This is a genomic window from Quyinboa sediminis (assembly GCF_042219855.1).
Lineage (GTDB): Bacteria > Bacteroidota > Bacteroidia > Bacteroidales > UBA5342 > JBHJHP01.
The window spans coordinates 269,392-327,062 of the sequence record NZ_JBHJHP010000004.1 but is presented as its reverse complement, the minus strand read 5'-3'; the positions used below and the strand labels follow the sequence as shown (position 1 = coordinate 327,062).

Annotated in this window: 38 protein-coding genes and 2 tRNA genes; 16 read left to right on the top strand and 24 right to left on the bottom strand. The window is 40.8% G+C overall.

The annotated features are described in order from the left end of the window. Positions 1 to 209: 209 nt before the first annotated feature. Genes ACE1EF_RS11800 through ACE1EF_RS11790 form a run of 3 tightly spaced genes read right to left on the bottom strand, consistent with a single transcriptional unit; the run spans position 210 to position 7,670 of the window. Entirely contained in the window at positions 210 to 2,390 is a 2,181-nt protein-coding gene (locus tag ACE1EF_RS11800; protein WP_375720872.1) for a hypothetical protein, read from the bottom strand. 18 nt (positions 2,391 to 2,408) lie between these two features. Continuing rightward, positions 2,409 to 4,388, bottom strand: a complete 1,980-nt coding sequence (locus tag ACE1EF_RS11795; protein WP_375720871.1) for a RagB/SusD family nutrient uptake outer membrane protein — start codon at positions 4,386 to 4,388, stop codon at positions 2,409 to 2,411. A gap of 18 nt (positions 4,389 to 4,406) precedes the next feature. Next, positions 4,407 to 7,670: a SusC/RagA family TonB-linked outer membrane protein gene (locus ACE1EF_RS11790; RefSeq protein ID WP_375720870.1), complete on the bottom strand. Its 3,264-nt coding sequence runs from the start codon at positions 7,668 to 7,670 to the stop codon at positions 4,407 to 4,409. A gap of 301 nt (positions 7,671 to 7,971) precedes the next feature. On the opposite strand from ACE1EF_RS11790, the gene ACE1EF_RS11785 reads away from it, so the two are divergent. Both ACE1EF_RS11785 and ACE1EF_RS11780 read left to right on the top strand, forming a co-directional pair. Then, a complete protein-coding gene (locus tag ACE1EF_RS11785) occupies positions 7,972 to 8,202 on the top strand; it encodes a hypothetical protein (protein ID WP_375720869.1) in 231 nt (76 codons plus the stop codon). Between the two features lie 66 nt (positions 8,203 to 8,268). Further along, positions 8,269 to 8,640, top strand: coding sequence for a DUF2752 domain-containing protein (locus tag ACE1EF_RS11780; protein WP_375720868.1), 372 nt, complete (start codon positions 8,269 to 8,271; stop codon positions 8,638 to 8,640). On the opposite strand, the gene ACE1EF_RS11775 is transcribed toward ACE1EF_RS11780, so the two are convergent. The 6 genes from ACE1EF_RS11775 to ACE1EF_RS11750 are packed head-to-tail and all read right to left on the bottom strand — an operon-like array spanning position 8,637 to position 14,711. Beyond that, positions 8,637 to 9,974 (bottom strand): DUF58 domain-containing protein, encoded by a 1,338-nt coding sequence (locus ACE1EF_RS11775; RefSeq protein WP_375720867.1) that lies wholly within the window; start codon positions 9,972 to 9,974, stop codon positions 8,637 to 8,639. The genes ACE1EF_RS11780 and ACE1EF_RS11775 overlap by 4 nt on opposite strands. After that, the gene (locus ACE1EF_RS11770; RefSeq protein WP_375720866.1) at positions 9,974 to 10,954 is read right to left on the bottom strand and encodes an AAA family ATPase; all 981 of its coding nucleotides are present in this window, start codon (positions 10,952 to 10,954) and stop codon (positions 9,974 to 9,976) included. Before ACE1EF_RS11770 ends, ACE1EF_RS11775 begins: the two co-directional genes overlap by 1 nt. 10 nt (positions 10,955 to 10,964) lie before the next feature. After that, positions 10,965 to 12,158, bottom strand: a complete 1,194-nt coding sequence (locus tag ACE1EF_RS11765) for a DUF4350 domain-containing protein (protein ID WP_375720865.1) — start codon at positions 12,156 to 12,158, stop codon at positions 10,965 to 10,967. Beyond that, positions 12,151 to 12,876: a DUF4129 domain-containing protein gene (locus ACE1EF_RS11760; RefSeq protein WP_375720864.1), complete on the bottom strand. Its 726-nt coding sequence runs from the start codon at positions 12,874 to 12,876 to the stop codon at positions 12,151 to 12,153. The genes ACE1EF_RS11765 and ACE1EF_RS11760 overlap by 8 nt, the downstream gene beginning before the upstream one ends. Beyond that, positions 12,869 to 13,753 (bottom strand): glycerophosphoryl diester phosphodiesterase membrane domain-containing protein, encoded by an 885-nt coding sequence (locus ACE1EF_RS11755; protein ID WP_375720863.1) that lies wholly within the window; start codon positions 13,751 to 13,753, stop codon positions 12,869 to 12,871. Before ACE1EF_RS11755 ends, ACE1EF_RS11760 begins: the two co-directional genes overlap by 8 nt. Then, positions 13,740 to 14,711: a stage II sporulation protein M gene (locus ACE1EF_RS11750; RefSeq protein WP_375720862.1), complete on the bottom strand. Its 972-nt coding sequence runs from the start codon at positions 14,709 to 14,711 to the stop codon at positions 13,740 to 13,742. Before ACE1EF_RS11750 ends, ACE1EF_RS11755 begins: the two co-directional genes overlap by 14 nt. Before the next feature lie 177 nt (positions 14,712 to 14,888). Between ACE1EF_RS11750 and ACE1EF_RS11745 the strand changes: the two genes are divergently transcribed. Both ACE1EF_RS11745 and ACE1EF_RS11740 read left to right on the top strand, forming a co-directional pair. Beyond that, the gene (locus ACE1EF_RS11745) at positions 14,889 to 15,608 is read left to right on the top strand and encodes an RDD family protein (RefSeq protein ID WP_375720861.1); all 720 of its coding nucleotides are present in this window, start codon (positions 14,889 to 14,891) and stop codon (positions 15,606 to 15,608) included. A 77-nt stretch (positions 15,609 to 15,685) separates the two neighbouring features. Further along, entirely contained in the window at positions 15,686 to 16,597 is a 912-nt protein-coding gene (locus ACE1EF_RS11740) for a ribonuclease Z (RefSeq protein WP_375720860.1), read from the top strand. A gap of 112 nt (positions 16,598 to 16,709) precedes the next feature. Here the strand turns inward: ACE1EF_RS11740 and ACE1EF_RS11735 are convergent, their stop codons facing one another. From ACE1EF_RS11735 to ACE1EF_RS11715, 5 genes are all read right to left on the bottom strand, one after another. Continuing rightward, on the bottom strand, positions 16,710 to 18,071 hold the full coding sequence (locus tag ACE1EF_RS11735) for a dipeptidase (protein WP_375720859.1): 1,362 nt from the start codon (positions 18,069 to 18,071) through the stop codon (positions 16,710 to 16,712). A 118-nt stretch (positions 18,072 to 18,189) separates the two neighbouring features. After that, positions 18,190 to 19,839 (bottom strand): ribulokinase, encoded by a 1,650-nt coding sequence (locus ACE1EF_RS11730; protein WP_375720858.1) that lies wholly within the window; start codon positions 19,837 to 19,839, stop codon positions 18,190 to 18,192. 18 nt (positions 19,840 to 19,857) lie between these two features. After that, entirely contained in the window at positions 19,858 to 20,550 is a 693-nt protein-coding gene (locus ACE1EF_RS11725; protein ID WP_375720857.1) for an L-ribulose-5-phosphate 4-epimerase, read from the bottom strand. Positions 20,551 to 20,609: 59 nt separating this feature from the next. After that, on the bottom strand, positions 20,610 to 21,305 hold the full coding sequence (locus ACE1EF_RS11720) for an NUDIX hydrolase (protein ID WP_375720856.1): 696 nt from the start codon (positions 21,303 to 21,305) through the stop codon (positions 20,610 to 20,612). Positions 21,306 to 21,317: 12 nt separating this feature from the next. Further along, positions 21,318 to 23,036, bottom strand: coding sequence for a sodium:solute symporter (locus tag ACE1EF_RS11715; RefSeq protein WP_375720855.1), 1,719 nt, complete (start codon positions 23,034 to 23,036; stop codon positions 21,318 to 21,320). 272 nt (positions 23,037 to 23,308) lie between these two features. Here ACE1EF_RS11715 and ACE1EF_RS11710 point away from each other — a divergent pair, with 272 nt between their 5' ends. The 8 genes from ACE1EF_RS11710 (at position 23,309) to ACE1EF_RS11675 (ending at position 31,119) form a co-directional block, all read left to right on the top strand. Continuing rightward, positions 23,309 to 24,373, top strand: a complete 1,065-nt coding sequence (locus tag ACE1EF_RS11710; RefSeq protein ID WP_375720854.1) for an aldose epimerase family protein — start codon at positions 23,309 to 23,311, stop codon at positions 24,371 to 24,373. Positions 24,374 to 24,397: 24 nt separating this feature from the next. Continuing rightward, positions 24,398 to 25,597 (top strand): glucose/galactose MFS transporter, encoded by a 1,200-nt coding sequence (gene gluP, locus ACE1EF_RS11705; protein ID WP_375720853.1) that lies wholly within the window; start codon positions 24,398 to 24,400, stop codon positions 25,595 to 25,597. Positions 25,598 to 25,983: 386 nt separating this feature from the next. Further along, complete coding sequence (gene pepE, locus ACE1EF_RS11700; RefSeq protein WP_375720852.1) at positions 25,984 to 26,688, top strand: dipeptidase PepE; 705 nt, start codon at positions 25,984 to 25,986, stop codon at positions 26,686 to 26,688. A 7-nt stretch (positions 26,689 to 26,695) separates the two neighbouring features. Then, the gene (locus ACE1EF_RS11695) at positions 26,696 to 28,291 is read left to right on the top strand and encodes an aspartate:alanine exchanger family transporter (RefSeq protein ID WP_375720851.1); all 1,596 of its coding nucleotides are present in this window, start codon (positions 26,696 to 26,698) and stop codon (positions 28,289 to 28,291) included. Between the two features lie 22 nt (positions 28,292 to 28,313). After that, positions 28,314 to 29,057 (top strand): LPS export ABC transporter ATP-binding protein, encoded by a 744-nt coding sequence (gene lptB, locus ACE1EF_RS11690; RefSeq protein ID WP_375720850.1) that lies wholly within the window; start codon positions 28,314 to 28,316, stop codon positions 29,055 to 29,057. A gap of 25 nt (positions 29,058 to 29,082) precedes the next feature. After that, positions 29,083 to 30,027: a hypothetical protein gene (locus ACE1EF_RS11685; protein WP_375720849.1), complete on the top strand. Its 945-nt coding sequence runs from the start codon at positions 29,083 to 29,085 to the stop codon at positions 30,025 to 30,027. Beyond that, positions 30,020 to 30,670: an HD domain-containing protein gene (locus ACE1EF_RS11680; protein ID WP_375720848.1), complete on the top strand. Its 651-nt coding sequence runs from the start codon at positions 30,020 to 30,022 to the stop codon at positions 30,668 to 30,670. Before ACE1EF_RS11685 ends, ACE1EF_RS11680 begins: the two co-directional genes overlap by 8 nt. Positions 30,671 to 30,690: 20 nt before the next feature. Continuing rightward, positions 30,691 to 31,119, top strand: a complete 429-nt coding sequence (locus ACE1EF_RS11675; protein WP_375720847.1) for a putative signal transducing protein — start codon at positions 30,691 to 30,693, stop codon at positions 31,117 to 31,119. A 107-nt stretch (positions 31,120 to 31,226) separates the two neighbouring features. Here the strand turns inward: ACE1EF_RS11675 and ACE1EF_RS11670 are convergent, their stop codons facing one another. Genes ACE1EF_RS11670 through ACE1EF_RS11650 form a run of 5 tightly spaced genes read right to left on the bottom strand, consistent with a single transcriptional unit; the run spans position 31,227 to position 36,213 of the window. Next, the gene (locus ACE1EF_RS11670) at positions 31,227 to 32,321 is read right to left on the bottom strand and encodes an endonuclease/exonuclease/phosphatase family protein (RefSeq protein ID WP_375720846.1); all 1,095 of its coding nucleotides are present in this window, start codon (positions 32,319 to 32,321) and stop codon (positions 31,227 to 31,229) included. A 21-nt stretch (positions 32,322 to 32,342) separates the two neighbouring features. Continuing rightward, positions 32,343 to 33,233 carry a rhomboid family intramembrane serine protease gene (locus ACE1EF_RS11665; protein ID WP_375720845.1) on the bottom strand — a complete coding sequence of 297 codons (891 nt, stop codon included), beginning with the start codon at positions 33,231 to 33,233 and terminating at the stop codon, positions 32,343 to 32,345. Then, complete coding sequence (locus tag ACE1EF_RS11660) at positions 33,233 to 33,982, bottom strand: rhomboid family intramembrane serine protease (protein WP_375720844.1); 750 nt, start codon at positions 33,980 to 33,982, stop codon at positions 33,233 to 33,235. The genes ACE1EF_RS11665 and ACE1EF_RS11660 overlap by 1 nt, the downstream gene beginning before the upstream one ends. Before the next feature lie 29 nt (positions 33,983 to 34,011). Then, positions 34,012 to 35,883, bottom strand: coding sequence for a DNA mismatch repair endonuclease MutL (mutL, locus tag ACE1EF_RS11655; protein ID WP_375720843.1), 1,872 nt, complete (start codon positions 35,881 to 35,883; stop codon positions 34,012 to 34,014). Positions 35,884 to 35,892: 9 nt separating this feature from the next. Next, complete coding sequence (locus ACE1EF_RS11650; protein ID WP_375720842.1) at positions 35,893 to 36,213, bottom strand: hypothetical protein; 321 nt, start codon at positions 36,211 to 36,213, stop codon at positions 35,893 to 35,895. Between the two features lie 2,127 nt (positions 36,214 to 38,340). On the opposite strand from ACE1EF_RS11650, the gene ACE1EF_RS11645 reads away from it, so the two are divergent. After that, positions 38,341 to 39,381: a nucleoid-associated protein gene (locus ACE1EF_RS11645; protein WP_375720841.1), complete on the top strand. Its 1,041-nt coding sequence runs from the start codon at positions 38,341 to 38,343 to the stop codon at positions 39,379 to 39,381. Here the strand turns inward: ACE1EF_RS11645 and ACE1EF_RS11640 are convergent. The 3 genes from ACE1EF_RS11640 to ACE1EF_RS11630 form a co-directional block, all read right to left on the bottom strand. Beyond that, the gene (locus ACE1EF_RS11640) at positions 39,378 to 41,720 is read right to left on the bottom strand and encodes a TonB-dependent receptor (protein WP_375720840.1); all 2,343 of its coding nucleotides are present in this window, start codon (positions 41,718 to 41,720) and stop codon (positions 39,378 to 39,380) included. The two genes, ACE1EF_RS11645 and ACE1EF_RS11640, sit on opposite strands and share 4 nt — an antisense overlap. Before the next feature lie 17 nt (positions 41,721 to 41,737). Continuing rightward, positions 41,738 to 42,688, bottom strand: coding sequence for a DUF4249 family protein (locus ACE1EF_RS11635; RefSeq protein WP_375720839.1), 951 nt, complete (start codon positions 42,686 to 42,688; stop codon positions 41,738 to 41,740). A gap of 80 nt (positions 42,689 to 42,768) precedes the next feature. Next, positions 42,769 to 43,425 carry a carboxypeptidase-like regulatory domain-containing protein gene (locus tag ACE1EF_RS11630; protein ID WP_375720838.1) on the bottom strand — a complete coding sequence of 219 codons (657 nt, stop codon included), beginning with the start codon at positions 43,423 to 43,425 and terminating at the stop codon, positions 42,769 to 42,771. A gap of 236 nt (positions 43,426 to 43,661) precedes the next feature. Between ACE1EF_RS11630 and ACE1EF_RS11625 the strand changes: the two genes are divergently transcribed. Next, positions 43,662 to 46,082, top strand: coding sequence for a TonB family protein (locus ACE1EF_RS11625; protein WP_375720837.1), 2,421 nt, complete (start codon positions 43,662 to 43,664; stop codon positions 46,080 to 46,082). 6 nt (positions 46,083 to 46,088) lie between these two features. Here ACE1EF_RS11625 and nth read toward each other — a convergent pair whose 3' ends face one another. Then, positions 46,089 to 46,730: an endonuclease III gene (nth, locus tag ACE1EF_RS11620; RefSeq protein ID WP_375720836.1), complete on the bottom strand. Its 642-nt coding sequence runs from the start codon at positions 46,728 to 46,730 to the stop codon at positions 46,089 to 46,091. A gap of 76 nt (positions 46,731 to 46,806) precedes the next feature. After that, the gene (locus tag ACE1EF_RS11615; protein WP_375720835.1) at positions 46,807 to 56,907 is read right to left on the bottom strand and encodes an Ig-like domain-containing protein; all 10,101 of its coding nucleotides are present in this window, start codon (positions 56,905 to 56,907) and stop codon (positions 46,807 to 46,809) included. Between the two features lie 282 nt (positions 56,908 to 57,189). Between ACE1EF_RS11615 and ACE1EF_RS11610 the strand changes: the two genes are divergently transcribed. Beyond that, positions 57,190 to 57,262: transfer RNA gene (locus tag ACE1EF_RS11610), tRNA-Gly, on the top strand. Between the two features lie 207 nt (positions 57,263 to 57,469). Continuing rightward, positions 57,470 to 57,555 (top strand) — tRNA-Leu (locus ACE1EF_RS11605). The last annotated feature ends 116 nt before the right edge of the window (positions 57,556 to 57,671 follow it).

The following is a 57,671-nucleotide window of genomic DNA, read 5'->3' as shown; positions in this document are numbered from 1 at the left end:
TATATACACATAACAATAATAGTTAAAATATGTTTCAATGTCTAAAAGATAATTCAGTTATTCTGTTTAATCCGGTTAACAGATTGTGGTGTTTTTTGAAGCAAAAACATTCATTTCAGAGCAAATGAAAAGAGGCCGTCCAAAATTAAAGGACAGCCTCTTTTGTTCATATTAGTTAGTAAAACAGTGTTTTAATTTATGCCGGAAATCTATTGTCTCCATCTTGGATCACCAATTCCAAGTGTGTATATTTCATGGTTATGAACCGTTGCGGTGTTATTGTAAAACAGACCATTAAGATTATCAATTTCATGCATATCAGGATCATCGGCCACTATCGGTGGATTAGGACTCTTCATTAACTCTGAAGGTGAAATAGGCACAGTACCTACTTTTACCACAAGCTGATCTTCTCCCTGAATTATACCCGGAGAGTAAAGTGAATAAGCACCTGCACTGTTTTTATTTGCACTGAATGCTGCAGAAGTAAATATTCCATCGTCAACCTGTTGTGTTTCGTCGCTACTTGAAGAGTAGTTATCAGCAATATCGAATGTAATCTCCTGTGCTGCACCATTAATAAAGCGGATATCCATTCCTTCGAAATACATATTACGGGTATCTTCGTCTTTTTTGGTTTGAATAAACAAATTCTTCTTTACAGTAATGGAACTTCCACTCGGCAGGTAGCGCAAATCGAAGAGTTTACGGCCACTAGAACGTGTACTAAAGTTTACAAGCGTGTTATTTTCAAATGTAATTTTGTACTGTATGTTACCGGACCAATCCAGGTTTTTACCACCATCCGTGAAGAAGCAGGTGCGGGGCGAATCATAGAACGTGTTGTTACGGAACACCATATCCATGAATATGTTCGATTTTGCATTGCTGCCATCACCTGCTACCCAGGCATATCCGCGGCCATTATTGTCGTAGAAACCACAATTATAGACGATACAGTCTTCTACTATAAGGTGTTCAAAAGTTTTACGGTTTACGCCCTGTACCCTTATAAATCCGCGAACCATACGTTGGAATGTGCAATTACGAACTTCGAACGATTGCAGTGTTACTGCCATACCATCTGAATACATGTTGATAAAGTAGTTGCCGTTTGACGATCCGTCACCATAGTTCTTAGCCAACGGGCAGTCGAAATCAATTCCTTCAAATATGAGTGACTTGATGTTTATACCGCCCAATTCGCCGGATTGAGGCCGACGACCAAACATAAAGTTCATTTGGTTAGCAATACCACTGGGCGCCAGAGACATACCGCTTAACAACACTTTTGCACGTTTACCTGCGGCCAGATCTTCCGGCTTTGTGGCAAGTGTCATCCCCTTACACAAACTTGTATTGTTATATAAGTAGTAGGTTTTACCACCTTCCAGATAAAAAATGGTTCCCTCTGCCAGGGATGCGTCAGCAGTGTAGTTATCGATAATTGTATCAATACGGCAGGCATTGTATTCTACTGCGCCTTCAATCGTATCGTTAGGATCAACATAGTGAGGAATAAGAATAGGTTCACCAGGTTCACCGTCCATACGAATGACGCAGGTATTGTAAATTGCATCCCAGTGTACGGGAATATTAATGTTTTCAACATTTATAACATAAACGCTGTTTTCCTGCAAACCATCAATGTCTATGTAACCTGTTTCAAAATCCTCTGTGGTTATTACATATCTTTTCCATTCGTCCGGAACGGTTGCATCGGGGTTGGTCGCTGAAGCCTCAACTGTAAGGATCTGCATTATGAAATTTCCGTTATCATCTATTTCAAAATGCGTTGTAAAAGTACCATCATCGCCTGATGTTGCAAGTGAACGGTCGATATTAACACGTAAAGATGTTTTTGTGATATTATCTACCACTATGACTTCAGGAATACTGTAGCGCTCCTGAGTTGCCAATCCCTGATATTCAGCCCACTGACGACCACTGCCGTAACCATACCATTTGGAGTGATACCCCTCACCTTTAGCTGAGAGAGTACGAATTGCAAAACGATAATCGGTGCTGTACTGAAGATCCTTAATAATGATATCCAGAACCTCGGGACCAACAATTGTATCCAAAAGAATATAAGCCGGATTCTCCCAATCAGCGGCTAAACCCGAACTAACATTTGGTTGCAGGGCCATTTTTATTTCGTATCCCGCACTTCCAATCACACCATACCAGTAAAGGTGTACATCGTTTACATCAACAACCTGACAACGATAAGGATCCGAATCGCCCTTACCGGTATTATTGTCGTTGCGAAACATTGTCATAAACTCTCTTTCAGGAGAGTACTCTGCATCTTCAATCTGTTCCTCTTTGCAGGAATACATAAATGCAAACAAGAGGAGTAACAGTCCGTAAATTAATTTATTTTTCATCTAATTAAATTTAACAGATTACTTTAAATAACCATAATAATTTTGATAAGCGCCCGCACTGCGTTGAATAGCAGCATTAGGATAAGGCAGGATGTAACGTACAACCGGAAGGTTACCTGCATCCGAAGGCATTGCAGTAAGTGCTCCGTTGTCAACAACATATAAATTGCCCCGTTCATCGCCACGTATAAATCCGAAGAATGAATAGAGACATTGATCGGTAGGACAACCGACAGATTCATTCCACCACCCGTAGAAATCAGCTGTCAACCATGGGTTTATGGCATCTGTAGGCCTTTGTGTAGCAATATATGGATTATAGATTTCAAGTATATCCAATTGTGTATTAGGATATATATTTACATCGCCAGGATTACTGATAATCCTGTAATAGATATTATAGGGAAGTGTTAATTCCAAATAACCGGGCATCCCGTCATATGTTTCAACCCTTTCAATATAGTCTGACGAACCGGCTGAGTTTTCTGCAACGGAATAATAGCGAAGAAAACTGTAGTATAACACTTCAGCATACATATTATTACGTACAAGATCTTTCCATCGCATGTTTTCGCCGGCGAACTCCCATTTGCGTTCATCAAGTACCGCCTTCAGAAAAGCCGCCTTACTTGTGGATACGGATTCAACATACTCGGTAACTTTCGACTGATCATCAAATGCCCTGGCACGAACCTGCTGCAATGCTTCTTTGGCTTGTGCACCCGGACCATTCAGTTCGTTTAATGCTTCGGCATACATCAGAAGTACATCAGCATAACGCATGTAAGGATAGTTTATACCTGTATTGCTGTCGCTATTGGTTCCCATTGATTTTGAAGACCATAATTTAGACCATTTATTGTTATGCACAGTGTAATCCCGGCGAATAAGTGGTGTGCCGTCATAATCGTAATACCACAAGCCATTAAGAAATTCGCGGCGTAAATCGAGTGTATCAAACTGGAAGCGATAAAATGCACTCAGACGTGCACTTCCGCCACTTTTACCCCAGATATTCAACCCTGTTGTTTCGCCTTCATAATTGTTACCTGTAGGCCCCTGTATATAACCAATATTTCCGGTTGAGTTAAATGAAAATGGAATTTCAAATATTGGATCATCGTTGTTAACCACAACATAGTTACATTCATTGATAAATACCGTGTTGTAGGGAAGAGCCAGCGAATGTGTTCCTGAAGAAATAACAGAATCGCAGTATTGAGCTGTTATTTTATAATAATCTGTATAGTTTTCAGGACGTTGCATAGTTCCGTATTTATTTGTATTAACCGTGTCGGGATGAAGTGAGTAACCGCCACAAGTTAAAGCCATACGTGCTATCATCGACCAGCAGAACTCTTTTGACACGCGTTCTACTCCATAATCGAGGTCGCTTGCAAATGACATGTATGGAGCTATTGCTTCCAGGTCGGCAATCAACTGTTGGTGAATTTCTTCCCGATCCACAACCGGCATTACAAAATTATCGTTTGTAGAAGTTGGTGTTAAAGAGAAGGGTATGTCACCAAACATCACAATCAGATCGTGATAAAACATAGCCCGCATTACTTTAGCCTCACCCATCTGCTGCATAATATCAACATCATTCTCATCATACAGCGGACTGTGTTCAAGATAATAAACAAAATTGTTGGCATATTCTATACCTCTGTAAGCTGCTATCCATGCTTTGTTAATTGCACTACCCTCACTCGTACAGTCAAAACGACGGTATTGATCGTTGGTAGATACATTATTGGAATTTATGTACATATCCACGTCACTATTCAGGCAAAATGTTTCCAGATAAGCCTTACCATAAGTGTCATTGTTCAGTAATTGGGCATATACACCATTCAAAGCACGCGATATCTCATCTTTATTGCTGTATACATAGTCGCTATCGAAAGACGAAACGGCTTCTACATCAAGGTAGTCTTCGCAAGAATAGAGACAAGCAGCAGATAAAACGATTAATAATATATTTTTTAGTTTCATATTTGATATCCTTGAAAATTAAAAAGTAATGTTTGTTCCAAATACAATACTACGGCTACGCGGGTAGCGGTTGTAGTCCATTCCAGGAGTTAAACCTGTCTGAATGTCAACTTCAGGGTCATAACCTGAGTAGTTGGTAATAATAAACGGATTCGTAACACTTGCATAGAAACGAACTTTTGATATCCCCCGGTTCTGGGTGACATTATTGGGTAGCGTATATCCAACGGTTAAATCCTGGCAACGAAGGAACGAACCATCTTCAATAAAGTATGAATTGGTTATTTTGGTTGTTACATCAGATGGATTCCATAATGTCCTGCCTTCATTAAGAGAAGCATATATTGCAACAGAATTATCGATATAGTAGTTTCTGTACATGCACTCGCCATTTGTATAGTCTATGTATGTCCAACGATCGTTGAATTCTGACAATACATTGTAGAAATTATTCCGGTTTCCTTCAGAAGAGGAAAGCTGATATGCTGTAGCATTATTCACATCGAAACCATACATATAATTAAAGTTGACATTAAAGTCAAATCCTTTATATTGTCCATTGAACCCAAAACCACCCTGAATTTTAGGGTTTGTATTCCCGATAACAGTACGGTCATACTCATCTATTTGACCGTCAGGTACACCATTGGGACCACTGATATCCTTGAATTTGACTTTTCCGGGGAGTGTTGGATCACCGGAATTACTGGTTCCCGATACGGTATTAATAATGGTACCCTCATTGGGTATAGCTGTGAAGTTCTGGTTAGGATCGAACGTAAATTCGTCCATACTGTAAATCCCGTCGTAAACAAACCCATAAATCAAGCCAACCTGGTCGCCAACCTTTAAGCAGTAATCGTCATAGGCTGAAGACCAACGTCCGTTATTGTACCATAATACATCGTCAGTATTGTTCAGTTTGTCAACAACCATTTTGTTAAGACCAAATGTTACGTTACCACTCAACACATAATCAATACCCCGAACAATATCAGTATTCAATGTCAATTCAAATCCCCGGTTGGTGACCTGTCCAATATTTTGTACCTGTATTGTATACCCCGTTGCTGAAGGGAGATCGGAAATATAAAGCATATCGCGTGTGGTATTCCAGTAAACTTCAGGCGAGATGGAAATACGATTATTGAACATGCCAATATCCAGAGCAAGGTTACGTTTTATGGTTGTTTCCCATTTGATATCCTCATTGAAAAACTCGGCTCCGGTTGCATTACCATACCATTGTTCACCATTTTCGGTTAATTCACCAAAGCCGGGACCACCGGTTGAGTTAACCACATACAAAAAGCGCCATCTGTCGTTGCCAATATCATTGTTACCTGTTAGACCATAAGCGGCACGTAATTTCAGGTTGTTGATAAAGTGAACACCGGTAAAGAAATCTTCTTCAGAAATAACCCAGCCACCTGAAATGGCAGGGAAGGTCCCCCACCGTTTGCCGGGGGCAAATTTAGTAGATCCATCAGCACGCATGGTAAGCGACAACAAGTATTTGCGGGCATAATTGTAGTTTGCCTGACCAAAAAATGAGGACATCCGAACGGGAGTCGGATAAGACGAAGTTGTCAGGTATGGAGTGCCTAAGCCCATAATAGCAAAGGCCCTGTCAGCGGTTATATCCTTAGGGAAATAACGATTCATTACAAAGTTCGATTTATAATCGTAGTGCTGAATTTCCTGGCCCAATAAGAAGGCGAATTTATGAACTCTGTTTACTTCCAGATCATAAGCAGCAGTATTTGTCCATGTGTATGCAAAACTACGGCCAGTGCTTATTGAAGCAACAGGAAGTTTGTTGTTACTCTGGCCTGTTGATGTCATTGCACCATAGAAACGATCCGTGTTTCTGAAACTAATAGAGCCAATGATCTCAGAACGCAGCGTTAATCCACCAAGTGGCTGCCATTCCAAACGGAACTGATTGGTACTCGTATAACTGTTTTTTTCCTGGGTGTTCTGGTCGATATCGCTTTTAGGATTAGTATATTCAAAAATAGCTTCATCGTCAGGATCGACCGTTGCAGGATCCCAAAAAGCGAATTCACGCAAACCATTGGTTGGACGGTACCGAAGTACATCGATAACACCACCTGAACCGATATTATCACCTCCGGCACCTATATCATGACGATAAGTCAATTTAGGGTTCATGGTAAATAAAAGATTTTTGGTCAGGTTAATGTCAATTTTAAGGTTCATATTCGTTCGGCTAACACCCGATCCCAAAATGATACCTTTATCTTCGGATTGCGTTAATGACAGGTTTAAACGCATTTTTTCGTTACCTCCACCTATCGTAAGATTAGTAGAGTAATTTATTGGTGTTTCCCCCATCACTTCATCCTGCCAATCATGAGTTGTCGCCCGTTTGTAAATGTCGAGGTCGGCAGGGTTTCCAAAGTTAGCACGGAAGTATTTTGCGTTTGAACTCCGTGTACCACCGGAAGCTGCCCAGTCGTACTGATAACGAACAAAATCTTCGGTGTTCATCAGATCAAGTTTTTTGGAAAGCTGACTTACTGATGTATAAGCATTGAGATTAACTTTTATCTTCCCTTTCTTTGCCGATTTGGTTGTTACAATAACAACACCGTTTCCTCCCTTGGCCCCATAAATTGAAGTCAGCGAGGCATCTTTCAGCACGTCGATTGAAGCAATGTCGGTTGGAGGGATATCGTTAATATTGTCCGTTTGAAAACCGTCAACGATAAAAAGCGGATCGTTACTTGATGTGACGGAAGAACCTCCACGGATGCGGATATTAATATCAGCTCCGGGCGCACCATCAACGGTGGTAACCTGCACACCTGCAATTTTACCCTGCATTGCAACAGCGGCCGAGGTTACAGGTATTGACTCCAGTTTTTTACCGGAGATAGATCCAACAGATCCGGTTAAGTCTTTACGGGCCCTGCTAATGCCAAAACCAATCGCAACAACCTCGTTCAAAATACTTTCTTTTGGTGCTAATGTAGCATCAATCAGTTTCTGATCACCAACCTTAATCTTTAGAACATCGTACCCTATAAATGAGAATACTAAAACCGATTCCTTCGAAGGAACTTCAATAGAATATTTTCCTTCTATATCAGATGTCACACCTATCTGGGTTCCATCAATATAAATGTTTACACCAGGTACCGGTTCTTTTGTATTACCGTCTGTTACGGTTCCTTTAATCATAATTCCCTGAGCTGAAACAGCCAGGTTCACAGATGCGAGAAAAACCAAAAGAAGTAAATTCTTCCAGTATAACATCCTCCTCGCTTTAAACATGTCATTCCTTTTACACGTCATAACAATTAGAAATAAGGTTTAATTTTGAATTTTTAAGAAAAAAATGAAAAGTATAAAAAATATGCAAAAAAACAGCTATAAATGTGAATTTTTGTTAAGGCAAAAAGATGAAAAATCTGGGAAGCTATTTTTTCATAAAATTCCGGATTCGTACAAACAGGACATTGTATATTTTTTAATTTAAGAAACAATGCGTTAAAAATGGGATATATATCTAATAATGAATAAATTGAGAACATAAAACATCGTTACCGGATAGTTCTTGATAACGCTTCATATTTTAACATTACAAATAATTATCACAGCATTAAAAACATCAAAACCTGGTTACCAGATTAACATTAGTTGCAGCAATATTGATCCGGAAGATACCGGTTGGATAGGTGATACACATACATCTTCTACCATTACTCCGGCTTTCGTGGAATTCTATTTATACGACACAACCGTTTTAATTCATGGAGGAAGGTATCCGTTGCTGTTTCAAACTTAATGATTTGCACAACTCAATTCTGCAAATAAGAAAAAAACTGTATTTTAGATTCCAAAGTAATAACCATTGAACACCAACCGGATCATAAAATACCTTATACTCGGCACAGCCGTTCTTGCCGTGGCACTGATCCCTGAACATTATTTTTTCAATGACGCCTATCCGCTGTGTATTCACCGGGGTCTGCTACATATTGACTGCCCCTTGTGTGGTATGAGCAGGGCAGCGCATGAACTTACACGGCTTAGGATAGCCTCTGCCATAAGTTTCAACTTTAATATTATTTTTTTACCGGTATATGTGGTATTCGATTTGCTGGCGATATTCACTCATAAATCAATCTTTACGAAACTCAGCAGGTTTACCCTTATGGGTTTACTTGCAGGATTAGTTATTATTTATGGTATAAGGATTGGTTTGCATTTTGGATGCTTTTAAAACCGTCCTGTATCTTTCAGTTCAAGGTACTTATTAATGAGACCTGCAGTAAGGTTTTCGGGCCTGGTTAGTACAGAATAAATTCCGTTTTTCAGCAGTTCCTTAACGATCAGCTTCTTATCATACATGTGTTTTTCGGCAATGGTTCTGATGTATAACTCTTCAAGATTCGAAACTTCTTCATGGCTCAGTTTTTCAATCTCTTCGTTCTCAAAAATCACAACAATAATCACATGGCTCTTTGAAAGAACCCGCAAATACGAAATATACCTTTCCAGCGATGTGATGGTTTCAAAATTGGTATAAAGAATCAGCAGGCTTCGGTGTGATATTTTTCGTTTTATTCCGGCCGTCAGTACTGCAAAATCCGATTCATAAAAACCGGTCTCCTGTTTATAAAGACGATCCATGATTCTCACCAGCGTTTCATGCCTGCGTTCCGCATTCATAAAGGTTTCAATCGTTTTATTAAAGGTGATCAATCCTGCCTTATCGTGTTTCTGCAAAGCAGTATTCGCCAGGATGAGAGAAGCATTTATGGCATAATCCAGCAAGGACATCCCCATAAATGGCATTTGCATTGTGCGGCCCATGTCAATCACATTATATACATTCTGTGAGCGCTCATCCTGGTACTGATTCACCATTAGTTTTCCCCGCTTGGCTGTCGCCCGCCAGTTGATGGTGCGGTAGTTGTCTCCTTTAACATAATCTTTTATCTGGTCGAATTCCGTATGTGAACCGATTCGCCTGACACGTTTTACACCCACCTCTGACAAACGGTTCGATATGGCCAGCAACTCATATTTTCGCATTTTCAGGAATGAAGGATAAACCGGCACAGCCGTTTTCTTTTCTCCAAACTTTCTGAGTCGCATCAACAAACCGATTTGGGTGGCATAAATTACATTGGTGACCCCAAAAATATATTCACCGCGTTCGTGCGGTATCAGCGTATATTGTAAGCGGTTTTCCTTGTATGCATTCAACCTGAGTTCCATTTTAAAATCTCTCAGTTGAAACTGTGCAGGAACTTCATCATAAATCTGAAGAAACAGCGGATAGGGATGTCTGTTCTGAATATAGATTTCAATCCGGTTTTCATCTCCGTTGGAAAGCCTGTCCGGAATTTCCCTCGTAACCAGGATGCTCTCTTTTTTTGCAAAGAACAGCAACATTACATCACTAAAAAGAAATAAAACAAAAATACCCAAAAGAATTTTCGCGATCAGGTAAAACGGATCAAGGAAAAAGCCAATGGTGAATAATGCGGCAATTACACTTAAGGTAAGGTAAAAGCGACCGGCTATATGTATCTCTTTTAATACCTTCACTAGCGTGGTACTTCAACAGTTTTAATGATGTCCTTCACTACTTTATCTTCAAAAATGCCTTCCAGTTCCTTCTCCGGTGTCAGATAAATCCGGTGCAGAAGAATGGGTTCAAACACAGCTTTTACATCTTCAGGAATCACATAATCCCTGCCGTTGATGGCCGCATATGCTTTGGCTGCATTCATGGCATGTATGGATGCACGCGGTGAGGCACCCAGGTATAGTGAAGGATGGTTCCGTGTTTTAATTACAATTTCTGCTATATATTTCATCAGGTTATCATCTACCGTAACCTCCTGAACCTGTTTTCTGAATGTTGCCAGATCTTTGGCCGTTAATACAGTTTTTACATCTTTCAGCTCAGGTTCCCCTTTTCTTTGATGCATATTCTGTAAAATCATAAATTCCTCCTCTGCCGAAGGATAGTCGACCAGAATTTTAAACATGAACCTGTCCAGTTGTGCTTCGGGCAGGCGATAGGTTCCTTCGTGTTCCAGCGGATTCTGGGTTGCGATAACCACAAAGGGTGATTTCATTTTATAGGTTTTACCATCCACGGTTACCTGACGTTCCTCCATAACCTCGAACAACGATGCCTGGGTTTTAGCCGGTGCCCGGTTGATCTCATCAATCAGTACCAGGTTTGAAAAAACCGGTCCCTCGTTAAACTCAAATTTAGATGTAGCCGAATTAAATATCGTTGTACCCGTTACATCTGAAGGCATCAGGTCTGGTGTAAACTGAATACGCGAGTATCCCACCGATAACAACCTGGCCATCAGCTTGGCTATCATGGTTTTGGCTATCCCGGGAACACCTTCCAGTAAAATATGTCCGTCGGCAAGTATGGCGACCACAATGAGATCCACAATATCTTCCTTGCCGACCAGCACTTTTGCAATTTCCTTTTTCAGTGCCAGAACTTTCTCCTGAAGCGACTGTAAGCCTATACGCTCTTCAAATTTTTTTTCTTCATCCATAGCGGTTAACTTATAAGCATGTTTTGTAAAATTCTTCAATATCTTTATTGTAGGCCATTAAACCGGCCCCGGTAACATTGGGCTGATCCTGAAAATAATTGACCTTGTGTAACACCTTTTTGACCAGCATTCTGTTTACGCCTGTCTTTCCGGAAATAAGATTAACATTCTCTTCAGACTCTGAAACATCATTTATATAATACTTCTCTCTCAGAAATTCCTTGAAATAAGTCGATAACTTATGTGCAATAGTTGCGTGGTTTTCACTTTTATAATAAAGCCTTCCTACAGTTTTAATAAAATCCAGAGAGGTATTTTTCAATGGCTCTATCACAGGAATAATCCGTTGTTTACGGCGTGAACCGAATACCAGGTAAACAACCAGTACAAACAGGATAATGTAAAACGCAAACCGCAATGGATTATGCGAAAGGAGAAACGATGTCTGTACTTCATTCTCTATTTTAAACGGCTTATAAAAACGGTCAACAATCAAAGGTTGATCCGGTAAATAAGACAGCGCTGCAGCAACATAGTCCGGATCGCTGTAAAGCAGATTAATGTTTGTAAAAACCAGGGGTTGTGTATGAATATATAACTCTCCTTTACCCAGATTAAAACGAACGAAATTAACATGCGATCTCCTGTCGTAACCCAATATATATGCCTTGCAAGAATCTCTGAACAGCAGGTAATTTGTCATCAGGCGGTTATTAAAAACATAGCCTGAATCCTTTTTTAAGGCGGGATTATAGAAATTAAGTGTATCCTTTGCTGTTTTTAAGTAGGCTGTATCAATAAGTCCTTTGCTGTACGATAATTTTAGCTCTTTCAATAATTGAAATGCATAACTGTTAAATGACAAAAATGCGCTGTTACCGGCTTTAACAAAATCCAGTAAGGTTTTTACATCTTCCTCTTCCGGCTTAAAACTCCCGGTGATCATAATGAGGTTGCGTTTTGTCTTTTGTATGGTATCCAGCAATGGATTATCGGCAAAGGGCTCCAGGTTGTACGTCACTGGCTCTGGGAATAATTCAGGATAAACCTGCTGATTCAACACATAACATCCGTATGGTGCCTTATGGTTCCGGTCGAAAGACATACGCCAGTCCTCAGGTTTTGGTGCATAGTGTTGAAGCAGGATCAGGAGGATAAATAATCCGGCAGATAAAAGAAGGTATTTCAGGTTGGATTTACGCATGTGCCATCTTATTAAAGTTTGTATACGACATGCTCAATCTTCTGTAATCTTCTTCATCGATGGTAAAATGTCCGTACCATACCGCATTATAAATATTAATTAATGTAAGGAATTCTGTTACTGAATCTGTTTTTCTTCTGATCTCCGACAGATAGTCCCGGTTTGTTTTATCTTTAGAATAATTGATTACACCCAGTTCATCCAGTTTTCTCAGAACATTTAAAAACTGATACCGGATAGCCAGTCTGTAGTTATGTTGTTCAACCGCATTGTCAATAGCTGCATCCAGGTCTTCAATCAGCTCATCCGCATCATCCACAATATAGTCCTTCCCCTCTTTCTCATCCTGTGAATAAAAGAATCGCTGAAATCGGATCTTAGTGATGGCAAAAACCAGAATGGCAACAACCAGAAGCCAGAAAAAAATTTTTACGGCAACGGTAAGGCCCCGGTATACTCCATCTGCCTGACGGAGTTTTTGAAAGATCCATTCCCAGAATTTGCTCCATAGCGATACCGTCTTCTGCTGATAACCCTGCCCGTAATCGAAATCTGAATCCTGCTTGTATGAATTTAATGCAGCAGTATCAATAACTCTTTTTTGTATAAGAACTGAATCTATTCGCGTGGAATCCACTGTAGTATAAGGCAAATCTTTTGCCGACAGGGACAAAAGTACCAGAAAAGAGACAAGTATGACCAGCAGTGGTTTACTCATTATCTGAGATCTGATCTATCCTGTCAACCAACGAAGGTTTCTCGTAAGTCTCTACCAGACTGTAATACAGGAATGCCACCAATATGGTTGGTATGGAATAAACAATATAAGTCAGTAATGAAATAATCGCACTTATGATATAGAATGAGATTCCGAAATCAAAATTTACATCCTTACCTTCCATAATAGAAGCAAAGAAAGGTTTCATACCTAAAATCAGGGCCGGAATTGAAAGAATCATGGAGATAACATAGACGATAATTCCCATAACAAACAAAGCACCCAGTGTCATCCAGAACTTATGTTTTACCAGTTTAAAACTCCGGTTAAAGGCATCACCGAAACCCTTCCCTTCAATTACAATTAGTGGAACAAATAAGCTTAAAGAGACACCCAGATAGACGCCGGGAACGAGGCAAAATACTGCGCCAATCGCTGTAATGATAGCTGTAAGCAATGATGCAAATATTACCGGTACAATGTATTTTGTTACTTCTGACCACACTTCTGAAAGGGTGAAATTATCTTTGCCCTTGTTCACATAAAGCTTAACATATCCCAGGGTAATACAGGACAACAGTCCGTAAATAATCAAAGGAACGAGAAGGTTAAGAAAAAAATACCCGTTGTAGATTTTGCCATATATTGCAAATGGATTTTCCATATCCATGGCTCCGGACTGAAGAGATTGTAACGACTGTTGTTGCTCAACACTAATGAACACACTTAAAATAGCACCAACCAGCATTAAGGGGACTGCAAAGTACAATATTGCGGTTCCTAACCGCTTAATTTCAGCACCGATAAACGCAAATGTTGCATTAAACAAATCGCCGAAATCTCTTTCCTGTTTAAAATTTATTTCATTGGGTTGCATAGTTATATGTTTTGCGGATTAATAGTCGTGGATAGATAAAGAAATATAAAATAATAAAAGCCAGAGAAAAGCCTATTATGGTAAACCGTAGCCAGTAAGGCACCTCTGTATGTCTTGTCATAAATCCTTCGAGAAAACCGGCAACAACAATAAACGGCACAAGACCTATAGCCAGTTTTGCACTTTTACGCGCAGCTTGTTTAAGTGCATATACCCGGCTGTATGTTCCCGGAAAAATAAAACTGTTTCCGATTAAAATTCCTGCTGCTCCTGCAACAATAATTGAAAATATTTCAATGGTCCCATGAATCCAGACTGTTGCAAAAGATTCCAGTACAACGCCATTCTGTATGAGGAAGGTTTGAAATGTTCCCAGCATAACGCCATTCTGAAACAGAATAAATCCTGTTCCAAAGGAGGTAAAAATTCCGCATACAAAAGAAAGAAAGGCCACCTTTATATTATTGATGGTAATACCCAGAAACATAGGCATTTGATTTGCACTTTTATACACAGCCATAGGATCACCCTTACGTATATTTTCCATGGTCATATTAACATAGCGGTCTCCCAGAATGGTTTTCACAAATTCCGGTTTATATGCTGTGGATAAAATACCGATCAGAACAGACACAACAAATATGGCCAGAGACACATAAAACTCCCTGCGAATACCATGAAAGATCAGTGGCAGTTCATATCCCCAGAACCGGCCAATGCTTTTCCGCTCAATCGGTTTATTCTGATAAATCAAACCATGTACTTTCTGTGTCAGCTGGTTCAGATAATAATAGGCTTCTCCTCCCGGGAAATAAGTTTTTGCATAAGCCAGATCGTCGGTAAGCGATATATATAGATTAAACAACCTGTCGGCATTCGAATTTCCCTTATCTTCAAGCAGAGATTCGAATTCTTTCCATTTTTTAATATTTTTATGAAGAAAATCTATTTCTTTCATCTGGTCTTTTTTTTGAAATCAGTTCAAAAAAATCAGGATACAGTAAGAAAAAAAACTATCTTAACGCATCGGATGTACTGTTATATATTTTTATCTCATGTACCTTAATTAAAAACAGGCTTACGGATACGAAAGATAGAAAAAAATTAAAACTATTTATACCTGAATACATATTTTATGGAACAATTTACCATTAACACCTCACAAAACATCAGTATTGAGCAACCACTGGCCAGTATCGGAGAACGGATAATTGCCAATTTGATCGATTATGCCATTATGGGAGCCTATTATTTTGTAACCATGGTCATTACGGGACTGGCGAAAAATCAAACCATTTTACTTATTTTTTCCATTCCGGTGCTTCTCTATCATTTAATATTCGAACAGTTTATGAATGGACAGAGTCCGGGGAAAAACGTGATGAACATCCGTGTTTATAATGAAAACGGCACTTCGGCTTCTTTTGTCAGCATTTTCATCCGCTGGGTATTTCGCCTGGTCGATATCGCACTTTTATTTGGTTCTGTTGCCACCGTGTTTATCGTCGGAACCAAAAAAAATCAACGTTTAGGAGATATTGTTGGAAAAACCATTTTACTTCGTACAAAACAGAAAAAGGTCAGGGGATCCATGTTTTTAAAGTTACCCCAGAATTACAGCATGCAGTTTCCTGAAGTAGAAATGCTGGAAGAGACAGATATCAGGACGATAAACGAGGTCATACAGTTTTTGCAAAATACGAATCAGAACCAGGAATCACAGCTTTTTGCTTTAAAAACAAAAGATGCAGTGTCCAAAAAGATGGGGATCAGGTCTGATCTTAAACCAGTTCAGTTTCTCATCACCATCATGAAAGATTATAATTACCTGCACACACAGCAGATGACTGATTAATCAGCCGGAGCAATCTGCAGGTGAATCAGAATTCATCTCCTCCGATAATTTTTTTACATTTACAAAAAAGAGGGAAGATGAATTTTGATGTACATATTCTAGGAAGCAATTCAGCATTACCTACCGCTTCACGGTTTCCGTCCTGCCAGGTAGTCAATTTCAGGGAAAAACTGTTTATGATCGATTGCGGAGAGGGAGCCCAGATACAGATGAGGAAGCAGCATCTGAAATTCTCAAGGCTCAACCATATTTTTATCTCACATCTTCACGGTGATCATATTTTTGGTCTTCCCGGACTATTGTCAACTTTCGGCTTACTGAACCGGACTAACGACCTGAACATCTATTCACCGGATGAACTGGAGGGCGTCTTACGACCGTTTATTGAACACTTCTCACATCAACTGCCCTTTAAAATTATCTTTAACCGCGTTGATCCCAAAAAGCATGCTATAGTTTACGAGGACAGGTCTCTTGAGGTGTGGAGCATACCACTGCAGCACAGAGTGCCAACCTGCGGATACCTGCTCAGGGAAAAACCGGGTGAACGAAACATTAAAAAAGATATGATCGACTTTTACGGCCTCTCCATTAAACAAATCAAGGAAATCAAGGAAGGCCGGGATCTTAAGCTGGAAGACGGAACCATAATCGCCAATACATCGCTCACCATAGAACCGGACAAACCCAGAAGTTATGCCTACTGTTCGGATACAAAATTCGTTCCCCAGAATGCTGATATCCTGAGAAATATCGATTTATTATACCACGAAGCAACGTTTGCCAGCCATGAGGAACTGCTGGCTTCGGGAACACACCATTCCACATCGGCTCAGGCAGCGCAACTGGCAAAAATGGCTGATGCCGGAAAATTGCTCATCGGACATTTCTCAGCCCGCTACAAAGATACAGATGCTGTACTGAAAGAAGCTCTGGAGATATTTCCGGATACTTCTGCAGTAGAAGACGGAATGGTCTTTAGTATTTAATGCACAGTAACCCCGGCCTTAAGGCCGGGGTTACTGAACTGAATATCTTTAAAAAAGAGGACTTTAGTCCATTTTTGAAATAAGAAATTGAAACTTACTGCACAAAAGAACCTCAAGCCATATCGCTGAAATATTCAAAGAATTTCACACTTGTTTTTATTCCGTTTACAATATTCTCTACCGGAAAATTTTCGTTGGGTGAATGAATTGCATCCGATTCCAGCCCAAATCCAAGTAAAACTGATTTCAATCCGAGTTTCTCTTCAAACGTAGAAATAATAGGTATACTGCCACCACTTTTCAGCGAAACCGGTGTTTTTCCAAACACCGCTTCACAGGCTTTTTCTGCAGCTTTATATGCCGGAATATCAATCGGACAAACATATGGCCGACCACCATGCATCTTCTCTACCTTAACGGTAACATAATCCGGTGCAATTGTATTCAGATGTTCCACCAGCATATCGGCAATTTTATCCGGGTCCTGATCAGGAACAATACGTGAAGAGACTTTGGCGTACGCTTTTGATGGAATTACCGTCTTTGCACCTACTCCGGTAAATCCTGACCAAATACCACAGACATCAAAGGTTGGACGGATGCCGGTCCGTTCAGGAATGGAATACCCTTTTTCGCCCAAAAGTTCTTTTACATTCAGACTCTTTTTATACTCTTCTTCAACAACCGGTGTTTTATTAATCAGTCCGCGTTCATAATCTGTGACTTCCAGTACATCATCGTAGAACCCCGGAATAGTAATCTGACGGTTTTCGTCAAACATACCTGCAATCAGCTCACACAGAATATTCGCAGGATTAGCTACGGCACCACCAAATAAACCGGAATGCAAATCACGTGATGGGCCGGTAACCTCTATCTGCCAGTAGGCCAGGCCACGCAAACCACTTGTAATGGCAGGAGTCGTCGGATTAATCATGCTGGTATCTGAAACCAGAATAACATCTGCTTCCAGTAAATCTTTATGAGCATCGATAAAAGCCGGAAGCGATTGTGAACCAACCTCCTCTTCTCCTTCTATTATAAACTTCACATTGCAATTCAGCAGGTTGTTCTTTAAAAGATATTCAACAGCCTTAAAATGAATATACGATTGTCCTTTGTCATCATCAGCACCACGAGCCCAGATTTTACCTTCTTTTACCACCGGTTCAAACGGATCGGTATGCCAAAGATTCAGTGGATCGACCGGCATCACATCCATATGCGCATAGATCAGAACCGTTGGAAATTCCGGATCAACTGTTTTCCTGGCAAAGGTTACAGGATTTCCTTTCGTCTGATAGACTTCAGCTTCATCCATGCCTATACCAAGCAATTTTTGTTTCCATAGCTCTGCCATATGTTCCATGTCAGGCTTATGTTTTGGATCAGCACTGACGGAAGGAATGCGTAACAGGTCAAACAGATCGTTCAGTAGAGCATCTTTATTTTCAAGAAAATTATCGAGTGTCATATCTTATTTTTTTTCTAAAAATAAAAGAACAATTCAATTATAAAAATGACTTTCGGCATCAGACATAAAAAAAGGGCAACCCAAAGGCTGCCCTAACTATATACAGGGGTATAAAGAATTACTTGTTAAAAAGTTCTTTTTCAGTCCAAGCGCCCAGTTTAAGATAGTTCTCGTAAATGGGCAGATACTTTTTATGATTCTCTTCGTTTGGCGTATAGGATGTTTCAAATCCCTGACCCAGTACTTTCTGCGCTTCAGTTACGGTTTTAAACTCACCGGCATTAACTGCAGCAAACATGGCAGCACCAAAGGCACAGGTCTGATCCGAAGAGTGAACCTTAATCGGCATATTCAGTACATCAGCCAAAGTCTGCATCACAAACTTTGATTTTTTGGCCACACCACCCAATGCGATGATCTGGTCAATTTCCACTCCGTTTTCCACAAACCGGTCAACAATGGCTTTTGAACCAAACGCTGTCGCCTCAACCAATGCACGGAAAATCATCGGAGCTGTGCTTCCCAGGTTAATACCCGTTATGGTACCTTTCACCAGCTGGTTGGCATCGGGTGTACGACGACCGTTCATCCAGTCTGTGGCCAGTAAAGCCGTTTCTCCGATTTCCATTTTGGCAGCTTCCTCCGAAAGTTTCGGAATTATTTTATCCTCAAGCTGTGCAGCAAGTTCCTTATCATCAAGGAATGACAACGGCCAGGTGATTAATCTTTTAAACCAGGCATATACATCACCGAATGCGCTTTGTCCGGCTTCCAGACCAACCGTCATAGGAATAACAGAACCGTCTACCTGACCACAGATACCGGGAATAAGTTTTTTATCCACTTCATCGTAGTCAGCCACCATAATATCACAGGTGGAAGTACCCATGATGCGGACCAGTGTTTTAGGTGTTACTTCACCACCGACAGCACCCATATGTGCATCAAAGGCGCCTACACCAACCTTAACTTTTGTAGTCAAACCAAGGCGTTTTGCCCACTCTTCGGTTAGTGATCCGACGACCTCGTCGCTCGTATACGTTTTTTCAAATAACCTGTCGCGGTATCCTGCAAGCAACGGATCAAGTTTTGTCAGGAAGTCTTCACTTGGAAGTCCGCCCCACTCTTCATGCCACATTGCCTTATGTCCGGCAGCACAACGGCTACGCTTAATTTCCTCGGGTTTTGTATTACCGGTAATCAGGGCCGGCAACCAGTCACAATGCTCAACCCATGAATAAGATGCATTCCGTACCACTTCATCGTCCCGCAATACGTGTAAGATTTTTGCCCATACCCACTCCGATGAATAAACACCGCCTTCGTACTGGGTATAATCAATCTCCCATTTGGCAGCGAGCTCATTGATTTCAGCAGCTTCTTTTACTGCAGTATGATCTTTCCAGAGTACGAACATCGCATTCGGGTTTTCGGCAAATTCCGGAGTAAGTGCCAGCGGTGTACCTCCGGCATTTGTCAGCACGGGTGTACTACCTGTTGTATCAAAAGCCATCCCGACAACGTTTTCTGCCACTTCGGGCGGGCATTGAGCAAGGGCTTCCTTAACAGTATATTCCAGCACTTCGATATAATCGAGCGGATGCTGACGGTACTGGTCCTTATGCGGCACACAGTATTTTCCTTCCATCCAGCGAGGATAATATTTAACGGCTGTAGCCATCTCTTTTCCTGTTTCCACATCTACAATGATGGAACGGGCAGAGTCGCTACCATAATCCAGACCGATTACATATTTTTTTTCTGACATGATATAAATTGAGTTTAATTATTTCTGACCATAATAAGCATTTGGCCCATGCTTACGTTCGTAGTGTTTTTTTATCAGCAGCGGGTTCATTTTCAGATTCGGGTTCACAGCATAGGCAATGGAAGCCATTTTGGCCACCTGCTCCATTACAACGGCATTATGAACTGCGTTATCGGCATCTTTACCCCAGGAAAAAGGGCCGTGATTCTGAACCAGCACACCGGGTATCTCATCCGGATTTTTATCCTTGAATGTATCTATAATCACTGTTCCGGTTTCCAGCTCATAGCCTTTTTCCCCGAATACTTCCTCTTCTGTCATCTGACGGGTACAAGGAATCTCCTGAGAAAAATAGTCGGCATGTGTTGTTCCAATATTTGGGATACCTACACCTGCCTGAGCCCACGAAGTAGCATATGTTGAATGCGTATGCACAACACCTCCAATATTCGGGAAAGCCTTATATAGCTCAATATGCGTAGCCAGATCAGAGGATGGCTTTAAACTTCCCTCCCTTACATTACCGTCAAGATCGACCACAACCATATCAGAAGCTTTCATTACATCATAGTCCACACCACTTGGTTTTATCACAACCAAACCCGATTCTCTGTCAATAGCACTGACATTACCCCAGGTAAAGATGACCAAACCATGCTTAACCAAATCGATATTGGCTTTAAAAACAATCTCTTTTAAATTATCTAACATAAAAACTGATTTTTAAAGTTCAAATACTACATCTTAGCAAGGTAAAAAGATAGTACGCCTTAAACCGGCATACCGAATGAAAAATTTTCATCCGAAAGATCAATGTACTTCTCTTCATTAAAACGGTACAAAAAAGCTCCTCTTTTTGAAGAAATTTTATCCTTCTCCTCCAGTTTTTCGAGCACACCCATTGAGAGAATCTTCTTCCTGAAATTCCGTTTATCCATTTCACGCTGATAGATGGCTTCATACAAGCGTTGCAGCTGTGTAAGCGTAAATTTTTCAGGAAGCAGATTAAAACCGATCGGCTGACTTGCAGCTTTTCTTCTCAGGCGTTTCAGTGCTTTGTCCACCATTTTTAGATGGTCGAAAATTAATTCAGGCAGCTCATCCAGCTTCACCCAGTGCGCGTTATGCCGCTTAACCAATTCCTTGTCGTACGATTCGATGTTGATTAAAGCAGAATATGCCAGTGAAATGACCCGTGCACCCGGATCCCGTTCCGGTTCACTGAATACCTGGAGTTGATCGAGGTAAACATCCGATAAACCGGTCAGTTCATTCAGAACCCGGGCTGCAGCATCGTCTGCACTCTCATCCTCCTTAATAAAACCACCCATCAGCGACCACTGCCCCTTGGCAGGTTCAAAATTACGCTGAAGCAGGAGCAGCTTTAGCCCTTCATCATCGAATCCAAAAATAATGCAGTCGACAGCAAGTATAAACGGATGTTCCTGTTTATAAAATTCTACCATTTACTGTGATGTTTACCAGAAATAAATATAGAATGCTATCGTAATACCGACAATTATTACTGAATTTATAATATCCCATTGGTTCCAGCTGGCACGTGTTGCAGCTTTCTGTTCTGCAGATACAGAACTGAAGGTCAAACCTGCAATCTGTTCTGCCGGAGCAGCTTTTGTAAATGCACTAACCACAACAATTACAAGCATACTGAAAATCAGCATACCTCCGCTGAAGAATAACCAGTTTACATCGTAGAATAAACCGTAAAAGAAGTTATGTACTCCATGTTCAGCAGCCCAGAGTTTCACATCCGTAAAACCGTCAGCCTTAGCCAGCGAAGTATACAGAACCTTTGCTCCCAGACGGAAAACACCGATTATAAATCCAGCAATCATACCCCACATTCCACCTTTAGGTGTCGGTTTGGTAGACAGGATTCCAAGAAGGAACGCAGCTGCAATACCCGGAGCCAGAACGGACTGAACATCCTGCAGATAGGTGTATAATACATCACCGATTGAACGCATAATCGGAATCCACAGAATACCGAGGATAACAACTACAACAGTTGCAATACGGCCTACCTGTAACAGTTTCCGTTCAGATGCTGTAGGCTTGAATTTTTTATAAAAGTCAATGGTAAACAGCATGGAAGAAGAGTTAAACAGTGATGCGAGTGAACTCATTAATGCCGCCAAAATACCGGAAACGACCAATCCCTTAACTCCGGCCGGCAACAGTGTGGCAACCATGGTTGGGAAAGCAGCATCAGCGCTTGACAACTCAAATACTTTACCATTAATAACAACGCCTTTCTGTGCTAAAGCAAAAGCAATCATACCCGGAATCATGAATAAAAATACAGGTGTCAGTTTCAGATATGCACCAAAAATAGTACCACGTCTTGATTCTTTTTCATCCTTACCGGAAAGCACACGCTGAACAATGAACTGGTCGGTACACCAATACCAGAATCCAATAACAGACGAACCGATTAATACACCAAGCCACGGGAAACTTTCATCCCGGTTACTCCTGATCAGGTTAGCCATGGAGTCTCCGTAATCGTTAACAGGGACTGCCCTTGTAATGCGAATCACTTCATCCCAGCCTCCAACAGCTTTAAGTCCGAGAACCAAAATAACAACAGAACCCAGCAACAGGATCGGCGTCTGAAGGACAGAAGTATAAAGCACAGATTTCATACCACCAATAACGGTATACAATGCCGTAAGCAGCACCAGACCGATAGCTGAAATCCAGAAAAAGTCAACTCCCCAGAGTGATTCTATCCCAAATACATTTTTAAATACAATACCACCGGCATATACAGTTACCGCAACTTTAGTCAACACATAACTGATAAGAGATATAAGTGATAATATGGATCGCGATTCCTTATTATACCGCTTTTCCAGGAATTCCGGCATGGTTGTTACCATACTGCGTGAATAGAACGGAACAAATACCCATCCGAGGATAAGGATCATCCATCCCTGAATTTCCCAGTGTGCCATAGCCATCCCACTGGATGCTCCCGCACCGGCCAGTCCGATAAGGTGTTCTGAACCAATGTTTGAGGCGAAAATTGAAGCACCAATTGCGATCCATGTAGCATCGCGGCCGGCAAGAAAGTAATCGCCTGAACTAGTTTGCTTCTGACGGAAAACCCATACGATTATTCCGGCCAGAGCAAGGCCAAAAAGACCAATAACAATCCAATCTAAAGTTGCCATAATAGTTATTGCATTAGTTAGTTAATACGTTTAATGTTGCAAAATTAAAAGTGTAAAAGTAACACTTAAATACTGAACTACAATACAAAGTAGTAATTTATTTTAATTCCAATTTGGCGCAAATAAAATTAATACTTTGAAAACAACCAAAATAGCTCCAATTTTCTTTTAATAAACATGTTGCAGAATAGAAAAATGCCCTTGTACAATTCATATTAGTTGCTACATTTGCAGGTACTCGCAATATTTTTGGAAAACTACAATTTATTATTATGAAAATACTGGAAGAATCTTTATTCAAGGGGACATGGGAAGGCAAAGATACTCAATTAATTACCCTGAAGAATAAAAACGGAATGGTTGTGCAGGTCACTAATTTTGGCGGCAAAATTGTCAGCATATATGCTGCTGATCGCAATGGTGAATTTACGGATGTGGTTTTGGGTTATGACTCCATTGATGGTTATTTTAAAGGTCATGAATACTTTGGTGCCATTTGCGGGCGTTATGCAAACCGCATTGCCAAAGGTCAGTTTACCCTGGATGGAAAGACTTATCAGTTGCCTGTCAATAACGGGCCAAACAGTCTGCACGGCGGACCTGAAGGTTACAGCATGAAAGTTTTCGACTGTGATCCAGTTAAGGAAACGGAAGAGGGCATGTCTGTAAAAATGCGTTATTCCAATCCCGATGGTGAAATGGGTTACCCGGGCAACGTTCAGTTTGCGGTGACCTATACCTTAACCAACAAAAATGAACTCAAACTGGATTATGAAGCCACCACTGATCAGGCCACGCCTATAAACATTGCCAGCCACTCCTATTTCAACCTGGCCGGCGAAGGTAACGGTAGCGTGGAAGGCCATGAACTGATGATTAACGCATCGCATTTTACCCCAATGGACGATGTATCTATTCCAACAGGAGAAATAAGACCCGTAAAAGGTACACCAATGGATTTCACCTCATTTAAGGTAATAGGATCACGCATAAACGAGGATGATGAGCAACTGAAATTTGGTAAGGGATATGATCATAACTGGGTTATCGACAAAAAAGAAAATGAACCGGGTCTGGCTGCCGATTATTATGAAAAGGCTTCAGGTAGGGGAATGAAAGTTTATACCACACAACCTGGTGTTCAGTTTTACTCCGCCAACTGGACGGATGAACAGGGAACCGGCAAACACGGACACACGTATGGTGAGCGTCATGCATTGTGTCTTGAAACTCAACATTTTCCCGACTCTCCGAACAAGGCTGATTTCCCTTCAGTTATCTTACGCCCGGGAGAAACCTACCACCACACATGCATACATGAATTCTATACAAAATAATATTTAACCTTAATAAGATTCACAATGACAAACGAAAAAAACAAGTATCTTTTTCCATTGATCGTGATGGCATCCCTTTTCTTTTTGTTTGGGTTCATCACCACAATGAATAATTCAATGATTGACTTCCTGAAGGATGCATTCAATCTGAATAAGGTAGAAAAACAGCTTCCTAACACGTTTTTCTATGGTGCTTATGCACTTTCTATTCCGGTTAGTCTCATTATTCATCGTATTGGTTATAAAAACGGTGTGCTTTCGGGACTTGCATTGGTAGCCATCGGATTCTTTTTATGTATTCCGCTTGTTGCAATGGGTTATATTCCGTTTTTATTTGCCGTTGCTGTTTTTGCAATTGGTGTGGTACTGCTTCAGGTAGCTGCCAACCCTTATGTTAACGCCCTGGGACCTGCCAAAACAGCTGCAAGCCGTTTAACACTGACCAATGCCCTTAACTCTGTGGCAACAGTTATTGCTCCGATTTTTGTATCCATGCTTATTGTGAATGACACAAACGATCCAAAAGCTGTTCAGTTCCCGTTTGGTTTGATTGGTGCTATTACACTGGTCATTCTTGTTATCATGTTCTTTCTTAAACTGCCTGAAATAAAAGGTGACGAAGAAGATGTAGCTTCCGGAATTAAGAGAGAATACAAAACCAATGCCTTTAAATATACGCATGTGTGGCTGGGATCGCTCGCTATTTTTGTTTATATGGGTATAGAGATCGGCATTCCAAGTTTCTTTGCCGATTACACTGAAAAAATTGGTTTCAACTTTACCTCGTTTGAAAAAATCGACTTATTGAAATATTACTGGGGTGGTTTGATGGTAGGTCGTCTGATTGGTATTTTTGTACTGCAGAAATACACTGCAAGACAAATACTCACCCTTTGTGCTATCGGTGGAGCCATCCTGGTTGCCTCATCCCTCATAATTGGTGCAGATGCAAATACAGTGGCTTTATGGTTATTCCTGGGAACAGGTTTATTCCATTCCATTATGTGGCCAACTATTTATAACCTGGCACTGGAAGATTTAGGCCCGCACGCAAAAGTTGCCTCGGGTGTGATTGCAACATCTGTAATTGGTGCTGCCATACTTCCTCCTCTTATGGCCGGTGTACAGTCCTTAACCGGATCTGTGGTTATAGCTGTAAGTTTTCTGTTTATCTATTATGCCTATCTTATTTTCTTTGCAACAAAAGGATCAAAAATCAGATAAACATTCAGTTAAAATATTTTGAAAGCGGGACGTTTTGTTCCGCTTTCTTTTTGCATATAAAAATAGTATTTCGCTACATCGTTTAAACATTCGGCCCTGTTTTTTAGACATAAGATTCAAGAACCAGGATGCAGGATTTAAAATCACGCGTTAATGACTTTTTTATTAGGTTGACCCAAATCAGGAAAGTTCATTCATCAGTCTTCATTGATTACGGATGGCATTCACTTTGTTCATTTGGATATAAATCTTTGACCTTTTCACTTTCCACGACTAACAACCCACGACTAAAATTTCACGTCATAATCTATCAAATTAATCCGGTTTAAACTGACAGAAATTTTCTATGCCTTTTATAAATTGTATTTTTGCATAAAAACAAGCGCATGCAACTTTTATTAATCAGCAATTCAACCAATGCCGGAGAAGCATACCTGGAATATCCCAGAGAAGAGATCCGAAAGTTTCTCAACGGGAGTAATAATATTGTATTCATTCCTTTTGCTGCAGTTGGATTTTCATATGACACCTATACTGATAAAGTGAATGAAAGCCTGAATAAGGCAGGATTAAATGTTAAGGGAGTACATTCGTTTACGGATCAGGTAAAAGCCGTAAAACATGCTGATGCCATTATGGTTGGTGGTGGAAATACATTTCAGCTGGTAGCGGAGTTGTATAAGCAAAATCTGATGGAAGTTATCCGCGAAAGAGTTGTTTCAGGCGTAAAATATGTGGGCTGGAGTGCCGGGTCAAACATCACCTGTCCCACACTGATGACAACCAACGACATGCCCGTTACTGAACCAAAATCGTTCCGAACGCTAAACCTTATTCCATTCCAGATCAATCCGCATTACATGGATGCTAATCCGGACGGACACGCAGGAGAAACACGCGAACAACGCATCAACGAATTCACTGTTCTTCATCAGGATACCTGGGTTGCAGGACTGCGGGAAAGTACAATGTTTGTAATAGATGACAATAACATCACCTTAAAAGGCCCTAAAAACTGCCGTATATTCAGGTACGGAAAAGATCCCATAGAGTTATCACACAAAAACGACTTCGGGTTTTTATTAAAATAATATTTTTATGGATTTATTCAGCAATACATACTTTGCTCTCTTCCTGATTATTGCATTAGGCTATCTACTTGGTCGAATTAAAATTGCAGGCATCTCGCTCGATGTTTCAGCTGTTTTATTCGTGGCTATTATATTCGGCCATTTTCAAATTATAAACCCTGCTGAGCTGAAAGTCATACAGCGCATCGGACTGGTCCTGTTTATCTATTCTATCGGACTTCAGGCGGGCCCGGGGTTCTTCAGTACCTTTAAAAAACAGGGACGTAATTTTGCCATTCTTGGAGCCGTACTGGTTGCCAGTGCTGCTTTGGTCACTTATCTTTCATCGTATTTTTTCGAGATCAAAACGGAAATATCCATTGGACTGCTTACAGGAGCCCTTACCTCGACTCCGGGGCTGGCTGCTGCCATAGAAAGCACCCAGTCACCCCTGGCTTCAATTGGTTATGGTATAGCTTATCCTTTTGGTGTTATCGGTGTTATTCTGTTTGTAAAGCTTATGCCCAAACTATTGAATAAAAAAGTTAAGGATGCCGAGAACGAGTATGAAAAAGAGTCACTGAGTGCATTCCCGATGATTGATAAAAAGAATTTTCTTGTGGAGAACCAGAATGTGAACGGAAAAACCATTGGTGAACTCAGGATAAGACATATGACCAAGGGAGTGGTATCGAGAGTGATGCGAAACGGCGAAGCCTTTGTACCCACAGCGGACACCAAACTCTATATCGGAGATATCCTTAAGGTAGTGGCACCTGCAGATGCTTTCGAAAAAGTAAACCTGCTTATTGGGAGTGAAACTGAAAAAGAGATCCCGCTGGCTACAAAATATGATGTACAGAGCATTCTGGTCAGCAACAAGGAGGTGGCCAATATGACGGTAAAAGAACTGAACCTTTTACAAAGTTACAATGCCACCATCACAAGAATCCGGCGAAGCGGAATTGATATTACGCCGAATCCAAATACGAGGATTCAGTTGGGTGATAAAATGATGATAGCCTGTGCAAAGGATAATATGAAACAGGTTGTTACCTTACTGGGAAATGACGATAAACGCTTATCGGATTCTGATCTGTTACCTGTTGCACTGGGAATAGTGCTTGGTGTTCTGATCGGTCAGCTAAAAATCAGCTTCACCAGTAATTTTGAATTCAGCCTTGGCCTGACCGGTGGTGTACTGCTTATCAGTTTATTATTGAGTAATATGGGAAAAACAGGAAAAATTGTTTGGAATATCAGTGGTGCTGCAAACCAGCTGCTTCGACAGCTGGGGCTTTTGTTTTTCCTATCGGCCGTTGGTTCCAAGGCAGGCGCGGAACTGGCTTCAACTTTTGCTGAATATGGCATCAAGCTGTTTGCCATCGGAGCTGTCATTACACTCGTCCCGATGCTGGTTACCGTAGCAGTTGCACGCTTCGGGTTCAAAATCAACCTTCTGAGTCTGATGGGTGCCATAACCGGAGGTATGACCAGTACACCGGGCCTGGCAGCGACAACATCCATGTCAGACAGTGATGCTCCGCAGATTGCTTATGCAACAATTTATCCTGTTGCCATGGTAATTTTAATTATATTCGTACAGATTTTAAGTCATTTCTAACAGCGACATAAATGCTACCTCTATGAATGATAACGAGAAGATGACACTCAGGACCGAAGACCTGGTAAAGATTTACAAAAACAGGACGGTAGTCAACAAGGTGTCCATTGATGTTCAGCAGGGTGAGATCGTAGGATTACTCGGCCCCAATGGTGCAGGAAAAACAACCACCTTTTACATGACGGTCGGTTTGATTACACCCAACCATGGCAAAATTTTTCTGGATGATGAGAATATAACCAGGCTGCCGGTATATAAAAGAGCACAGAAAGGTTTGGGATACCTGGCGCAGGAAGCCTCAGTATTCCGCAAAATGACAGTTGAGGACAATATTCTCTCTGTTCTTGAGATGACCAAAATCTCGAAACAGGAACAAAAAGACCGGATGGAAGAACTGATCGAGGAGTTTGGTTTGGGTCATATCCGTAAGAATACAGGAGACCGGCTTTCAGGAGGTGAAAGAAGACGAACCGAAATTGCCAGGGCTCTGGCCATCAGTCCCAGATTCATTCTGCTCGATGAGCCGTTTGCCGGTGTCGACCCCATTGCCGTTGAAGATATTCAGACCATTGTCTCCAAGCTTAAAGATAAAAATATCGGCATCTTAATTACCGACCATAATGTACATGAAACCCTTTCGATTACAGACCGGGCCTACCTGTTATTCGAAGGCCGGATTCTGAAATCAGGATCAGCCGAGGATCTGGCAAATGATGAAATGGTGCGAAAAGTATACCTGGGTGAAAACTTTGAACTCCGACGTTAAACCAATTTGAAAGAATTCCCTGAATATGTACAGATTACTTATCATTCTTTTTATTCTGGCAACACCGCTTGCAAAGGCAGCAAAGGAAGAAGTTCCCTACTGGATCAGTTATCCGGGAGCAAAAGACACGGTATTATCAGATTTCTATTTCAAAACAGAATTCAGGGTAAAGGATTCTGTGGAATCCGCACCCTTGAAAGTTGCCGCAACCGGCAGAATACAGCTGTGGGTCAACAATTACTTTGTGATTTATGATGGTGATGCCAGTGCATCTGTTGAAGAACCACACATATTTGTCACTGACATCCGTAAGTTTTTACAGAAAGGGGATAATGCAATAACCATTTGTCTAACACCTGTGTCACCAAAGGATTTCAATAATGATAAGGTGGCCCTGGCTTTGGCTGTCAACAAAGACAAACAGATATACAGCGATGAAGATTTTGAATGTTTCAGGCAAAAAGCAAACAACTATAAAACGGTTAATGTTGAAGGAGAAACATATGTAACCTTTGCATTTAATGCCCAGGATAATATTGTGGGCAACTGGCATGAAGCAGGTTTCGACGCCAAAAAATTCTCACCTGAAAAGTGGCTGGAACCGGAAGAAGGCAGTGTATTTAAAACAGAAGAAACAGAAACAACCTATATCCCGAAACCAGTTTCAAGAACCTATGATGTAACCAATACATCTTTTCCGCAACCGGTAAAAACCGGAACAAAAATTGAAATTGAACTTCCAGCCGGCAAACAACTCATGGTAGAAGCAGGATTTGAGAGTGTAAAGGATAAAACCGTTTCAATCTATTCTCCTGAAATGGCTCAAAAAGGCATCAAACACAGCTATAAAACGACCTTTGGTGCACAAAGCTTCTTTTTTCCGGTGATCATGAAAACGGATAAACTGATATTTGAATTCCATGCGCCGATGAAATTTATCGGGGTGACCTACCGCATCATTAATGAATGACGATCTGATTCAGACGACCATGTCCTTTGTTAAAAAGGAACTGTCCGGGACTGAATCCGGCCACGACTGGTGGCACACCTTCAGGGTATTTAAAACGGCTGAACACATAGCTCACGGGGAAAAGTGCAATCTAACAGTGGTGCTTTTAGGTGCACTGTTACATGACATTTCAGATGCCAAATTAAATGGTGGTGATGAAACACTTGCCGTTCAAAAAGCGCAAAACTTCCTGATTAATCAGCAGGTTGATCCAGGTATTATTCAGCAGGTTGTTTATATAATTGATCATATCTCGTTCCGTAAAAATCTGGATAATAAGGTGGCAATGACACCTGAACTAGCCATTGTGATGGATGCCGACCGGCTGGATGCCATTGGTGCTGTGGGGATTGCCAGGACATTCAATTACGGTGGTTATAAAAACCGGGGTATACATGATCCTGAATATAAGCAATCCAATGCTGCGTCGTATGATACCTACACCACATCTGAAGCACCTACGGTTCAGCACTTTTATGATAAGCTGCTCAAGCTAAAAGATCTGATGAATACCAACACCGGAAAAGCTTTGGCTGAAGAGCGGCACCGGTTTATGGAGGTTTACCTGGACCGGTTTTACAGGGAGTGGAACGGAGAGTTATAACTGATTACAATAAAAATACCATGAAAGATCCCAATGACCTGATTACACTAGAGGTGTTCAATGATTCATTTCACGCACACCTTTTACAATCCAAACTTGAAAGTGAAGGCCTTGAAAGTTTTGTATTTGATGAAAATACGTCGAATCTGGGTCCTCACTACAACCAGTTTGTTGGCGGCATAAAAGTAAAGATTCATAAAAAAGACAGGGAAAAGGCCATGGAAATAATCAGTAAAATTCAAAACACACCCCTGACTAATGCATCCGGTGCTGTCCTGCTTTGTCCCAAATGCCATTCCAATAAAATTGAATCCGGCTTTGGCAGTGTAAAAGGGATCAAAGGTCTTTTACTCGGGATTGTGAGTGTTGCATTGGCTACTTTTCCCTTTTCAAACACCACCTATTACTACTGTAAAAGCTGTGGGCATGAGTTTAAAGGAAAGAAATAAAAACAATGTATAATTAACCAACAGTGCCTGTGTATATTCGATCTTTTGATAACTGTGATTATTGAAGAGATATCTCTTTTCAGCAATTACCTACCTGTGTATGAATATTATTCCTTAAATGCGATATAACAGCTTATGGGATAGTGATCGGACAAGTCGACCTTATGGCGTTTGAAGTCGTTTGAGGTCAGACGTTTATCAATAAAAATATAATCTATCCTCAGAAGTGGATAAGGGCCGTTATAGGTTGATCCGATACCATTGCCTGATTCGATGTATGCATCAATCAGATCGCCCTTAATTTTACGGTAGGCATATGAAACAGGGGTATCGTTAAAATCACCACAGACCACCACCGGAAAGGGTGATGCATCAATATACTTCCTGTAGGTCTGTGCCTGAAGTGCTCTTTGCTTGTAAGCGGCATTCATGTGCCAGCGAAAAATTCCCATCTCATGACGTACCTTTTCGCCATTGGTAGGATCCTTAAGAATATCATAAACCAGATATTCCTTACCTGACATATTAATGGATTGCAGGTGACTTGTAAATAAACGCATCGTTTTGTTATCTTTCTCGATGTCTGCGTATATTGTAAAATTATCATTGTCGCCACCGGGTAATTTCCCTGTTCTCAGAATTTTGTATTTCGAGAAAATTGCAAGTCCCTGACGATAGCCACTGCTTCCGGGTTCACCAAACTCAAAGTAGTGATATTTCCAACGGTTAAAAAGTTTGAGAATGGCCTTTTCAGAATGTGTTTTTGAGCGGTTATTGACCCCAAACTCCTGTAAACAGATGATATCCGGATTCTGATTATTGGCAAAACGGGCCACGTCTTCAGGATCACCATCAGCTGTCCATCCATACCGGTTAAAAACTCTCACGTTAAAACTCATCAGTTTAAACGCACCGGGTTCTGTGATTTTTGTTTCATTGGTCCGGTAAGGCACTGAACGGTTCAGTACATTATATCCCAACATCAGAACCAGGAGAGATAGTATAAAATACCATTTGGAAGCCAGAAGCCAGCCGATGACAAAAAGCAGATTCAAGGCCACAATGTAAATGAAGGCCAGTCCCAGATAACTGGGTACCACAAAGGTACGCGGATTAACTACCGGAGCCAGGTATGACACCAGTAACAGCAGTACTGCAAGCAGATTAAAGATCAGAAAAGTTTTTCTAATAAACTTTTTCATGTTCAATTAAGGTTGATCAAACTAATGGTTTCCGGCCTGAAACAACTTTTGTTTTTCATCTTTGCTCAGGCTGTCGTAACCCGATTTTTTAATTTTCTCTAAAATAGCATCTATCTCATGTTCCTTTGCCGCCCTCTGATCCCGGTAAGCCTGATCCGGATTGGTGACAGGCCTGTTCCATTTCACCTTCATCCTTTTGGGTTTCGGCTTAAAAACGGATATAATGCCATCAATTATTCTATTTACGAATTTACCCATGTCTGTTCCTTTTTGAAAGGCAATTACATATAACCACCCCCAGGCTGCGCCACCAAGGTGTGCAATGTGTCCGCCAGCGTTATCGCCGGTAACACTTATCAAATCTATCACCACCGTAAATAAAGCCAGATACTTCATTTTAACGGGTCCGATGAACATCAGGTTAATTTCGTTATTCGGAGCAGTTACCGCCACAGCAACCACAATTGCCAGAACCGATGCCGAAGCACCCAGCAGGATATTGGGATCCTGATTGGCGAAAAACGGAATAAGGTTATAAGCCACAAGATACAAAGCCGCACCGGCCAAACCACCGGTAATATACAAACCCAGCAGCTGTTTTTCGTTGTACAGCATTAAAAAGAATCGTGCAAACCAGTAAAACCACAACATGTTAAAGAGGATATGCAAAAACTCAAAATGTGTAAACATATAAGTGATGAGCGTCCAGGGCTTTCTAATAAGCTCAGCAGGATCAGATGGCACTGATAATAGGTATAACGGATGACTCCACGAAGAGGCTTCCATACCGGTTAGTTTAAATACAACATCTGCCAGACGGATAAAAATAAAAACCCCGATATTCACATATAGAATTCGGGTAACAATGCTGCCCTTTTTAAACGACTCCTTTATTTCGTCCCAAATGTTCATCAATAGAAATTTTTGGTGTGTTTATTCCAGTACCGGATCAGGAAAAATCCGAAGAGCATTCCGCCAAGATGGGCAAAATGGGCCACATTATCACCTGTACGGTTAGCAACACCGGCAAACAATTCAATAACGCCGTAACCAATTACAAAGTATTTCGCTTTGATGGGTATGGGCGGAAATAATAACATTAACTGGGTATTTGGAAACAACATCCCGAATGCAAGCAATATGCCAAATACAGCACCGGAAGCACCAATGGTGGAAGTGTTGATCATTAAATTCAGCTGTGCCAGCACAGGATCTGAAAAATTCTTGCCTTCCTGAAGAATGGACCAGCCATTATTATAAATATTCTGTATCATGTCAGGAGCAATGCCTTTCTCAAGCGACTGTATCCTGATGTAAAAAACCAGCATCTGCACCAGACCAGCGCCTATACCCGTGATTAAATAATACTGTAAAAACCTTTTGGAACCCCATACTCTTTCCAGCATAACACCGAACATAAACAGGGCAAACATATTAAAAAAGATATGCCCCAGAGACATACGAATATAGCTGTGCATGAACATATATGTAATAAGCTGGTGTGGCATAAACTGATGAGATTTGAAATAGTGCAGCCCAAGATACTGTTCAAGCTGAATTCCAAACGTTCTGAATACTACAATACTGGCCACCCAGAAAATCACGTTAATGATGATCAGGTTTTTAACTACCGGTGCTGAGCCTAAAAGAGATCGTTGCATATATCCAAATTTTCCACAAAATTAAACCTTTATTTTAAATGCCTTTCCAGCTCTGAATCTTCCAGAATAGTAAGAATTGGCTTACCATCGGGAGAATAATTCGGCATGGAGCAGGCAAACAGGGAATCCACCATGTCCTGCATCTCAGATTCCGATAACTTTTTACCATACTGAATAGCCGCAGTGCCTGCACATATCCGTGCCAGCGCTTCCGACATGTCCGTTTTAACGCTTCTGCCCTGCTCTGATGCTGTTTCTATCAATTGCTCCAGGAGTGCAACGGCATTAATGTTTCCTGTATCATAAGGAACACCGTTAATGGCAAAAGTGTTCTTTCCAAAGCGCTCTACATCAAAGCCTAAACAGGCCAGAACATCTTTTATCTCCTCCAGAATTATGCCGTCTTCTGCACTTATTTCAATGGTTTCAGGAAACAGAAGCTTCTGAGAGATGACTTTGTGATTCTCTATATTTTTAAGATATTTTTCGAAAAGAATCCGTGAATGGGCCCTGTGCTGGTCAATCAGCATAAGTCCTGATTTCACTGAGGTTATAATGTACCTGTTCTTGTACTGAAAAAAGGATTGCCCGGACTGAACTGTTTCCACCTCTTCATCAAACAGTCGATCGGCTTTTTTAATTTCCGGTTCAACGGCCGATCCAAAATCGTTATCTGTTTCTTCCTCCGTTTCAGATTCACCTTCAAAACCGGCATACAGTTTATCCCAGTCGGTAGGAATATGCATGGATGGCCTTTCATAAGAACCTGAAGATGTACCACCTCCACCTGAAGTTTTAAAAGGATTGTAGTCAGGGTTAGTATGTACCACAGGCATCTTTATTTCAGTATCCTTGTGCAGGACAGGAATATCAATGGCACCTTCCTGGTCGAAATCGATTGATGGTACCACATTGAATTTTCCCAACGCCTCTCTGACAGCCGCCATGAGAATGGGCCAGATGGCCTGCTCATTTTCAAATTTGATCTCTGTTTTGGTCGGGTGAATGTTTACATCTACCGAGGCCGGATCAACATCGAGATAAAGAAAATAGCTTGGAATTGTCTCCGCCTGTAAAATATTTCCATAACCATCCATGACGGCCTTATGAAAATACGGATGGCGCATGTATCTGTTATTGGCAAAGAAAAACTGTTCTCCGAACTTCTTTCTTGCAAATTCGGGTTTTCCGATAAACCCGGTTATTTTTACGATGGATGTTTCAACCTCAAGGGCTACCAGTTTTGGATTCAGAGATTTTCCGAACACCCCAACAATGCGCTGGCGCATGCTTCCGGATGGCAAATCAAGTATTTCCTCATCATTGTGGTACAACTTAAAGGTCACCTCCGGAGCTACAAGTGCAATTCGTTGAAACTCGTTTAGAATATGTCTGAATTCTGTAGATGCCGATTTCAGAAATTTACGCCGGGCAGGCACATTAAAAAACAGGTTTTTCACATTGATGTTTGTCCCCTGCGGACAGCTTACGGGTTCCTGCTGTTCAACCTTCGATCCTTTAATTTCGAGATAAGTACCGATTTCAGAACCGCTGTGCCTGGATTTCATCTCCACATGTGCAATAGCTGCGATGGATGCTAACGCTTCGCCCCGAAACCCTTTAGTATGTATATTAAACAGATCAGTCGCATCAGTAATCTTGGATGTGGCATGCCGTTCAAAAGACATGCGTGCATCTGTGTCAGACATCCCTTTTCCATCGTCGATCACCTGGATAAGGGTCTTTCCGGCATCTTTAATAATAACTTTTATCTCTGTGGAATCCGCATCAATAGCATTTTCAACCAACTCTTTTACTACAGAGGCAGGACGTTGAATGACTTCACCTGCGGCAATCTGATTAGCAACGGAATCGGGTAAAAGCTTGATAATATCGGTCATAAGCTGGTTCTATTTTTCCCAGAACACATTCAGAATGCTGATATCGGCATTAAGAATCAACCATGCAACAAAAAACAGAACGATCACTATGGCAACTAACCTCAGGTTAGATTTACGCTTTTCAGTACTGGTGACATCTATGGCTGTCTTATGCCAGTTTTTACGGAATTTACCTTTTATATTCGGCACATAGTCTTCACTTGAGATCTTTCCGGCTTCAAGATCGGCCTGCCGCTGCATTTCCTTAAGACGTTCTTTCGATTCGTCGTAATAGATCGGAATATGCTCAAAACGGCGTGGTTTTGGTGTTCTGAAAAGATATAATCCCATAAATATTGTGTTTTCTTCAAACTACAAAAGTACAAACAATGGTTGTTAATTTTTGCAAAAGGTTGTGATAAATTATATCAATTGTTTTTCAAGTTGAGCTTTAAGCTCTGTTTTGAGATCATTGTTCTCCGGTTAAAAATCAATATTACCTAAAGACTCATCGCTTCATTTTACTACGATCAGAATGACAGTCTCTTAGGTTCTTATGGGACAGTCATTCCGGGTGTAGCGAGGAATCTCTGAAGCTTTAACCGGACAACAGTATACTGAGATTACATCGACCTGTCCCGAATTTTTCAGAAGTTAATGCCCCTAGACAATTGCCATATTCTGATTAAAAGTATTTTCTTCAAAACATAATGCCATCCCTTCGGGATTTCTGAAAAACGCTCATTTATTACAATTACAATAATATCAACCCTTCGGGTTTACGAAAAAGATTAGTAACGTACTGGTTCTCCACATTTAATTCCTGTAATCCTGCCGGAATGTTATAAACAAAACTGATTGTGAATAATATGGGGCAAGCAATCCCGTAGGGATGTCATTATTGTAATTACATAACCATGGGATTACACATAAACCCGGAACGGGTGATATAGTTGTTACCTGACGTTTTTAATGTAAACCCAATTTGAAAATATATGTCTTCTTTTCAGGATACATTATTATTCATGATGATACCGTTACAATTTTATCAATCCTAAGGATTTTAATAAAAGGTTAATCATAAACCTGTTTCCCATCTCTCATTCTTAAGTTCCCTTCGACATGTTATTTGAATAACTGATAGCGAACAATATGGGACAAGCAATCCCGTAGGGATGTCATTATTGTAATTACACAATCATGGGATTACACATAAACCCGGAACGGGTGATATAGTTGTTACTTGACGTTTTTAATGTAAACCCAATTTGAAAAAAAATGTCTTCTTTTCAGGATACATTATTATTCATGATGATACTGTTTAACCGGACAACAGTATACTGAGATTACAATGACCTGTCCCGAATTTTAGAAGTTAATGCCCATAGACAATTGCCATATTCTGATTAAAAGTATTTTCTTCAAAACATAATGCCATCCCTTCGGGATTTCTGAAAAACGCTCATTTATTACAATTACAATAATATCAACCCTTCGGGTTTACGAAAAAGATTAGTAACGTACTGGTTCTCCACATTTAATTCCTGTAATCCTGCCGGAATGTTATAAGCAAAACTGATAGCGAACAATATGGGACAAGCAATCCCGTAGGGATGTCATTATTGTAACTACACAACCATGGGATTACGCATAAACCCGGAACGGGTGATATAGTTGTTACCTGACGTTTTTACTGTAAACCCAATTTGAAAAAAAATGTCTTCTTATCAGGATAAATTATTATTCATGATGATACTGTTACAATTTTATCAATCCTAAGGATTTTAATAAAAGGTTAATAATAAACCTGTTTCCCATCTCTCATTCTTAAGTTCCCTTCGGCATGTTATTTGAATAACTGATAGCGAACAATATGGGACAAGCAATCCCGAAGGGATGTCATTATTGTAATTACACAACCATGGGATTAAGCATAAACCCGGAACGGGTGATATAGTTGTTACTTGACGTTTTTAATGTAAACCCGATTTGAAAATAAATGTCTTCTTTTCAGGATACATTATTATTCATGATGATACTGTTTAACAGGACAACAGTATTCTGAGATTACAATGACCTGTCCCGAATTTTTTAGAAGTTAATGCCCATAGACAATTGCCATGTCCTGATTAAAAAGTATTTTCTTCAAAACATAATGCCATCCCTTCGGGATTTCTGAAAAACGCTCATTTATTACAATTACAAAAATATCAACCCTTCGGGTTTACGAAAAAGATTAGTAACGTACTGGTTCACCACATTTAATTCCTGTAATCCTGCCGGAATGTTATAAGCAAAACTGATAGCGAACAATATGGAACAAGCAATCCCGTAGGGATGTCATTATTGTAATTACACAACCATGGGTTTACGCTCAAACCCGGAACGGGTGACATAATAAACGATGTATCCAAAAACATTCCGCTTATTTCATGTCATTTCAATTTTATATCCCATTTTTGTTGAAATTTTTAAATTATGATCGATTACAGCGAAGCCACTATACGTCAGCTTATTGTCCACCATATTGGGTACAAGCCTTACGACGAAGGTTGTAAATTATCGGAAAATCTGCTCTCTCTGCAGCAGGATAATCCTTTATCTCCTTTGCTCCTTCAGTATTTTCTGAAAACATTTAAGCCGGATATTCAGTATAATTTTGCGGACCCGGATATCAATCCGGTCATACAGGAAGTGGATCAGATATTTGAAAACGCAGAAACGATTACTGAATCCTCGAAAAAACTGGCAGAGCTGTTGTACGAAACATCCACGCACCCTAAGATAAAAGCCGGAGACTTTTATGTAGCCAACATCGACAATGTAAAACTCTATGGTGAAGCCTACCGTTGTATCGGTTTGTTTAAATCAGAAACCAAAGAAACTTATCTGAAAGTTTATACCGGTGATCAGAAATTCGGTATTGAACCCAAAGAAGGGATCAGCATTAAAAAACTGGATAAAGGCGCCCTTATCTTCCGCAACCAGGAAACAGGCGAATACATTATTTCAATCGTGGATTCCATCTCAAAAGGGGATGAAGCGGTGTACTGGAAAACCGATTTTCTCGGTCTGATTCCACGTGAAGACAACTTTTTCATGACCCAGAATTATTTGTCGCTGTGCAAGGATTTTGTCACCGATGTATACAATGCAGAGAACCGTGTTGACCGGAGTGAACAGGCCGACCTGCTGAACCGTTCCATCGATTATTTTGGCAAAAACAAAGATTTCGATTTATCTGACTTTGAATCGCAGGTGATTGAAAACCCTGAAACAATCAAGGCTTTTGAGGATTATCGTGAGTTTTATGAAAATGAACGGCAGATACCGCTGGAAGATGCGTTTTCTATTGAGCCTGATGCCGTCAAAAAGCACAAACGTTTTTTTAAGTCAGTCATTAAACTGGATAAAAATTTTCATGTATACGTGCATGGAAACAAACAACTGATTGAGCGCGGCTATGATCAGCAGAAAAAAATGCATTTTTACCAGTTGTATTTCGATTACGAAAATTAGTTTCTGAATTTAATGTCATCAAAAAAAACTTTGTACGAGAAGCTGGGTATTATCGGAAACCATGTTACTTTATAAAGCTTAAGTGGTTTTGTATATTCTACTCCCGTATCTAAGTATTTATCATCATCGTAATAATAGTTGTATGGATTCATGCGGTTATACAGGTTATAAACAGAAAAAGTCCAGACAGCTTTATTCCCCTTTTTAGTTTTGGTCTCATAAGTGAAACCAACATCCATCCGATGATAATTTTGCATTCTCCCACTATTATATTCCGCATAGTCAATTGCAACACCGTCAGTTACATCCCCATTGGTTAGGTTCATTAATAAATGTTTTCCCGAAGCTGGCGTATATGGTAACCCTGAAGAGAAGGTCCAAACAAGATTAAAGTTCCAGTGTCTGTTTAGCTTTCTGTTCGCATTCAAAGTTAATGTGTGTGGACTATTATACTCATAATCATAAAACTCTCCCTTATTTATTTCGGCAAAACTTCTTTTAGATTCCGTAAAACTGTAAGCAACAGATCCAGTTAAAAACCCCTTATTTTTACTTAATATAATTTCTGAACCATACGCGGCACCTTTACCATTACGCAGCAATTTATGCTCAATATCTGTTAAGCCCAATGCGTTTTCATAGCCCATTTTTAAACGCGCAAGATTATTCATCTTCTTATAATAGAGACTCACTTCTAATTTCAGTATATCCTTTGCAATGCTACTCATCCAACTTACGGACAATTGATCGGATAACTGCGGTGGGTTTTCTGAACTTGCCGGTAACCAGATTTCACTTTTTATGATTTGATCCTGAATGTGTATTAAATGATCATACTGCATTACTCTCATGTAATTTAGTTCAAGATTTTGACTGTCTGCCACTTTAAACCTAAAATTAACGCGTGGTTCAAAATCAGGATAAAGGATATTATTATTTATATACAGATTAAAACGCAATGAAGGCCGGATTTCAACAGACGGGCTGACATCAATGATATTGTCAATAAAAACTGTTGTTTTAAAGGTATGATATACAGAACTTGTAACCTGGTATTGAACTGTAGAATTATAATAATAACCAGGTTCATATTGCATGTAATTTGTTTCATTCCCAAACTCCAAAAACATATACCTTGTCATTGCATATTTCCAAATGGATTTAGCAGATAAATTATTTACAGATGAACTGTTTTTAAAAACGGATACTTCCTCTACAGCATCAAATATACTTTTATAGGTCTGTTTGCTTTTATTCCTGTATTTTGTATATGACAACAAATTCTCAACAAACAAATGATCTCCTATAATTTTTTTCCAGTTCCCCGATAACAACCAGTTCCCCCAAACCTGGCTAATATGATTGCTCTCATTCTTTTCCAGTTCCCACGGCTTGCCCCAGAAATTAAAATAATCGTCTCCCTGGTACAAATTAAAATTAAACGTATTCCTTTCATCATGTTTCCATGAAAGTTTAGCATTTACATCGTGAAATCCATAAGAAACGATCGAATTATTGACATCATCAAATGTGGAAATTCCGGCTAGCAAAAAATCGATCAATGTTTTACGAGCTGTAATAATAAAACTCAGCTTATCGTGGATCAGTGGTCCCTCAAGACTAAAGGAAGCATCCGTTAAACCAATACTGTATGAACCAACAAACTTTGAGACGTTTCCTTCCCTTTGAGTTATATCAACAATTGAAGATAATTTACCGCCATGTCGTGCAGGGAAACTGCCCTTATAAAAATCCACGGAATTTATCATCTCCGGGTTGAACACAGATGTTAAACCACCAAGATGATTCACATAAATCAAAGGCACATCATCCAGGAGATACTGATTTTGCCCGGGCTCTCCACCTCGAACATTAAATAAACTCATCCCTTCCGATTGAGCCTGTACACCGGGCAGTAATTGCAAGGTTTTAATAATATCCGGTTTTGCACCCAAAACAGGAATTCGTTTGAAATCATACGCTGACAAATGCGTTATATTAGCTCTGAGGTTGCGGTTTGCATTTACTGATATCTCTGAAAGTTCTTTACCCTGAATAAGAAATACAACCAAAAAAGTATCTGATTTACTGTTTAACTGAACTGTTTTACTTTGGTAACCTGTAAATGAAAAAGAAAGACTGGCAGCGTTTGAAATGTTTAAACTGAAATATCCTTTATTATCCGTTGTCGTTCCCGTTAACTGATCAGTTTCAAAAATATTCGCACCCGTTAATACCTCATTAGTAAACGAATCTTTTACAAAGCCGGACAACCTGATATCTGAAGAATGAGCTAAAGCAGCGTTTACAAGTAGCAATGCGATAAACAGAAATCTCAAATTAAAGGAACAAAGTTTCATTTCACAAAAACCTCCGCATAAGTGGTTGAATATGCCGTAAATAAACCTAAGCCATTCTCAATATTAGTATATAATGGATAATTGCTATTTGAATTGCCCAAACCAACATTAGCAGCCATCTCATACAAATAATACTGTTTTTGAAACTCATAATATGACTCATCAACATTCCGCAATTCAATATAAAAATCCCGTTCTGAATCAAGATCAACCGAATACTCTGTGAAATAGAATTTCACATGATATATGCTTTTATTGATGCTATGATTTGAGAATACATTATAGGGAGGCGTTTCATTTTTCAATATTTCAATCTCATCAGGATTAAAATAAATATCATGATGAATAGTTTTATATGAATCCACCACCTTTCTTTGAAAGAAGTCATATTCACTAAAGATGCCCCTTTCAATAAAATTAACCTCCCAGTAAATCTTCTCATCCGGTAAATTATTTAGATCAAACGCCACTGACGAGACAAGCTCAGTTTCTTCTCCTCTTCCTGCATCTTTGTTAAAAATCACATTTGAAATTATTCCTGGCTTAGGCACGAAAGCTTCTGCTACGACATCGTTGTAACCGGGAATTTTAACCAGACAGAAATATTGTTTATGTATTCCAACCGTTTCATCACTTATATATGTTCCTTTATCTGAATAATTTAAAGTATCGGAATTATTATCAGAATCCTTTATGATCACAATTGCATCAGAAACATATGGATATTCAACCTCCGTTAAATTACCGGAAAAGGATATATTCACTTTAAATATGCTATCTGCAATCAATAAACTGTTTATAACAGGTACTTTCCGGGATATCACAAACTCGTCTTCAACAATACTCTTACAGGAAGTTAAAAAGACAACACTTAGAGCAATACTAAACGTTGTGAATTTACTAAACAGGAAAAAGTATTGACCACAATTACAACATTGCTTTGTCATTTATTTCAAGGTATAGTATTAAGTTAATAACACTATCAAAACGATTAAAACGGGAATTTAGTCTTTACTTATACAATTGGTTATTTAGTAAACACCTCGTGGCTTGGATGCCGCAGGGAATCCATTGGGATGCCTTTTGAAAAGATAGAATCTCCCTGAATAGCATATTGTTGTTTCATAATACTGATGCGCTGCCGGGTTTCCCTGTCCTTTGCCTTTTCAATCTTAGCACCTAATTTACCGACCTGTTTCAGTAAAAGCGGGGCAAAATTGAATCCAACGGTTTCAAAGTAGGTTTTATTTGTATGTTTTGCATGTTGCCTCAACTGATACCGTGTAGATTCTGTTGCATCCATTGGTAATTTATCATACGAAAGATCTTGTTTCGATAAAAACGGACTTATCTCTACCTCTTTCAGAATAACACTTGATGTTTGAAGCATGACATTAACCAACTGAATGGTTTCTGAAGAGTCGTTCACCACCAGATTTCTTGGCTGCATCCCCATAAACATAAACACAACAGTATCCGGTGCATCAACTTCCAGCTTAAAATATCCTTTATCGTTGGTTATGGTTCCCACTCCCTTCCTTTTGCTGACCACATTAACGGCTACCAGTTCTTTCCCGTTCTGATCAGACACAATTCCGGCTACTACCTTTTTATTCCCGGTCTGAGCCTGAACCGAGATTACTACCATACCAAACAGAAAAATAAATCCGTAGAAAAAGCGCATAAGCTGACTGTATTGGTTTAAGAACGTTCCCGGATACTATTGGTTACTCAGGATACAGCTTTTTAACAGTTATTAAAATGTGTTTAAACGGTTTTGGGATGAGTCTAATCCTTAATCCTTAAAATCACACAATAAACGGAACCGTTATTAAGTTTTATAAGTATGTGAGCACACCACGTTCTTTTATTCTCTCTGTAGTATGACCTGTATTTTTATTAACGTTCAATTTATACCTTATGAATTCTCCATCCTGTAAAACAAAACCATCCATCATCGGATTTTTCATTTTAACATTGTTGTTTTCAACTTTCTATGCTGCAAAAGCATCAGACGACAAAAATGAATCCCCATATTTTGTGGTCATTACTGATGAAAACCAGGAAGCCAGTCTTCCTCTAAAGTCAACCGATGTTCATGTAAACATTTCAGGCGTTATTGCCGATGTAAATGTAAAACAAACGTATATGAACACCGGAAATACTCCAATTGAAGCCATCTATGTTTTTCCCGCCTCCACACGTTCTGCTGTTTACGATATGGTTATGAAGATTGGCAAAAGAGAAATCAGAGCCGTAATTGAAGAGAAAGCAAAGGCCCGCAATATGTATGAATCGGCTAAGAAGGAAGGAAAAAGAACGTCACTTTTAGAACAGGAACACCCGAATGTGTTCAAAATGAACGTGGCGAATATTATGCCCGGTGCCACCATTGAAGTCAACCTGTCCTACAGTGAACTTTTAATTCCAACCGATAAGATATATGAATTTGTCTATCCTACTGTTGTCGGTCCAAGGTATGTGAGTAAGAAAGAGCTGACCTCAGCAAAAACAGAAACATGGAACGGAAATCCATATCTGATGAAAGGCGTAAAACCAACCTCCATCTTGTCATTATCTATTGATCTTAATGCCGCCATTCCAATCCGTGACATCCGTTGCACCACACACCAGAACAGGATAGAATTTGCCAGTAAATCAGAAGCTACCCTGACGCTTAATGAGCCACAGGGAGGAAACCGGGATTTCGTTATGCAGTACCGTCTTGCAGGAAACGGAGTACAAACCGGTGTATTATTATACGATGATCCCAATGGTGAAAATTATTTCCTCGCTATGATGCAACCGCCTGAACGCTTAACCCCGGAAGAAATTCCACCCAGGGAATATGTTTTTATTATGGATGTTTCCGGTTCAATGGAAGGGTTTCCACTGGACATCTCCAAACAAATTATGACTGAATTATTAGGCGGTCTGAAAGAAAATGATCTGTTCAATGTTATTCTGTTTGCCGGTGGATCTACCATGTTATCAAAGAATTCCATGAAAGCCAGTGCGGAGAATATAGATGAAGCCTTGTATTTTATTAATAACCAGTCAGGCAATGGAGGAACAGAGTTATTATGTGGTTTAAAAGCAGCTTTGAACCTGAATGCAACTGAGAATTATGCACGAACATTTGTTATCCTTACCGATGGCTATGTAACGGTTGAAAAGCAGACCTTTGATTTTATACGTGAGAACCTTGGAAAAGCTAATTTCTTTTCCTTCGGCATCGGACGTGGAGTTAATCGCTACATCATAGAAGGAATGGCTCACGTAGGTTACGGTGAACCTTTTATTGCACAAAACAAGCAGGAAGCAAGGGAAATGGCAGAAAAATTTAAAACATATATTTCCCAACCTGTACTAACGAATATTCATGCTGCATTTGAAGGTATAGATGTGTATGATGTACTACCCGAAAATATTCCTGACCTGTTTGCCGACAGGCCTGTAATTATTTCCGGCAAATACAGGAATAATGCAAACGGACTTCTGAAAATTGAAGGGCAAAGCGGGAAAAGTATTTTAGTCAAATCCATAGCAATTCAGAACGAAAACCGAAAGAACAGAGCCCTTAAGTATTTATGGGCCAGAGAAAAAATACGTCTGGTATCTGATTACAACTCGTTAGGAAATGACTCATGGAGCCACAATAAGGACAAAAAAGAACTGGTTGATGAAATAACCCGCCTGGGATTACAATATAACCTCCTGACAGAATATACTTCATTTATTGCAATAGACTCATCCCTTGTGAATCCAAACAGCATCCCTGTTACTGTAAGGCAACCCATACCACTTCCTGAAGGTGTGAATAATTCCGCAGTCGGGCGCAACCAGACTCCACCACCTGTCTCCTCAAATCTGAATATTGTTGAGGCCGAATTTGATGAGGCCGTACTTATGGATGTCGATACTGAAGAAGAAGCCCTTGATGAAAATGCAGTTTTCCAGGTTGTAGAAAAAATGCCTGAATTTCCTGGTGGTGTAAATGCAATGATGAACTTTTTGAGAAATAATGTCACCTACCCACCGGAAGCAAAGGCAGCTGGGATCAGTGGAAGAGTTTATGTCAGTTTTGAAGTAGACACCATGGGAAATATTGTCAATGAACAGATTGCGAGAGGTGTTGACTCCATTCTTAATGCAGAAGCTTTGCGTGTGGTAAGAATGATGCCTAAGTGGATTCCCGGTGAACAAAGAGGAAGAAAAGTCCGGGTCAACTTTATGCTACCCATAAATTTTGATGCAGGAAATTCGTTTTACAATAAAGTGTATCCATCCCGTCCTGAACTCCGGGGAGAGCCCAAAAAATATATTAAAATTCCCTGTTGATTATTATCAGCGGGTTAAAGATTGGTAATACCGGCAAATCGATGTAATTCCGCATGTTTCGCATTTGGGTTTGCGTGCCAGGCAGACATAACGTCCGTGCAGGATCAGCCAGTGGTGGGCTTTTGGAATGAGATTTTCAGGAATATATTTTATCAGTTGTAATTCTGAGTCCAGTGGATTTTTTGCATCTGTTGTCAGGCCTATCCGTTCTGCCACCCTGAATACATGCGTATCCACTGCCATAGCCGGTTTATTAAAGACCACAGAGGCGATAACATTGGCTGTTTTCCGGCCAACACCGGGTAATTTCTGAAGTTCTTCCACCGAATCAGGAACCACGCCTCCAAAGGTATTGACGAGGGTTTCCGACATACCTTTCAGGTGTTTGGCCTTGTTATTGGGATAAGAACAGCTCTTAATGAGTTCAAAAATATCCTCTACTGAAGCCTGAGCCATACTTGCAGCATCGGGGTATCGGGCAAATATAGCCGGAGTCAGCATATTAACCCGTTTATCCGTACATTGGGCAGAAAGGATCACTGCAACCAGCAACTCATAAGGATCAGTATAAATCAGTTCTGTTTCCGCTTCAGGCATGTTCACCTGAAACCATTCGATGAATTTTTGAAACCGTTCTTTTTTAGTCATGAATGAAGACTTAATATCATTAAACAAACATTCCCGGTTTTGCCGGGAATGTTGTACAAATATACTTTTATTTTAATTAGCGTCTCAGGTGAATATATCCTTCTTTTACTTTCCTGCCCCTACCAAGTGTCAGACGATAGAAATAAACACCTTCGGGCACATCTGCTTTTCCAATCCGGTTACTCTGTCCGTTCCACCATGCTTCATAAGGTCCGTAACGATCTTCGTCACCGTAGTATTTCATATCGAACACCCTGTTTCCCCATTGGTTAAAGATATAAATTTCTGCATCCGGGAAGTTCCACAACCCCTCAATACAGAAGAGATCGTTGATGCCGTCACCGTTTGGTGAGAAACCGTTCGGAATATCGAGGTAATCCTCACAGTTATCGGTATCATCCAGGTAGTTCACCAGACCATCACCGTCACAGTCATCGTTATACGGATTACCGTCGTTGTTGGTATCCTCATAACGGTTAGGCAGACCGTCACCATCAGAATCTGCATCCCAGTCAAACGGATCAATATAGTCTTCTATTCCGTTGTCATCCCTGTCCAGCAGGCCCTCTATGGCATCCGGAATCTGGTCGCCATCTGAATCAAGATCGAGGTAATTCGGAATACCATCCATATCCACCATGTCTTCGTCCCCTTCAACCAGGTTTGGAATACCATCATCATCCGAATCAAGAATGCTGTCTCTGTCCATAATGTAAACCATGGCCGTATCTGAGGCACCTTCATCATCTGTGATTACATACATCAGTGAATCTGAATAGTAGAAATCAGCATCCATGAAATAGATCAGATCACCTGTGGTAAAGTCAATATATGCCGATCCCATGGTTGGCAATACTTCTATCACCACATGATTTCCGGTTAAGGTGGTTTCCACATCATAGTCGTTAGCCAGTATAGCCAGTGTATCGCCGTCCATATCTGAAATAATGATGGTATCATTCACCGCCACCGGCACATCATTTACAGGATATATTTCGATAAAGATCCATGCCGAATCCATGTCCAGTTCACCATCGGCAATGAAATAGAGGATGGAATCCATTCCGAAGTAATCTGGTTCCGGAATATATGTTATAGTATCCGGCGCTTTATCCATAACGAGGGTTCCATGGAAAGGCACTGAAACAGAATCCAGCGATAATCCACTTCTGTCAGCATCCAGATCATTCACAAGAATCATCAGTTCAATAACTGAATCTTCAGGCATATAATAATAATCGTCGCTGGCATCGGGATTTTCATTTACGTTCTGTACAGTAATTACAACCATGGCAGTGTCTGACATCGCGCCATCGGTATCTTTCACATAGTATGTTATGGTATCATTACCAAAGAAATTCACTTCAGGAAGATAATTAATCACCCCTGTTCCGGAAATCAGATTGGCGACACCGTGTTTTGCTGAGGAGACAATAAATACTGAATCCAAAGGAATTGCGGCTTCCACATCACTGTCGTTTACCAGAACCGGAATATCAACCGTTGTTTCTTCCAGTATGGATACCACATCATCGTTGGCTACAGGAAGGTCGTTTACTGATTCTACCGTAATCAGGATGTTGGCAGAAACGGTATCACCCTCACCATCCACAATAATATACTGAATTGTATCATTACCAAAGAAGTTGGCGTCCGGTGTATAATATACAGTATCATTCAATAGGTTCGCTATTCCGTTCGCAGGTCCATTAACTATTGTAACATCAAGACCTGAATGATCAGGATCTTCATCGTTAGCCAGAACAGCAATAACCGCGTTTGAATCTTCCTGAATGTTTACGGTATCATCGGTTGCAACCGGTATATCATTCACATTCATTACAGTTATGTAGACATAAGCTGTATCTGATGCCAGACCTTCATTATCCTTAACATAATAACCAAGGCTGTCAAGTCCGTAATAGTTGAAAACAGGTGTATAACGGATCACTCCGGTACCCGGCAACAATATGGCATCGCCGTTATTGGTTGTAAATGCAATAAATATACTGTCGAACGGTATCGGACCTTCCACGTCAAAGTCGTTTATCAATATCGGAATATCGGTTACGGTTTCTTCCAGCATAATGGCATTATCATTCACTACAACAGGTGTGTCATTTACAGCTGTTACGGTTATATAAAGCCACGCACTGTCCACATCATTCTCTTTATCGGTAATGTAATACATCAGGCTGTCTGATCCGAAATAGTTTGCATCCGGCGTATACACCACATCACCGTTCGGATCAATGCTTATGCTTCCGTTCTGAACCTGAATTCCGGTTGTAATATCCACACCCTGACGGTCCGGATCTTCATCATTAGCCAGAATGTTCACACTTCCGGTCTCATCCTCATTGATCAGGATGAAATCGTTCTGTGCATGCGGCGTGTCATTCACTGCAATTACATTAATATAGATCCACGCTGTATCCAGATCACCCTGTGCGTCGCGCAAAATATAGAATACGGAATCCGCACCATAGAAATTCGCCGATGGTGTATAGATGACGCCTGTGGAATCAGCGGTCAGTTCTACTGTAGCTGTATCAGACATTGATACGGAATCCACAATAATACCTTCCCAGTCCAGGTCGATATCATTGACCAGTACCCATATCGTATCCGATGAATCCTCGTAAATACTTATGGAGTCGGGATTGGCAACGGGACGTTCATTAATGGTATCTATTTCAATATAGATGTATGCCGTTGCTAAGCTTTGTCCGGCTCCGGCTTCCTGAATCTGGTAATAGATGGTATCCCTACCGTTAAAGTTCGGATCCGGAGAATAAGATACGGTGTCGTTGTGCAATATATAAATTCCGTTATCCGGATCTTTCAGGATGGTCAGGATAAGACCTGTCCTGTCGGGATCGTAATCGTTTGCAAGCGGTACAATATCTATATCCATATCTTCCGTAATAACGATATAGTCATCATTGGCAACCGGAACATCACTTGTATCAGCACTGACCGTTACGAGAATATATGCTGAATCCAGATCTCCTTCCCCGTCAGCGATATAATACAGTACGGAATCGGAACCAAAGAAATCAGCCATAGGTGTATACCTTATATAGGTACTGTCGGATGATATTTCAGCCAGAGCATTTGGAGTAGATACGAGGTCCACAAGCTGAATTCCGGAATAATCAGGATCAAGATCGTTAAGCAATACATAAACTGAATCCCGCGTATCCTCATCCAGAACCAGTGAATCAATCACGGCTACCGGTGTATCATTTACTGCATATACGATAAAAATCATCGTGTCAATATCAGTCTGCATACCTGCTGCCACTTCCTGAATCTGGTAAATGGCAGTATCGGTTCCATGATAGTTAGCCGGTGGAATATACAGGAATGCGGTATCACCCTGATTAATAAACTGACCGGAATCCGGAGGAGTAATCAATGTCATAATCAGACCTGATCTGTCCGGATCATAATCATTGGCCATTGGAAGAACAACGCCACTTTCATCTTCATTGAATATAAAAGTATCTCTTACAGCATCCGGCGCATCAGCATCGTTATAAATTACTGTCGCTTTGATCAATGCTGAATCAATGTCTCCATCCACATCCTCAATAAAGTAGTAGAGTGAATCAGATCCGAAATAATCCGGATTTGGAATGTATATCACATAGGTACTGTCAGTTGAAATCTGTGAAACGCTGTTTGGCGAAGGTCCGAGGTCAATTACTTTCAGTCCGCCGCGGTCGTGGTCAATATCATTGACTAAAACATACACGGTATCCTGATCATCCTCGTTCACCGTTATGGTATCCATGTTTGCTTCAGGCAGATCACTCACCGGATTAACCGTAATAAAGATCCAGGCTGTTGCAGTCTGGTTATTGGCTCCCACCTCTTCCACCTGGTATTCCAGTGAATCCATTCCAAAGAAATCAGGATTTGGGGTATAGGTCATATCTGATCCGGAAATTACAACAGAACCACTATCCGGAGAAGACACCAGGTTTATGGTCAGACCTGTCCGGTCAGGATCATAATCATTGGTTAACGGTGAAACTACAACGGCTACATCCTCGTCTGTTATAACAGCATCATCAGTAGCTACCGGTGCATCGGTATCATCGGCTGTCACGGTAATTCTAATGATGGCAGAATCAAGGTCACCATTCATATCGGCAACAGTGTAGACAATGGAATCGGAACCAAAGAAATCGGCATCCGGAGTATAATCAATCGTTGATCCGGCATTAATCGCACCGGTACCGTTTACCGGCCCTGTAATGTGTGTAATGGTCAGACCTCCGCGATCCGGATCCGAATCATTAACCAGCGGATCAATATTAATGGTATTATCTTCCAAAACTGTTATCGCATCATCAAGCGCATCCGGAAGGTCGTTCACAGGATTTACCGTGATACGAATCCACGCTGTGGCTGTCTGGTTATTGGCTCCCACCTCTTCCACCTGGTACTGAATGGAATCCAGACCATTAAAGTCTGCATTCGGGGTATACGTCATGTCTGATCCGGAAATTACTGCCAGTCCGCTATCCGGAGCACTGACAATACTTAAAGTCAGACCTGTTAAGTCAGGATCATAATCATTGGTTAACGGTGAAATTACAACGGCTACATCCTCATCTGTTATAACAGCATCATCAGTAGATACCGGTGCATCGGTATAATCGGCTGTCACGGTAATTCTTATGATGGCAGAATCAAGGTCACCATCCATATCAGCAATAGTATAGACAATGGAATCGGAACCAAAGAAATCGGCATCCGGTGTATAATCAATTGTTGATCCGGCATTAATCACACCCGTTCCGTTTACCGGCCCTGTAATATGTGTAATGGTCAGACCTCCGCGATCCGGATCCGAATCATTAACCAGCGGATCAATATTAATGGTATTATCTTCCAAAACTGTTATCGCATCATCAAGCGCATCCGGAAGGTCGTTCACAGGATTTACCGTGATACGAATCCACGCTGTGGCTGTCTGGTTATTGGCTCCCACCTCTTCCACCTGGTACTGAATGGAATCCAGACCATTAAAGTCTGCATTCGGGGTATACGTTATGTCTGATCCGGAAATTACTGCCAGTCCGCTATCCGGAGCACTGACAATACTTAAGGTCAAACCTGTTAAGTCAGGATCATAATCATTGGTTAACGGTGAAATTACAACCGCTACATCTTCATCCGTTACCACAGTATCATCCACCGGTACCGGTGCATCGGTATCATCGGCTGTAATGGTTACCGAAATATCAGCCGTTGCCTGATCTCCGTTATAATCCTCTATGGTATAAGTAAATACATCGCTTCCGAAATAATCTGCGTCCGGCACATAATGAACCAGACCGGCAACAACCGTTGCAGTGCCGTGTGCAGGTGCTCCCAGCGAAACAATGCTTATTCCGTTAAAGTCCGGATCCTCATCGTTAGCCATCACATCAAAATCAGAAACCACATCCTCGTTGATGGTATAGGAATCATCATTGGCTACAGGTATATCATTTACCGGTGTAACTGTAATAACAATCATGGCCTGATCCGTACTTCCACCGGCACCTGCTTCCTGAATCTGGTATACAATAGTATCCTGTCCGTTATAATTTGGCGATGGCTCGTAGGTGATCACATTTCCTGTAACAGATGTTATGTTACCATGAACCGGGGCGGTGACTACTGTCATGATGAGTCCGCTGAGGTCAGGATCCTGATCGTTCAGTACCGGGTTGATATCCACACTTACATCTTCGTCTGTAGTCACAAAATCATTGTTGGCCACCGGAACATCAGAATCATCCGGATCAACCGTTACAGATACAGTCGCCGTGGCCTGATCACCCTGCCCGTCTTCAATGGTATAAGTAAAGGCATCTGCTCCGAAATAATCAGCATCAGGCACATAGTGTATCTGGTTGCCGGAAATTGTAGCTGTTCCGTTTCCCGGTGCTGACACAGCGACGATAGTCAACCCTGTAAGATCCGGATCTTCGTCGTTTGCAAGCACATCAATATCTATGGTATTATCTTCCGTCAGTGTTGCAGCATCATCATTGGCAACAGGAAAATCATTTACCGGAGTAACAGTGATGATGATATAAGCCTGTGCTGTTCCACCACCGGCACCAACCTCTTTAATCTGGTACAGGATAGAATCCATACCATAATAATTAAGATTAGAACTGTACGATATCGTGTTTCCTGATAAAACGGCAGTTCCGTTAGCCGGTTGGGTCACAATAGACAAAATCAATCCTGAGTTATCCGGATCAACATCATTAGCCAGTGGAGATACAACCAGAGGAGAAGCATTATCCTCAACAGTAGTTGCTGTGTCATTTACAGCAACCGGCATATCATCCATCGGGAAAACCAGTATTCTGTCCATTACCGTATTGGATTCCGCACCGGCATCATCTATTAATTTGTAATAGAAGTTATCCTGTCCGAAATAGTTTGCGGCAGGTGTATAAGTTACTGTACCGTTAGCTTCCACCACTATCGTTCCGTGTAAAGGGTTCTGGGTTATGGTAACTCCCGAGGGTGACAAATTTCCATCCACGTCAGAATCGTTGGCCAGCACATTGATATTTATAGGCGTATCTTCCTGCGTTATCCTGTTTTCCAGCACAGCCACCGGCGGATCATTTATCGGGTTGACAGTGAAATAGATTTTCCCTGTTGCCTGATCGCCTTCTCCGTCCTGTATCACATAGCTAGCAGAATCGGTTCCGTTGTAATTCAGATTCGGCTGGTATGTAAAGGTGCCGTCTCCCAGGTCTGTAATTGTACCATTTGCAGCTGATCCCATAGAAAACAAGCTGATTCCACTGTTATCAGCATCATAATCATTCACGAGCGGATCAAAAGGTGCACTCAGGATATCCTCATCGGTGCTTACATTATCATTGACTGCGCCCGGGTTATCGTTCACAGGATTAATGGTAATCGTAATGGTTGCAGTTGCCTGGTCCCCTTCGCCATCTTCCATTGTATAATCAAAGGTGACAATTCCGTTAAAATCAGGGTCAGGAGTAAAATGCAGGTCGGTACCATTGGCATCTATTGTAACTGTTGCATTCGAAACAGATGTGATGCTGACCAGCGATAGTCCTGACTTATCGATATCCAGATCGTTTCCAAGGGGTGTAAAAGTGACGGTTTGATCCTCATTAAATGTTAAGGCCGTATCTACGGCAACCGGGATATCATTTACATTGGTCACCGTAATGATTGCATCGGCCTGAGTGGTCTGACCGTCAGCATCAGTAATTGAATAGCTAATGGTATCTTTACCAAAGTAATTAAGCACCGGTTCGTATTCAATACCACCATCCGCCGTATTGAAACTAAAAGTCAGTGCATGTGAAGGCATTTTCACAACGGCCAGAACCAAAGGTGTATCACACAAGCCCTGATCATTATCCAGTACATATACACTATTCAAAAGCGTTTCCTCAGGTGTAGTCAGTGCATCATTCACTGCAAGTGGTGTACAGTCATCATCAATGATCAACCCATTGGCACTGGGCTTATTAAAAATACCGTGTGGCGACGGCAGATTGGACAGATTGAACTTTACATTTTCATCATTTTCGTCAATTTCATCATCCCCCGTTGGTACACTTATTTTCACTGATGTTGTTCCTGCCGGGAATAAAGCAGTTCCTGATGTCTCGGTATAATCATTATCTGCAACAGTCGCCTGATCATCCTGGGTGGAATAGTCTATTTCCAGGTCAATCGGGTAGGGTTTATCTATGGTGATCCAGAAATTCAGATCATTACCTTCAACAACCTGCGTATCCAGAACAGAGAAAAACACAGGCGTATCATCGTCTGTGATCAGGGCCAGTTTGCTCGATGCAAGGTTATTAAATGCAAGGTTTCCGGCCTGTACTATATTTAAGACAAACTGTTCAAGAGCCGGTTCAAAAATATCATCATTTAGTATAGGTATAAGGATGCTGCCGGTTGTAGTTCCCGGTGCAAAAAACAAGGTATCGGCTGTTGCCGTATAATCCTGACCTGCTGTTGCACTGATATTATTCGTTGCATAGCGGACCCATGTGAGTTTTTCACTTATCTCATCCAGGTTGACAGTAAACACAGCTACAGTATCCGTTCCTTCGCGAACGGAAATGGCTGCTGAGGCAAAACTGTATGATCCCGGATCGTCATTATCAACAATAGTACAGGTTCCTACAGGAATAGAGAAATCACAATTTACAGGATTGGTAAGCTGAACGGTAAACTGCTCATCATATTCATCCACCTCATCGGGTAAAACAGATATGGTGATATAGGCTTCTGTACTGCCGGCAGGTATTGTTATAATACCCTGCTTACCGGTAAAATCCTTATTCTGCGTGGCAGTACCGGGAATAGCTTCATAGTTAAACGTAACATCCTGAGCATAGATGGTACCCAGTGAAACCGTAAAGGTGACATCCTGTGCCGCATTAGGCTCCGTTATTGAAACATTGTTTATTGAAATACACGGGTTGATCTCCACATATTCCGAAAATTTGGAAGTCACAGCTACCCCGTCGCAGGTGGTTACACCACGAACACGGTAAAAGCCAAGATCGTTCACCACAAGACTGTCTGCTGATTCGCCTGATATAAATGAACCACCCAATTGCCACTGATACGAAGGGAAACCACTGGCTCTTAAAATGGCATTGTCAGGATAACAGGCGGTACCACCGGCTATAACCGGTTCTTTGGTTAACAACGGATCATCACCAAAACCGGAAAAATAACATCCGGCTCCAATCAGGTCATCCCTGATTGACAACGAAGCATTGATAGCATGCTCTGCATCGATCTCAAAATTCCAGACTCCCGTTGGCGTAAACCCTGTAAAATTGAAATCCGAGATGGTATAGCTTACCCAGTCAGTCCCTGTTATTACATTTGGGCCACTGTTATTGGGATATCCGGATATTATGGCTGAGATATCAGTACCATTAACCGTAAAGGCTGAGCCTGCCTTTGTAACCAGGGAAAGAATCGGGCTGTTTCCGTTCGGGTCTGCCATATCCACATTGGCAATCATCTGCGTGGCAAATGGGATATTAACCTTGGTGTTTGCCATACAGTTCAGTGGCGGTATAAAACTCATACCAATGGCCGCATCTGAATTATCGGCTCCCAGCGTCTGGTAAATATATGCTGCTTTGGAAGTCTCAACATACATCAGACCTGAAGCAGTAAAGTAGGAGTCATCCAGGAAAATATGATCACCTGCATTCGTTAATGTTGTAACAGCAACTCCATTTACACTTACGGTAGTATTGACTGCCGTGGAAACAACCAGAGCTTTTTCATTCAATGTAGAACCACGGCCTTTATTAATCGCATATTCTTTACCGACATATTCTACCGGCACAATCTGGTCTCCTCCTATATCCTGCACTGTGGAGGAACCTCCGCCAAGCCATGATCCTGTATTTACAACGATAGGCTTATCACTGGTTATATGGGTACCATTGATGGCATTGGCGCTGATAATATTTGCGGGGTCATAGGCACTGCCACTCCAGGTGTGCAGGTTAATTTCATCAGCAACAACATATGACTGATACTTATTTAAAGTAATTGTAAAGCTATTATTAGACTGATTATAATATTTAGCATCCGGATTGGACAGGGTAATCTGTGTATTATCTTCGGTTGCCATAATGGAAACAAAGTGATTCCGTGGACGTGTATTTTCTCCATATACGGTATAAATATGGCCTGTGTAAAACTCCAGTCCGGCGGCAACTTTACCTTTTGTAGTAAGCATTAATCCCTGTACTGTTGAGCGGTGACGTGCATTCACAAAGAATGGTTTCGCAGCTACCAGTACCATCCCGTCGTCATTGAGGGCTGTGTTCAGGCTACTTTTTTCAACTACACCCCATGCGGCCTGCTGGTAACCCAAATCCACAATCTGCGGTTGACTTTTGGATATCTGAACCTGCTGAGAACGCCCGGCATTATTAAACATTGTGACTGTAAAAGGCGTGGATTCATTCGTGGACAAAACCACATACTGTTCTCCGAAATCCTTATCTACAATCGTATTTGCATATAATGGGGGTAAGTAATGAATCGTATCTAACTGTGCAAAAGCAAAATATACATTGCTCAGGAACAAAAACAACATTAGATTCTTTCTGGTTATCATGCTTAGGCGCATAAGTCAATGTTATTAATATGTTAAACAATTCCAAAATAAACAAAAAAATACCATAACGCAAAACATTTTTAGCAAAAAGAAAACGCATTTATAACGTGCATATACAAAGGATTAGACCTTAAATTCACCCCGGAAAATATTTGATTAAATTTTTACTAATTATTTTGTGCGTAAAAAAAAATATTCTATTTTTGCCCCGCATTTGAACAACAGCCCCTGTAACAAGGGCGTTCATGCAGGATCTCAGAGGAGGTTGAACACAAAAAAATTGCGAGAATAGCTCAGTTGGTAGAGCACAACCTTGCCAAGGTTGGGGTCGCGGGTTCGAGTCCCGTTTCTCGCTCAAAAAAAAAATCAGAGAAATCGAAAGATTTCTCATTTTTTTATCCGGTCATAGTAAAACAAGTTTTAATAGTGATTAAAGCGAAACCGGAAATTTTGCAATAAATTTCATTCCACGGTTTACAGGGAATGACGTGCAGAACAACAATTCTGCCCAGGTGGCGCCCCGATGATTCGGGGGGTATACGCGGTGCAGTATAATTCTTCTGCCCAGGTGGCGAAATTGGTAGACGCGCCAGGTTGAGGGCCTGGTGACCGTTTTAGGTCGTGCTGGTTCGAGTCCAGTCCTGGGCACTTTAAGGCTTCCATTTTGAGATGGAGGCCTTTTTTTTATTTTAACCGGACTGGACGAGAAGTGTAGCGAAGCGGAATCCCGATGAGGAAACGATGTCGGGAAGTCCAGTCCTGGG

Bases quoted from the DNA above. Each gene is read 5' to 3' on its own strand.
- ACE1EF_RS11800 (WP_375720872.1), bottom strand. From the start codon at position 2,390: ATGAAAAATAAATTAATTTACGGACTGTTACTCCTCTTGTTTGCATTT.
- ACE1EF_RS11795 (WP_375720871.1), bottom strand. From the start codon at position 4,388: ATGAAACTAAAAAATATATTATTAATCGTTTTATCTGCTGCTTGTCTC.
- ACE1EF_RS11790 (WP_375720870.1), bottom strand. From the start codon at position 7,670: ATGTTATACTGGAAGAATTTACTTCTTTTGGTTTTTCTCGCATCTGTG.
- ACE1EF_RS11770 (WP_375720866.1), bottom strand. From the start codon at position 10,954: ATGGATGAAGAAAAAAAATTTGAAGAGCGTATAGGCTTACAGTCGCTT.
- ACE1EF_RS11765 (WP_375720865.1), bottom strand. From the start codon at position 12,158: ATGCGTAAATCCAACCTGAAATACCTTCTTTTATCTGCCGGATTATTT.
- ACE1EF_RS11760 (WP_375720864.1), bottom strand. From the start codon at position 12,876: ATGAGTAAACCACTGCTGGTCATACTTGTCTCTTTTCTGGTACTTTTG.
- ACE1EF_RS11755 (WP_375720863.1), bottom strand. From the start codon at position 13,753: ATGCAACCCAATGAAATAAATTTTAAACAGGAAAGAGATTTCGGCGAT.
- ACE1EF_RS11750 (WP_375720862.1), bottom strand. From the start codon at position 14,711: ATGAAAGAAATAGATTTTCTTCATAAAAATATTAAAAAATGGAAAGAA.
- ACE1EF_RS11745 (WP_375720861.1), top strand. From the start codon at position 14,889: ATGGAACAATTTACCATTAACACCTCACAAAACATCAGTATTGAGCAA.
- ACE1EF_RS11740 (WP_375720860.1), top strand. From the start codon at position 15,686: ATGAATTTTGATGTACATATTCTAGGAAGCAATTCAGCATTACCTACC.
- ACE1EF_RS11735 (WP_375720859.1), bottom strand. From the start codon at position 18,071: ATGACACTCGATAATTTTCTTGAAAATAAAGATGCTCTACTGAACGAT.
- ACE1EF_RS11730 (WP_375720858.1), bottom strand. From the start codon at position 19,839: ATGTCAGAAAAAAAATATGTAATCGGTCTGGATTATGGTAGCGACTCT.
- ACE1EF_RS11725 (WP_375720857.1), bottom strand. From the start codon at position 20,550: ATGTTAGATAATTTAAAAGAGATTGTTTTTAAAGCCAATATCGATTTG.
- ACE1EF_RS11720 (WP_375720856.1), bottom strand. From the start codon at position 21,305: ATGGTAGAATTTTATAAACAGGAACATCCGTTTATACTTGCTGTCGAC.
- ACE1EF_RS11715 (WP_375720855.1), bottom strand. From the start codon at position 23,036: ATGGCAACTTTAGATTGGATTGTTATTGGTCTTTTTGGCCTTGCTCTG.
- ACE1EF_RS11710 (WP_375720854.1), top strand. From the start codon at position 23,309: ATGAAAATACTGGAAGAATCTTTATTCAAGGGGACATGGGAAGGCAAA.
- gluP (WP_375720853.1), top strand. From the start codon at position 24,398: ATGACAAACGAAAAAAACAAGTATCTTTTTCCATTGATCGTGATGGCA.
- pepE (WP_375720852.1), top strand. From the start codon at position 25,984: ATGCAACTTTTATTAATCAGCAATTCAACCAATGCCGGAGAAGCATAC.
- ACE1EF_RS11695 (WP_375720851.1), top strand. From the start codon at position 26,696: ATGGATTTATTCAGCAATACATACTTTGCTCTCTTCCTGATTATTGCA.
- lptB (WP_375720850.1), top strand. From the start codon at position 28,314: ATGAATGATAACGAGAAGATGACACTCAGGACCGAAGACCTGGTAAAG.
- ACE1EF_RS11685 (WP_375720849.1), top strand. From the start codon at position 29,083: ATGTACAGATTACTTATCATTCTTTTTATTCTGGCAACACCGCTTGCA.
- ACE1EF_RS11680 (WP_375720848.1), top strand. From the start codon at position 30,020: ATGAATGACGATCTGATTCAGACGACCATGTCCTTTGTTAAAAAGGAA.
- ACE1EF_RS11675 (WP_375720847.1), top strand. From the start codon at position 30,691: ATGAAAGATCCCAATGACCTGATTACACTAGAGGTGTTCAATGATTCA.
- ACE1EF_RS11670 (WP_375720846.1), bottom strand. From the start codon at position 32,321: ATGAAAAAGTTTATTAGAAAAACTTTTCTGATCTTTAATCTGCTTGCA.
- ACE1EF_RS11665 (WP_375720845.1), bottom strand. From the start codon at position 33,233: ATGAACATTTGGGACGAAATAAAGGAGTCGTTTAAAAAGGGCAGCATT.
- ACE1EF_RS11660 (WP_375720844.1), bottom strand. From the start codon at position 33,982: ATGCAACGATCTCTTTTAGGCTCAGCACCGGTAGTTAAAAACCTGATC.
- mutL (WP_375720843.1), bottom strand. From the start codon at position 35,883: ATGACCGATATTATCAAGCTTTTACCCGATTCCGTTGCTAATCAGATT.
- ACE1EF_RS11650 (WP_375720842.1), bottom strand. From the start codon at position 36,213: ATGGGATTATATCTTTTCAGAACACCAAAACCACGCCGTTTTGAGCAT.
- ACE1EF_RS11645 (WP_375720841.1), top strand. From the start codon at position 38,341: ATGATCGATTACAGCGAAGCCACTATACGTCAGCTTATTGTCCACCAT.
- ACE1EF_RS11635 (WP_375720839.1), bottom strand. From the start codon at position 42,688: ATGACAAAGCAATGTTGTAATTGTGGTCAATACTTTTTCCTGTTTAGT.
- ACE1EF_RS11630 (WP_375720838.1), bottom strand. From the start codon at position 43,425: ATGCGCTTTTTCTACGGATTTATTTTTCTGTTTGGTATGGTAGTAATC.
- ACE1EF_RS11625 (WP_375720837.1), top strand. From the start codon at position 43,662: ATGAATTCTCCATCCTGTAAAACAAAACCATCCATCATCGGATTTTTC.
- nth (WP_375720836.1), bottom strand. From the start codon at position 46,730: ATGACTAAAAAAGAACGGTTTCAAAAATTCATCGAATGGTTTCAGGTG.
- ACE1EF_RS11615 (WP_375720835.1), bottom strand. From the start codon at position 56,907: ATGATAACCAGAAAGAATCTAATGTTGTTTTTGTTCCTGAGCAATGTA.